This window comes from Sphingobacterium sp. MYb382 (genome assembly GCF_037572665.1).
Lineage (GTDB): Bacteria > Bacteroidota > Bacteroidia > Sphingobacteriales > Sphingobacteriaceae > Sphingobacterium.
In genome coordinates, this window is the sequence record NZ_JBBGZT010000010.1 from 1 (window position 1) to 57671 (window position 57671).

General features: G+C 38.2%; 46 protein-coding genes. 29 read left to right on the top strand and 17 right to left on the bottom strand.

Annotated features, from left to right (window positions below):
• Positions 1–53: 53 nt before the first annotated feature.
• The gene (locus WH223_RS03525) at positions 54–407 is read right to left on the bottom strand and encodes an ISAon1 family transposase N-terminal region protein (protein ID WP_340046147.1); all 354 of its coding nucleotides are present in this window, start codon (positions 405–407) and stop codon (positions 54–56) included.
• 1851 nt (positions 408–2258) lie between these two features.
• Here WH223_RS03525 and WH223_RS03535 point away from each other — a divergent pair.
• The 5 genes from WH223_RS03535 (at position 2259) to WH223_RS03555 (ending at position 7149) form a co-directional block, all read left to right on the top strand.
• Entirely contained in the window at positions 2259–2861 is a 603-nt protein-coding gene (locus tag WH223_RS03535; protein WP_340046148.1) for an SMI1/KNR4 family protein, read from the top strand.
• A 121-nt stretch (positions 2862–2982) separates the two neighbouring features.
• Complete coding sequence (locus WH223_RS03540; RefSeq protein WP_340046149.1) at positions 2983–3543, top strand: hypothetical protein; 561 nt, start codon at positions 2983–2985, stop codon at positions 3541–3543.
• Between the two features lie 1028 nt (positions 3544–4571).
• Complete coding sequence (locus WH223_RS03545) at positions 4572–5603, top strand: serine hydrolase domain-containing protein (protein ID WP_340046150.1); 1032 nt, start codon at positions 4572–4574, stop codon at positions 5601–5603.
• 38 nt (positions 5604–5641) lie between these two features.
• Entirely contained in the window at positions 5642–6421 is a 780-nt protein-coding gene (locus WH223_RS03550) for a tetratricopeptide repeat protein (protein ID WP_340046151.1), read from the top strand.
• Positions 6422–6483: 62 nt separating this feature from the next.
• The gene (locus WH223_RS03555) at positions 6484–7149 is read left to right on the top strand and encodes a hypothetical protein (RefSeq protein ID WP_340046152.1); all 666 of its coding nucleotides are present in this window, start codon (positions 6484–6486) and stop codon (positions 7147–7149) included.
• A 2123-nt stretch (positions 7150–9272) separates the two neighbouring features.
• On the opposite strand, the gene WH223_RS03560 is transcribed toward WH223_RS03555, so the two are convergent.
• Positions 9273–12296, bottom strand: a complete 3024-nt coding sequence (locus WH223_RS03560) for a glycosyl hydrolase family 28-related protein (protein ID WP_340046153.1) — start codon at positions 12294–12296, stop codon at positions 9273–9275.
• 851 nt (positions 12297–13147) lie between these two features.
• On the opposite strand from WH223_RS03560, the gene WH223_RS03565 reads away from it, so the two are divergent.
• From WH223_RS03565 to WH223_RS03605, 9 genes are all read left to right on the top strand, one after another.
• Entirely contained in the window at positions 13148–14140 is a 993-nt protein-coding gene (locus tag WH223_RS03565) for an OmpA family protein (protein WP_340046154.1), read from the top strand.
• Positions 14141–14295: 155 nt separating this feature from the next.
• Complete coding sequence (locus tag WH223_RS03570) at positions 14296–14880, top strand: GNAT family N-acetyltransferase (RefSeq protein WP_340046155.1); 585 nt, start codon at positions 14296–14298, stop codon at positions 14878–14880.
• Between the two features lie 163 nt (positions 14881–15043).
• Entirely contained in the window at positions 15044–15970 is a 927-nt protein-coding gene (locus WH223_RS03575) for an AraC family transcriptional regulator (RefSeq protein ID WP_340046156.1), read from the top strand.
• 185 nt (positions 15971–16155) lie between these two features.
• Complete coding sequence (locus WH223_RS03580; RefSeq protein WP_340046157.1) at positions 16156–17004, top strand: oxidoreductase; 849 nt, start codon at positions 16156–16158, stop codon at positions 17002–17004.
• A gap of 96 nt (positions 17005–17100) precedes the next feature.
• Positions 17101–17586, top strand: coding sequence for a nuclear transport factor 2 family protein (locus WH223_RS03585; RefSeq protein ID WP_340046158.1), 486 nt, complete (start codon positions 17101–17103; stop codon positions 17584–17586).
• A gap of 19 nt (positions 17587–17605) precedes the next feature.
• A complete protein-coding gene (locus WH223_RS03590) occupies positions 17606–18460 on the top strand; it encodes an aldo/keto reductase (RefSeq protein ID WP_340046159.1) in 855 nt (284 codons plus the stop codon).
• Between the two features lie 292 nt (positions 18461–18752).
• On the top strand, positions 18753–19547 hold the full coding sequence (locus WH223_RS03595) for a Hachiman antiphage defense system protein HamA (protein WP_340046160.1): 795 nt from the start codon (positions 18753–18755) through the stop codon (positions 19545–19547).
• A gap of 2 nt (positions 19548–19549) precedes the next feature.
• Complete coding sequence (locus tag WH223_RS03600; RefSeq protein ID WP_340046161.1) at positions 19550–22030, top strand: DEAD/DEAH box helicase; 2481 nt, start codon at positions 19550–19552, stop codon at positions 22028–22030.
• Between the two features lie 404 nt (positions 22031–22434).
• Positions 22435–23187: a hypothetical protein gene (locus WH223_RS03605; RefSeq protein WP_340046162.1), complete on the top strand. Its 753-nt coding sequence runs from the start codon at positions 22435–22437 to the stop codon at positions 23185–23187.
• Between the two features lie 25 nt (positions 23188–23212).
• Here the strand turns inward: WH223_RS03605 and WH223_RS03610 are convergent, their stop codons facing one another.
• Positions 23213–23662: a hypothetical protein gene (locus WH223_RS03610; RefSeq protein ID WP_340046163.1), complete on the bottom strand. Its 450-nt coding sequence runs from the start codon at positions 23660–23662 to the stop codon at positions 23213–23215.
• A gap of 214 nt (positions 23663–23876) precedes the next feature.
• Positions 23877–24083: a helix-turn-helix domain-containing protein gene (locus tag WH223_RS03615; protein ID WP_340046164.1), complete on the bottom strand. Its 207-nt coding sequence runs from the start codon at positions 24081–24083 to the stop codon at positions 23877–23879.
• A gap of 1134 nt (positions 24084–25217) precedes the next feature.
• Between WH223_RS03615 and WH223_RS03620 the strand changes: the two genes are divergently transcribed.
• From WH223_RS03620 to WH223_RS03640, 5 genes are all read left to right on the top strand, one after another.
• Positions 25218–26405, top strand: a complete 1188-nt coding sequence (locus tag WH223_RS03620; protein WP_340046165.1) for a hypothetical protein — start codon at positions 25218–25220, stop codon at positions 26403–26405.
• Between the two features lie 182 nt (positions 26406–26587).
• Positions 26588–27247, top strand: a complete 660-nt coding sequence (locus WH223_RS03625; protein ID WP_340046166.1) for a FadR/GntR family transcriptional regulator — start codon at positions 26588–26590, stop codon at positions 27245–27247.
• Positions 27248–27372: 125 nt separating this feature from the next.
• Positions 27373–28572 (top strand): MFS transporter, encoded by a 1200-nt coding sequence (locus WH223_RS03630; RefSeq protein WP_445265600.1) that lies wholly within the window; start codon positions 27373–27375, stop codon positions 28570–28572.
• A gap of 126 nt (positions 28573–28698) precedes the next feature.
• A complete protein-coding gene (locus WH223_RS03635) occupies positions 28699–29334 on the top strand; it encodes a LysE family translocator (protein WP_340046168.1) in 636 nt (211 codons plus the stop codon).
• A gap of 185 nt (positions 29335–29519) precedes the next feature.
• Positions 29520–29888, top strand: a complete 369-nt coding sequence (locus WH223_RS03640; protein ID WP_340046169.1) for a DUF1801 domain-containing protein — start codon at positions 29520–29522, stop codon at positions 29886–29888.
• A 69-nt stretch (positions 29889–29957) separates the two neighbouring features.
• Here the strand turns inward: WH223_RS03640 and WH223_RS03645 are convergent, their stop codons facing one another.
• Positions 29958–30788: an AraC family transcriptional regulator gene (locus tag WH223_RS03645; protein ID WP_340046170.1), complete on the bottom strand. Its 831-nt coding sequence runs from the start codon at positions 30786–30788 to the stop codon at positions 29958–29960.
• A gap of 212 nt (positions 30789–31000) precedes the next feature.
• On the opposite strand from WH223_RS03645, the gene WH223_RS03650 reads away from it, so the two are divergent.
• Positions 31001–32059, top strand: a complete 1059-nt coding sequence (locus WH223_RS03650) for a zinc-dependent alcohol dehydrogenase family protein (RefSeq protein ID WP_340046171.1) — start codon at positions 31001–31003, stop codon at positions 32057–32059.
• A 458-nt stretch (positions 32060–32517) separates the two neighbouring features.
• Here the strand turns inward: WH223_RS03650 and WH223_RS03655 are convergent, their stop codons facing one another.
• Positions 32518–33180 carry a helix-turn-helix domain-containing protein gene (locus WH223_RS03655; protein ID WP_340046172.1) on the bottom strand — a complete coding sequence of 221 codons (663 nt, stop codon included), beginning with the start codon at positions 33178–33180 and terminating at the stop codon, positions 32518–32520.
• Between the two features lie 207 nt (positions 33181–33387).
• Here WH223_RS03655 and WH223_RS03660 point away from each other — a divergent pair, with 207 nt between their 5' ends.
• The 9 genes from WH223_RS03660 to WH223_RS03700 all read left to right on the top strand — a co-directional run bounded on the left by WH223_RS03660 (position 33388) and on the right by WH223_RS03700 (position 46339).
• Positions 33388–33672: a molecular chaperone Tir gene (locus tag WH223_RS03660; protein WP_445265601.1), complete on the top strand. Its 285-nt coding sequence runs from the start codon at positions 33388–33390 to the stop codon at positions 33670–33672.
• A 21-nt stretch (positions 33673–33693) separates the two neighbouring features.
• Positions 33694–34392 carry a PspA/IM30 family protein gene (locus tag WH223_RS03665; protein ID WP_340046300.1) on the top strand — a complete coding sequence of 233 codons (699 nt, stop codon included), beginning with the start codon at positions 33694–33696 and terminating at the stop codon, positions 34390–34392.
• 1 nt (position 34393) lies between these two features.
• Positions 34394–35086 (top strand): hypothetical protein, encoded by a 693-nt coding sequence (locus WH223_RS03670; protein ID WP_340046174.1) that lies wholly within the window; start codon positions 34394–34396, stop codon positions 35084–35086.
• A 10-nt stretch (positions 35087–35096) separates the two neighbouring features.
• Complete coding sequence (locus WH223_RS03675; RefSeq protein WP_340046175.1) at positions 35097–37214, top strand: flotillin family protein; 2118 nt, start codon at positions 35097–35099, stop codon at positions 37212–37214.
• 199 nt (positions 37215–37413) lie between these two features.
• Positions 37414–42264: a DNA repair ATPase gene (locus tag WH223_RS03680; protein WP_340046176.1), complete on the top strand. Its 4851-nt coding sequence runs from the start codon at positions 37414–37416 to the stop codon at positions 42262–42264.
• A gap of 514 nt (positions 42265–42778) precedes the next feature.
• Entirely contained in the window at positions 42779–43504 is a 726-nt protein-coding gene (locus tag WH223_RS03685; RefSeq protein ID WP_340046177.1) for a YqjF family protein, read from the top strand.
• A 171-nt stretch (positions 43505–43675) separates the two neighbouring features.
• A complete protein-coding gene (locus WH223_RS03690; protein ID WP_340046178.1) occupies positions 43676–44629 on the top strand; it encodes an alpha/beta fold hydrolase in 954 nt (317 codons plus the stop codon).
• Between the two features lie 378 nt (positions 44630–45007).
• Positions 45008–45424, top strand: coding sequence for an NUDIX hydrolase (locus tag WH223_RS03695; protein WP_340046179.1), 417 nt, complete (start codon positions 45008–45010; stop codon positions 45422–45424).
• Positions 45425–45538: 114 nt separating this feature from the next.
• Positions 45539–46339 (top strand): GLPGLI family protein, encoded by an 801-nt coding sequence (locus tag WH223_RS03700; RefSeq protein WP_340046180.1) that lies wholly within the window; start codon positions 45539–45541, stop codon positions 46337–46339.
• Between the two features lie 101 nt (positions 46340–46440).
• Here WH223_RS03700 and WH223_RS03705 read toward each other — a convergent pair whose 3' ends face one another.
• From WH223_RS03705 to WH223_RS03755, 11 genes are all read right to left on the bottom strand, one after another.
• Complete coding sequence (locus tag WH223_RS03705) at positions 46441–47280, bottom strand: SDR family NAD(P)-dependent oxidoreductase (protein WP_340046181.1); 840 nt, start codon at positions 47278–47280, stop codon at positions 46441–46443.
• Positions 47273–48010 carry a putative quinol monooxygenase gene (locus tag WH223_RS03710; RefSeq protein ID WP_340046182.1) on the bottom strand — a complete coding sequence of 246 codons (738 nt, stop codon included), beginning with the start codon at positions 48008–48010 and terminating at the stop codon, positions 47273–47275. The genes WH223_RS03705 and WH223_RS03710 overlap by 8 nt, the downstream gene beginning before the upstream one ends.
• 15 nt (positions 48011–48025) lie before the next feature.
• Positions 48026–48874, bottom strand: a complete 849-nt coding sequence (locus WH223_RS03715) for an oxidoreductase (RefSeq protein ID WP_340046183.1) — start codon at positions 48872–48874, stop codon at positions 48026–48028.
• Between the two features lie 72 nt (positions 48875–48946).
• Positions 48947–49933, bottom strand: coding sequence for an aldo/keto reductase (locus WH223_RS03720; protein WP_340046184.1), 987 nt, complete (start codon positions 49931–49933; stop codon positions 48947–48949).
• A 74-nt stretch (positions 49934–50007) separates the two neighbouring features.
• Positions 50008–50748, bottom strand: a complete 741-nt coding sequence (locus WH223_RS03725; RefSeq protein WP_340046185.1) for an SDR family NAD(P)-dependent oxidoreductase — start codon at positions 50746–50748, stop codon at positions 50008–50010.
• Positions 50749–50803: 55 nt separating this feature from the next.
• Complete coding sequence (locus WH223_RS03730; protein WP_340046186.1) at positions 50804–51958, bottom strand: NADH-dependent flavin oxidoreductase; 1155 nt, start codon at positions 51956–51958, stop codon at positions 50804–50806.
• 2 nt (positions 51959–51960) lie between these two features.
• Positions 51961–52212, bottom strand: a complete 252-nt coding sequence (locus tag WH223_RS03735; RefSeq protein WP_340046187.1) for an Atu4866 domain-containing protein — start codon at positions 52210–52212, stop codon at positions 51961–51963.
• A 2-nt stretch (positions 52213–52214) separates the two neighbouring features.
• Entirely contained in the window at positions 52215–52964 is a 750-nt protein-coding gene (locus tag WH223_RS03740) for an SDR family oxidoreductase (RefSeq protein WP_340046188.1), read from the bottom strand.
• A gap of 307 nt (positions 52965–53271) precedes the next feature.
• A complete protein-coding gene (locus WH223_RS03745) occupies positions 53272–54177 on the bottom strand; it encodes a helix-turn-helix domain-containing protein (RefSeq protein WP_340046189.1) in 906 nt (301 codons plus the stop codon).
• 15 nt (positions 54178–54192) lie between these two features.
• On the bottom strand, positions 54193–54894 hold the full coding sequence (locus tag WH223_RS03750; RefSeq protein ID WP_340046190.1) for an SDR family oxidoreductase: 702 nt from the start codon (positions 54892–54894) through the stop codon (positions 54193–54195).
• 276 nt (positions 54895–55170) lie between these two features.
• A complete protein-coding gene (locus tag WH223_RS03755; protein WP_340046191.1) occupies positions 55171–57339 on the bottom strand; it encodes a hypothetical protein in 2169 nt (722 codons plus the stop codon).
• Between the last annotated feature and the right edge of the window lie 332 nt (positions 57340–57671).

The window sequence follows — 57671 nt, forward strand, 5'->3', positions numbered from 1 at the left end:
GTTTTCCATCTAACTGGAAGAAAAGACCTAATAGATGAGCACTAATGGGATAATTATCCAAATATCCCCTTTAAAAAAAGCCCGAACTCTGTAGTCATTCGAGCCCCTTCACGCACCAAGTTCCAATCTCTAGTAATGATTTTCCCATCAGCTAGAACTGTCCAACGTCGGCGTTTAATATGAAGTGTAACTTTCTGAGTGCGAATAGGAAAATCCTTAATTTCAGCGGATGGCATAAAACCTTTTGATTCTAATTTAGCATTTTCATAACCTGAAGGGGCTATGTTCTTTTCATCGAGATAAATATGAAGTTCGTTGTCTTTTGAGACAACATCCATGATATCAAAATATTCTAATAGCCCTTCGGGCATCAATAAAGTCAGAAGTTTACGTTCGGCGTCTTGCAAAGTATATCTATTTAAAACGCTAAACTAACAATAATTAAATTTACCCCCCAAGAATTCCGTATGATCCGAATTCTTGGGGGGGATCTTTTTTTAAGCATACAATTTCATTACGCGGTATAAGAAGAACTTCGTGTCTCTAACACCCCTGAATATTGCTCTGAAAGCTTTCAGCTTAGAATTAACAGACTCCGAGTAGCGTTTGCAAACGCTACTCGGAGTCTGTTAATTAATTATAGCGCTTGTCCTTAGCCAGGACTTGGCTTCACACTTTTCCTTGATGAAAAGTGTGGCAAAAATCAAGGCTGGCATATGCTGCTATCTACGCTTGTAAATTCCGGAACTAAACTAAACTCGCTACGCTCAGACAGAGTTTTGTTCTTGCCGAATTTTCTACGCTACGATTTACGCCGCAGATGCCTAGGCCTTCCTTTGACTTTCTACCTCCTTTCGCCTGGTGTAGAGTCCATCCCAAGTTGTCATGCTGAGCGTGTCGAAGCATCGTATTAGAACGGTTTATTTTCACAATTTATCGTCTTTGTTTGCAACGCTGATTGGAGTCTGTTTCTTAATTATAGTGCTTGTCCTTAGCCAGGACTTGGCTTCACACTTTTCCTTGATGAAAAGTGTGGCAAAAATCAAGGCTGGCATATGCTGCTATCTACGCTTGTAAGTTCCGGAACAAAACTAAACTCGCTACGCTCAGACAGCGTTTTGTTCTTGCGTAATTTTCTACGCTACGATTTACGCCGCAGACGCCTAGGCCTTCCTTTGACTTTCTGAAAGAATGTATAAAAGAGGCTTTTTTATTTTGCTATGCTGTCCTTCTACAGGCTCAGGATAACATATCGGAATATTGTTTAGAAATATTCCTTGAAATCTCTGTTTATATGCGACCCCTCTGAGGTCGGTTTTATAAATGTTCTATTTTCTATAAATATGTTACCCCTCCGGGGTAATGATTGGCATCTATTTCTTGTTTTTTAGATAGGGGTTTTAAAGGGATTCAATCCGGAGGATTGATATATTTATAGCCTAGTTTAAATGATGGTACGACCCTGGAAGGGTCGAATAGTATTATCGTCCATGTTTGCAACGAGGGTGTTGGAGAGTAGCGTTTGCAACGCTGATTAAGGTCTTTTTGTTAATTATAGCGCTTGTCCTTAGCCAGGACTTAGCTTCACACTTTTCCTTGATGAAAAGTGTAGCAAAAATCAAGGCTGGCATATGCTGCTATCTACACTTGTAAATTCCGGAACAAAACTAAACTCGCTATGCTCAGACAGAGTTTTGTTCTTGCGGAATTTTCTGCGCTACGATTTACGCCGCAGATGCCTAGGCCTTCTTTTGACTTTCTGTCGGTTTTATAAATGTTCTATTTTTAATTTGTCATGCTATCCTTCGACAGGCTCAGGATGACAGGTCGAAGTATTGTGTTCGAAAATCTCATTTGCACGGTCTATCGTCCTTGCTTGCAAACGCTACTCGGAGTCTGTTAATTAATTATAGCGCTTGTCCTTAGCCAGGACTTGGCTTCACACTTTTCCTTGATGAAAAGTGTGGCAAAAATCAAGGCTGGCATATGCTGCTATCTACGCTTGTAAATTCCGGAACTAAACTAAACTCGCTACGCTCAGACAGAGTTTTGTTCTTGCCGAATTTTCTACGCTACGATTTACGCCGCAGATGCCTAGGCCTTCTTTTGACTTTCTGTCGGTTTTATAAATGTTATATTTTCTATAAATATGTTTATTAGTTTTGCTAAACATGTTGTTGTTAGGAATCCGCTATTTGCTATTAATGGCTCGGCGAAAAGCATCAACCAACCACAAGCAAACTACAATTAAAAAGACAATGGAAATTGTAAAAAAATATTTATCAGGACTTGAAAAAGCGTATTTTGATAATGGCGCTAAAGAAACCTGGGAACATTTTGAAAAAATAAAACACGGCGCAACAAGGGAAGACATTGAAGAGATTAAATCTTTGTATCCAGAAGTTCCCAATTCGTTTATAAGTCTGCTTGAATTTGTAGACGGAACATATTGGAGGGAATATAAAGGAGAAGAAATTATATTATATTTTCTTGGCTCTGATGTTGAAGAGTATCCATATTATCTATTATCCTCAAGAGAAATTGTAGAAAATCAGAACCTAGCAATTAAATGTTACTCAGACTATATAGAGAGAAAATATGAGAAAGTTCATATAGACGAAAAAATCACAGATCAGCCATACTCACTAAAATGGCTTCATTTTTCTGACTGTATGAATAATGGTGGTACGTCGCAATTATTTATAGATTTCAGTCCTTCTGAAAAAGGGACAAAAGGTCAAATAGTAAGGTTTCTACACGACCCTGACGAATTTAGTGTAATTGCTGACAGTTTTGAGGAATATCTAAAAAAACTAATTGACAACGAGTATGACTTTATTAATGAAGATATTTTGGAATAAATTGAGAAATGTCGACCACTAGCACAGGGGTGGGGTGTTAGGCGGGATTTTTAATAATAAATTGAAACTTTGTTCTTCGAAACCCGCCTTCGGCAATATCCAAACCGTTATGTGACACCTTATGAAAACTGATACCACTAAAATGAAGCAACTATTAATTCTATTATTGATTTTGACAATAATATCTTGTAAAAACAAAACTCAAGATACAGTTTCAACGACTTCAAAGTCCACAGACACATTAAAGGTGGAACCTTTACAGAATAACCAAAAATCAAATTCTAAAAACAAAATTGGAATCGATTTTGAAAAAAATAAAGTCTTGCTTGACATTATTTTGCTTTTACCTGATAGTGCTTTTTTAAGTTGGAAATGGAAACTTGAAGATAGAATAAAATGGTATAATGAAATAAAAGCTAACAATTACTATACAGACGAAAATCCTAATTTTTTTAATCAGAAATATTTTGAACCTAATAAAGCAGGCTTCACGATTGTTGACGGTTTTTGGTCAATAAACATTTACAAGACTGCTGAGAATTCATACATTGTTATTACCGATGACATTGTTGGAGATGGAAATTCACTAAATTTTTACGAGGTAAAATCGAATGTGATAAAAAAGTATTTAGACGAAAAAACAATCTTTGCAAACTTCAGAGAGCAGTTGAAGAAAAAATAAAATGTTGAAAATTGCGATGAGAAATTTGAAGAAATGAACGACCCAATTTTCGAGTTTGACTTCACACGTAAGAATAATGTTGAAATTGAAAGTTCCTGGTATTTAACAAAAGAAAATTATGAAAACTGCCTAATTGGAAATGCAATCCTTTACAATTTTAACCCGAGAACAAAGAAATTTGAAATAGAAAAAATATATTGGAAACCAAAAGCGAAGGAATAAAAGCTTCACATAACAAAGGTTTTGCTTCAGGTGGGCTGAAGTGCAAAATTCAACGGTAGTTTTTCAATTGAACTTTAGAAATAGTTTCGGCTTTTGTACTTCGATTTCCTATCCGAACAGAAAGCTCCAAGATGTTATTCGGAATTGTTTGAGTTCTTAATCTCCTGACGTTTTCTATTTCTTGTTTTTTAGGTAGGACTTTCTTAAGGGATGCAATTCGGAGGATTGACATATGTATAGCCAAGTTTAAATGTAGGTATGACCCTGGATGGGTCGAATATTATTATCGTCCTTGTTTGCTACGAGGATGCTGGAGGGGAGCGTTTTCAACGCTGATTGAGGTCTTCTTGTTAATTATAGCGCGTGTCCTTAGCCAGGACTTGGCTTCACACTTTTCCTTGATAAAAAGTGTGGCAAAAATCAAGGCTGGCATATGCTGCTATCTACGCTTGTAAATTCCGGAACAAAACTAAACTCGCTACGCTCAAACAGAGTTTTGTTCTTGCCGAATTTTCTACGTTACGATTTACGCCGCAGATGCCTAGGCCTTCTTTTGACTTTCTGAAGGAATGCATAAAGGGTTCTTTTTTTATTTGTAACTCTGAGCTTGTCGAAGGATTAGTTTTATCATTCTCTTTTGCAACGCTGATTGAGGCTTGTTATTGCGATATAGAGTTCGTCTGTAATGCTGGATTAGGATAGCGACAAGTTCTTCAGTTTAGCAAAGCTGATTTTTTGTATTATAGTTTCGTAAAGACAATGGTTAACGGTAATTTTAGCACAGCGCACGAGCGTATCGAATAACAATGAAATACATCATATTACTTCTTTTTATTAATCTAAGTTTTGTAGCTTCTGGGCAACAAAATAAAATTGCCATAGAAATTGATAGCTTAATTTCGGCTAAAACAACAGAACCCTTTAATGGCGTAATTTTATTCGCTGAAAATGGAATAACAAAATATTCTAAAAGCGTTGGCTATTCGGATATTGAGAAAAAGGAGCCCTTGAAGCTATATGACCAATTTGTAGTTGGTTCCATTAGTAAGCAATTTACAGCGGTATTGGTACTACGCGAATTTGATAAGGGAAACATAGACTTATTTGTGCCAATTCGTAAATACTTACCTGAATTAACTCAAAGTTGGGCTGATACAGTAACAGTTCATCATTTGTTGACACATATGCATGGTATTTCTCAACTGGATAAGCCAACTTCTTTTAAGGTAGGAACTCAATATGCCTATTCGCAAATTGGTTATGATTTGCTCGCTAAAATCATTGAAAGAATCTCAGGAAAACCTTTTGTAGAACTTTCTGAAAATTTGTTTAGAGATTGTGGTATGGACAATACTTTTCATCCTGGTAGCAAGAAATATAATCATCTAGTCAAAGGTTATGCGGAAAACGAAAATGGAGAAATAGTATATGAAACGGAAACATTTCAAAACTATGTTGCTGCAGGTTCTTTCATCTCAACAGTGGATGATTTAAATGTTTGGAATAGATTGTTTTATAGTGGGAAGCTCTTGAGAGCAAAAACTATGAAATTATTAAAGACTAAACAAAAAGGTGCTGTGCGTAATCACCCTGTGTTTGGTGATACGTATTATGGGTATGGGATAACAGTTGACACGAAGGATAATATTATTCAGTATGGACAGACGGGCTTTGCGCCAGGTTTTGTTTCAATGAGTTTTTATTTTCCAAAAAATAAAACGAGTATAATTGTTCTTGAAAACATTGCATATGATACAGACGATTTGAAAAAGACATTTTATTACCACACTGAAATTTTGGAAATTATAAGAAACGAAATAAAAAGGGCCGCTAACTAGATATTGCTAAGACTATTATGTCACAATTTAAAACGATAATGAAACAACAATTATTAATTATATTATTTATCCTAGTTCGGTTAACGACTTTTGGACAAACTGCTGAAGATCTTAATGATCAATCGAAAAAACTTTTACAGGCAGGAGAGATTGAAAAAGCTGTTCCTCTTCTCAAACAAGCTGCAGAAAAGGGAAGTGCAGAAGCTCAATATAACTTAGGATATTGCTATCAATCTGGAATTGTGGTTGAAAAGGACAATATAAAAGCTGTTGAGTGGTATTTGAAATCTGCCGATCAAGGATTTAATGATGGGCTCTACCAAATGATGATGGTATATGGAAATGGTGATGGCGTTGAACGAAATGCTGAAAAAGCATTTTCATACGCTCTTCAATGTGCTGAAAATAGTGACGAAACGTGTATGTGGAACGTTATCCAATGCTACTATCAAGGAATGGGAGTTAAAAAAGATGTGGACAAAATGTTTGTATGGGCAACACGACTTGGAAAACTTGAAAATCCTGAGAATTTAGCAAAAAGTGGTTACATAACTTCGACAAGATTACAACTTGCTTATATGTATCGAGATGGAAAAGATATTCCACAAGATTATTTCAATAGTTATCTGTGGTTCTTAATTTATAATGAGTTTAAAGTGGACTTTTCAGTTTCAGTACAAGAAGGAATCATTGAGGAAATTAAAGAATTAGAGACTAAGTTAACAAAGGAGCAAAAAGTAAATGGTGAAAAGGAAGCTGAGAGCTTATTAGGACGACCTTTGAAAAATATTAAAAACCTATATAAAGCTGATATATAAAAACGGTAAACAGAATTAATCGCTAATAAGTAGCTGGTTAGTTATACTTATGAAGATACACAATGAAAAAACTACTGACAGGTTTATTGATGATTTTGACAACAGCTGCTTTTGGACAAGCTGAACGAAAGAAAAATCCAATGGACTTTTTACCAAAAGGGTTTGTCGTTTATGAAAGAATAAATGGCGACTTGAATAAAGACGGAATGGAAGATTGTGTTCTTATCATAAAAGGAACCAACAAAAATCAAATTGTTACGGACGAGTATCGTGGAGAATTGGACCGTAACCGTAGAGGAATTATTGTTCTTTTCAATAAAAATGGGCATTACGAATTAGCCGTGAAGAACTACGATTGTTTTTCTTCTGAGAATGAAGATGGTGGTGTTTATTTTGCGCCGGAACTATCAGTTGCCATTGAAAAGGGTAATTTATACGTTAGTTACGGACATGGAAGATATGGATATTGGCAGTATACGTTCAGATTTCAAAATTCAGATTTTGAGTTAATAGGATATGATCAAAGTGACAATCGTGGACCTGTTATTCAACGTGAAACGAGCATTAACTTTTTAAGTAAAAAGAAGCAAGAAAAAGTGAATACTAATGAAGATGCTGAGAGTGGGGATGAGGTATTCAAAGAGACTTGGAAAAACATACTTGTAGATAAACGTATTAAACTGTCTTTAGTGAAGGATTTTGATGAACTTGATATGAGTGTTTATTAATAAAAAAATAGTTGCTGGCAAGGAGGAGGGGTGCGATGTTAATCCATGAAATTCAAATTTTGCATATTGTTTTTTCTGCAATGCTGAATGGAGCCTGTTTGTTAATTATAGTGCGTGTCCTTAGCCAGGACTTGGCTTCACGCTTTTCCTTGATAAAAAGTTTACAAAAATCAAGGCTGGCATATGCTGCTATCTACGCTTGTAAATTCCGGAACAAAACTAAACTCGCTACGCTCAGACAGAGTTTTGTTCTTGTGGAATTTTCTGCGCTACGATTTACGCCGCAGATGCCTAGGCCTTCTTTTGACTTTCTATCGGTTTTATAAATGTTCTGTTTTTAATTTGCCATGCTATCCTTCGATAGGCTCAGGATGACAGGTCGAAGTATTGTGTTCGAAAATCTCATTTGCACGGTCTATCGTCCTTGTTTGCAACGAGGATGTTAGAGAATAGCGTTTACAACGCTGATTGAGGTCTTCTTGTTAATTATAGCGCGTGTCCTTAGCCAGGACGTGGCTTCACACTTTTTCTTGATAAAAAGTGTAGCAAAAATCAAGGCTGGCATATGCTGCTATCTACGCTTGTAAATTCCGGAACAAAACTAAACTCGCTACGCTCAGACAGAGTTTTGCTCTTGCGGAATTTTCTACGCTACGATTTACGCCGCAGATGCCTAGGCCCTCTTTTGACTTTCTATCGGTTTTACAAATGTTCTGTTTTTAATTTGTCATGCTATCCTTCGACAGGCTCAGGATGACAGGTCGAAGCGTTGTGTTAGAAAATCTCATTTGCACGGTCTATCGTCCTTGTTTGCAACGAGGATGTTAGAGAATAGCGTTTTCAACGCTGATTGAGGTCTTCTTGTTAATTATAGGGCGTGTCCTTAGCCAGGACTTGGCTTCACACTTTTCCTTGATGAAAAGTGTGGCAAGAATTAAGGCTGGCATATGCTGCTATCTACGCTTGTAAATTCCGGAACAAAACTAAACTCGCTACGCTCAAACAGAGTTTTGCTCTTGCGGAATTTTCTACGCTACGATTTACGCCGCAGATGCCTAGGCCTTCTTTTGACTTTCTGTCGGTTTTACAAATGTTCTGTTTTTAATTTGTCATGCTATCCTTCGACAGGCTCAGGATGACAGGTCGAAGCGTTGTGTTAGAAAATCTCATTTGCACGGTCTATCGTCCTTGTTTGCAACGAGGATGTTGGAGGGTAGCGTTTTCAACGCTGATTGAGGTCTTCTTGTTAATTATAGGGCGTGTCCTTAGCCAGGACTTGGCTTCACCCTTTTCCTTGATGAAAAGTGTGGCAAAAATCAAGGCTGGCATATGCTGCTATCTACGCTTGTAAATTCCGGAACAAAACTAAACTCGCTACGCTCAGACAGAGTTTTGTTCTTGCGGAATTTTCTACGCTACGATTTACGCCGCAGATGCCTAGGCCTTTTTTTGACTTTCTGTCGGTTTTATAAATGTTCTGTTTTTAATTTGTCATGCTATCCTTCGACAGGCTCAGGATGACAGGTCGAAGTATTGTGTTAGAAAATCTTATTTGCACGGTCTATCGTCCTTGTTTGCAACGAGGATGTTAGAGAGTAGCGTTTTCAACGCTGATTGAGGTCTTCTTGTTAATTATAGGGCGTGTCCTTAGCCAGGACTTGGCTTCACCCTTTTCCTTGATGAAAAGTGTGGCAAAAATCAAGGCTGGCATATGCTGCTATCTACGCTTGTAAATTCCGGAACAAAACTAAACTCGCTACGCTCAGACAGAGTTTTGTTCTTGCGGAATTTTCTACGCTACGATTTACGCCGCAGATGCCTAGGCCCTCTTTTGACTTTCTATCGGTTTTACAAATGTTCTATTTCCTAGAAATATGTTACCCCTCCGGGGTAATGATTAGCATCTATTTCTTGTCTTTTAGATAGGGTTTTTAAAGGATTCAATCCGGAGGATTGATATATTTATAGCCTAGTTTAAATGTAGGTACGACCCTGGAAGGGTCGAATATTATTATCGTTCTTGTTTGCAACGAGGATGCTGGAGTATAGTTTTTGTAAGGTAAATCAGCGAGATGAATCTCACTGATTTACGATGTCAATTGACTTTACAATCTCTTGTAAGTCTATTTAACTTTTACACTAAAGAATTTAGAACGACCTGTGATAAATAACGTATTTCCATCGGTACCACCAAACTGAATCGAAGAAGGACGTTCAGGGACGTCGATAATGCCTATTTCTTTTCCATCTTTATCGAATATATAAATCTGTCCATCTGCTACATAAAGGTTGCCCTCTTTGTCGATAGCTGATCCAAATTCACCCCATTCTACAAAATATTTCAAGTTGGAAAGCGTGCCATCTGCCGCCACATCCATCCGTACCATACGCTTATCATATTCATCCGAAGCATAGAAAGGTTTCCCCGGATAGGCTTCTAGTAAAGAGGAGCCTCTAGCCAAATCATATTGATCGGGAATAATTGTTTTTCCGTCGGGGGCGATAAAGCAAAGTTCCGGTTTAAAGGTAACTACCGTATTGAAGTCGTGAAAATCTCGCCATCTATTAGATGGGTAAAGTGCTTTATGTACATTTTTTAGTGAACCCATAGGTACTTTTTCTAGCAATCTTATTGTTTCTTCCGGACGATCCGGGTGAATGGCATAGACGCGTGTCTCGAAAGAAGCATTGCCATATCCTGCAAAGGAGGTTCCTTTGGTATCGGGGTAAATCATCGGTTTTTCTTGCACGCCATTTACCATATATCCTGGTTGCGCAGCATACCTGAAAACGACTAATAAATTGTCTTCTGTATCTACGCCCAACGACATGGGCTCCCAAGGGAGGTCTGTAACCAACGATAAAGTCTGCTTAGCGACATCCCATTTGTAGATTCGTCGCATACGCTGTTCCGAGAAATAAATGTTTCCTTTGCTATCGCGCGTGATGCCTTCGGCAAACTCAAAACCTGACGCCAATTGCTCGACCTTACCAATAGCATTTGTAAGAGGTACACGACGTTGCTCGTCGCCAGTGATGACTAAGCGTTGGAATTCCCATGGTCTAACTTCAATAACTTTATTGATGTCATAGACAGGTACATCGGTCGTGTATTTAATCTGTGAATAGTTGTGCACGTTGAGCAACTCGATATTCTTAGCATTCCATACGCGTATAGAGTTATGGTAGGGCTGATTGATACGAATCACTCTGAACATATATAAATTTGCAAAAGTCATGTCGCTACAGTTGTCAAGCTCGATAGGTTGCGCTTCGGTGCCTTCACGACTTTCTTCTTCTAGCTGGAAAGCATATACTTTCCAATTTGAAACATTCTTAAAGCGCGCTTCATTTCTCACGTGATGTTCTAAAGACATTGCATAAATGCGCCCCGGAGTTGAAGTATTGCTTACGTAGAGGCCACTGGTGGCATAAGTGCTAGCTGTCCATACATCTTTTATCGTTCCTCCTCCATTGTTCGTCACCCAGAAGCTCCAGTGTTGGTTGTCCCAAGCATGGTCTTTCCCTGAAGCGGCTACAGGATTGTTTGGCGAGCTAATGCGCTGCGGCTGATTCCAGTTATCGTGCTGTGTCGACCCTGGTGCATTTGGATTAGGCTTTGCCATGCCACCATGCCCACCCACGAACTTCACATCGTTCACATAGGAGTTCGCGCCTGCCATCCATTTCAAACCGACTGCTCTGTAGTTATATCCTCCTGTGTTAATACCAATACCGTTGAAGATGTCCGAACCGCCTTCAGAAGATTCAATCATCGCCTTAGGGGCACCAAAGCCACTGAATGCTGGTGCGCTCTCCTCTAATCTGAATTGTGTTCCAAAAGGATGTAAACCAATTAATTTGGTGCCAGGTCTCATTTTAATTGTTTCGGTAATACGGTACCAGCCTTGTGGTACATAGATGACATCATATTTATTAATAGCATCTTGAAATGCTTGTGTATCATCTGTGATATCATCTCCTTTAGCTCCAAGATCTCTGATATTTACCCATTTTTCCATGCTAGGGAGCGGGGGGATGTCGGTTGCCAGTACGGGAGGTAGCATCTGAATGGGCTCCACATTAGTAACCGTACGGTATTTCGGTCTTGCCGACATATCGTCCAATTGGAGACCATGTGCGAAATCTTTGATTTTATAGATTTTATGCGCTATAGTGACCTTTTCGGTATTTGACCGATAATTTACTAAGGTAGGCACATTGGAGCAATCTACATTTCTAAAGGTGATCTGGTTGTTGCTATTATCTTTGTTACTTATCAATACCACAGGTCCACTTACATTTTCAAAACGGCTGTTCTCTACGAAAAGACGATCGCTGTAGTTATCATCGATATCAAACACTACAGGTACGTTTTTCACCTGTAGATTGACCATAGCAAGTCCGGACTCTTGACAACGTAATGCTGCTTTACGTTGACCTTCAAAATAAGCATCTACCATCATCACCTGCCATCCAGGCGAAGCTTTGGTGGTATATATTCCGTAGTCGCCACCATAGAAAGCGACATTTTCAATCTCATTGCCCACATCAAATAAACCAGCTTTACCTTTTCCAATTTGAATGCTTATATGGTTTACAAAACTATGTTGTGCATAGTGTGTACGTAAGGCTACAGCATGTGGATTACCATCTTCTATGTGTAGGTTAATATTAGACATGGCGCTATAAAAGGTACTTGCTCCGGCATCTCTAATAGGCTGCCCTTCTTCTACTAAAGCTCCTGTAAACCAAAACATGTAATTAGCTTTTCCTTTATCGTTAGGCACTTCTTTATCAAATCCGGGAGAATTCTTGCCTAGTATAATTTCGGGACGATTTTTTCCGTAGCCAATAAGCCTGATTGCTGTTGGAATATAGATTGTTTTGCTGATTTTATACTTTCCTTCGGGAATAAAGAGAATACCGAAATTTTTTTCTTTTTTAAGCTTGTTAATAGCTTCCTGAAGCACATCGGAGACGTCTGTTTTACCATCGGCGACTACCTTGAAATGGTCTGGTGTGAAATAAAAGGCCTCGGGGTCGTTGGGTCGCTGGGTGTATACTGATCTAAGGTCATAGGCCTGCAGCTTTGTCGTGATAAAACAGCAAACAAAAAAGAGGAGTACCGTAATGTTTTTTTTCATAGTAATCTTTCAAGAATATGATTTATAGTGAATTAAAATTGGTGTAAGTAGGTAGCATAGTTTGGGGCTAGATCTGAAAAATACAGACGCTTCCCTATACGTTAGTTTTACTAAACGAATATGATTTGTACGCATGAAAAGGTTTAAGACTTGGTTTAAGTTTAAACAATAATACAAAAAAAATAGAATTTATTTGAGCAAATAGTTGATAATGAGTGTAAAAGTGTCTTTACAAAATAAAGGCTTTTTAAGGTGGGCAATTCGGAGGATTGATATATTTATAGTCTAGTTTAAATGTAGGTGCGACCCTGGAAGGGTCGAATATTATTATCGTCCTCGTTTGCACGGTCTAACGTCCTCGTTTGCAACGAGGATGTTGGAGGGTAGCGTTTGCAACGCTGATTGAGGTCTTCTTGTTAATTATAGGTCGTGTCCTTAGCCAGGACTTGGCTTTAAACTTTTTCTTAATAAAAAGTTTACAAAAATCAAGGCTGGCATACGCTGCTATCTACGCTTGTAAATTCCGGAACAAAACTAAACTCGCTACGCTCAGACAGAGTTTTGTTCTTGGGGAATTTTCTACGCTACGATTTACGCCGCAGATGCCGAGGCCTTCTTTTGACTTTCTGAAAGAATGTATAAAGGGTTCTTTTTTTTAAGGATTATTCTCATAGTTTATGTAGTTCTCTTATTTTTTCATGCTGTCCTTCGACTGGCTCAGGATGACAAGTTGAAGGACCTTGCTAGAAAGTATCCAAAGCTGAACCTATGAAATTCAGGTCGGTTAGGATTTGTTTTTCGGATATTTAATCTGATATTTAGGGGTATAAACATAAACCAAGTCTAATAGAATGAAAAAAGTAGCTCTTTTGCTATCATTAGGAGCGATTACGCTCTCTTGTAGTCAGGCACCGAAACAAAACCAAGATAGCACAGTAGCTGATACTGCTGCCGTTAAGGACGATAAATCTGAAGTAGCAACAACTTTTAACATCGCTGATATCCCATTGTCGACGGCTGATTTGGGTGATTTTCCATTTTTCACCTTGCCCGCAGGATTGGAGGAGCAGAATAAACCCTTGCAAAAGAAGTTTGATGTTTGCTTTTTCCCTATTAATGGTGTGATGACTCCATTTGAAGGTAAGGTGTATAAGACAAATGTTACTGCGAAGTCGGGTGAGGAGTTCTCGCAGCGCTTTTTTGAAAAAAGCTTAGAAGACTATTTGACGTCTAAAGGTGCTGTTAAAGTGTATGAAGGCGAAATTACCCAAGAGGAATACGATAAGTATAGTAAGAAAGACGCCAACAAGGGAGCAGAAGGTGATATTGGGTATACCGGCGAACAGATTAAATTTTATGTTATCCGTTCTAAAGATAAAGGAAATATATACGTTCAGTTTTCTGCTAACAATGCGAGTGGGAAGCTTAATGTGGTGCAAGAGGAGGCATTTCAGCAAACGATAACGAAGGTTACCGCAGATGATATTACCAAAGACCTAACGGAAAAGGGTAAATCTATTTTATACATTAACTTTGATACGGATAAATCTAGTATTTCTGCGGATGGAAAAGGTATTGTAAACGAAATTGCGGCAGCGTTAAAGAAAAATACAACTTTGAAAATCGCAATTGAAGGGCATACTGATAATACAGGTGAAGCTGCGCACAACAAAAAGCTATCCGATGACCGTGCTAAGGCCGTATTAAGCGTGTTGACCAGTGATGGAATCGATAAAACACGATTGTCGGCAACAGGTTTCGGAGCTGAACGACCATTGGTCGCCAACGATTCGGAGTCTAACAAAGCCAAGAACCGTAGGGTAGAGTTGGTGAAGATAAAGTAGAATAAAGCTCGTTTGTATAACAAACGAGCTTTATTTTTTTACAGTTCATGGCGGTGTTTGCAAAACAAATAGCCGACAAGGTTAGTTGATTTAAAAATTGCATATATCACTAACAAGGTCGATATTCATTATCAAATAAATTTCCAAACGATAAAATGAAAAAGTGGTTTCAAGAAATAGTATTAGAAACAGCGCATGTTAAACTTATCCCTATAAAGGAGGAGCATAAAGATGATCTTATCGTCGCTTCTTTGGATGGTAACTTAGCGGAATTGTGGTATACTTCTGTCCCAACTGTAGATACGATTACGGCGTATATTTCCAAAGCGCTAAAGGATTTTGAAGAAGATAAAGGCTTAGCATTTGTCGTGATCGACAAAAAGACAAATCGCATTATTGGGACCACACGCTATACCAATGCAACAGCAGAACACCGTAGATTGGAAATAGGCTATACCTGGTATGCACAAAGCTATCAAAAGACCCATATCAATTCTGAATGCAAACTATTGTTGCTGACGCACGCATTTGAAGCGTTGAAGGCAATAGCGGTAGAACTAAGAACAAACTGGTACAATTTTCCATCGCGTAATGCCATTGCAAGGCTTGGTGCTAAGCAAGATGGTGTGTTGAGAAATCACCAAATTCTGGATGATGGCTCGTTTAGGGACACCGTCGTTTTTTACATTATAGAAAGCGAATGGAAGGCCTGCAAGCGTGCATTGCACTATAAAATTTAACAAATTCATAAAAGAATTTGACACATTGTTTTCTAGGTTTTTTAAGGAGGTATGGCTTCGTGCCGATGGAATCATAATAGTTGATATTCATAATAAAAACTTTGAATTTCATACCTGTGTACTGCTGGGATAAGGTTAATTTTAATGTTTAAAATAATGGAATATGGCACAGACCTTAGATATAAAAATCATTGAGCAGCTTCGTGATATCAAGGATCTTACTCCGGTAAGCCGAGAGTATTTTGAAGATTGGAATATTCGGGTTTTCAATAGGGAGGAATATGCCTGCAAAAACTACCTTTCGCCGAATAGGCGTGATTTCTATAAAATACTGTTTATCACCAAAGGGATAGGACTTTTTACGATGGGAGCCAATACCTATTATATAGAAGAGCCTACGATTCTTTTTATACATCCCAATGAGATAATCTCTTGGAGAAACCTTTCTGATGAGTCTGCTGGCTACTATTGTCTATTTAAAAAACGCTATATAGAGCAGTTTCCTTCGCTAAAGTCTATACTCGAGCGATACCCATTATTTAATGATTCGCAAAAAAGTATAGTACGGTTAAACACATCGTCGACGGACGTTATTGATGAACTTTTCACGAAGATGCACCAGGAGTCGCTTGGCACGGGAGACTATCGCGAAGATAGCCTGCAAGCCTATATACAATTGATTGTGGTAGAGACGATGAAGGCTGCCGACTTTCCAAAACCAGCGGTAATCAATGATGAATTGCGACACGTTTATCACTTTTTTCAGTTACTGGAAGAAGAAGCTGCGCATATCAACTACAATACCCCTTTACGTATAAAAACAGCTAAGGAGTTTGCTGCAGCATTGGCTATACATCCCAATTATTTGAATGCCGTTTTAAAGAAACATACCGGCCAAAATGTGAGTACCCATATCCGCAGTAGAATTTTGGAGGAGAGCAAAACGTTATTGGTGCAAACGGATTGGCCTTTGCAAGAAATAGGCTTTGCTATTGGCTTTGCCGATCAGCCGAATTTTAATCAGTTCTTTAAAAAGAATACCGGTGTGAGTCCTAATGAATTTAGGAAGTCTTTTAAAAACAAGGACTAAAGATTCTCTTTGCGAGGAAATTGTAATCCCCTATTTACTTTTATAAGGTGGTTACTGGATTTTTTTGTGTGAATAATTTTTTAGTTGAGGGCATCTTTGAAATTCATAAAAACTCCTTTGAATGCCATACCTTATCCCGTCCTGAATCGAGCGAAATTTGTAGTATAAAAATTAAGAAAATTATTATGACGACTACACATAAAACATGGTTCATTACGGGAGCCTCTCGAGGTTTCGGATTTGAAATTACAAAAGCAGCCTTAGCAAAAGGCGACAATGTTATAGCAACCGTTCGTAAAGGAAAAGAACAAATAGCCGCACAACTGGAAAGCGAAAATTTGTTGGTGGTAGAAATGGACGTTACCAATCCAGAATCTGTGGATAGCGCTGTTGCGGAAGGCTTAGCTCATTTTGGACAGATCGATGTCTTGGTTAACAATGCTGGCTACGGTTTATTGAGCGCTGTAGAGGAAGGTAGCGCTACCGAGATTCGTCAGATGTATGAAACAAATGTCTTTGGTCTTTTAAATGTGGTGAGAGCAGTATTGCCTCATTTTCGGGAGCAACGTTCGGGGCATGTTATCAACCTATCTTCCGTTGGTGGCTTGACAGCTTCTGCCGGATGGGGACTATATTGTTCGACCAAGTTTGCTGTCGAAGGGATAACCGAGGCTATGGCCAAAGAACTCGCGCCACTTGGAATTTATGCGACGGCTGTTGAACCTGGTTATTTCCGCACCAACTTCCTCGATGGATCATCCCTCAGCACAGCGAAAAATATTATAGCGGACTATGCCGAAACTTCCGGACAGATGCGTGATTTCGCACCTGAAGTAAGCTATAAACAACCTGGCGACCCTGCAAAGCTGGCCCTAGCGATTGTGAAACTAGCAAATGCCGAGCAACCTCCGGTACATCTATTATTAGGGAATGATACGCTAAAGGCCTATCGTTTAAAAGCAGCTTCCTTAGAAATCGATATAGAAGAATGGTTGGATGTGACGACAGGGACCAATCACGACGATGTGGTATAGCTTGTTGTAGCGAAATCAACAAGCTCTAAAAGAAAGCTTCAATCATAGCAACGACAACAAATACGTAAAATAGCTGTTAATTCTTAAAAGCAAACAATGAAAAAACGACAAGTATCCATGCTGCTATTCTTTTTTGTGTTGGCCTTTGCTGGGCAACTAAAAGCGCAGGATAGGGGTGTAATGGAAAATTATAAAGCCAAAGTAGCGCAGAGTTTCGACAACTGGGTGCAGCGCACGGGAAGTCCTTTTGATTTGTTGGCGGACGATGTGGTCTGGACCATTACAGGATCATCGGCGCAAGCAAAGACCTATACTAGCAAGCAACAATTAATAAGCGAGGTGTTAGACCCTTTGAATGCACGTTTATCCAAGCGGATTACACCGGAGGTGAAAGGTATTTATGCGGATGGCGACATGGTGATTGTGCTGTGGCGCAGCAAAGCCGAAACCAACGCTGGTAAACCATACAACGGCGATTACGCTTGGTTTATGCATTTCGAAAAGGGTAAGGTGACCCAAGTGACGGCCTTTCTAGACAATCAAAAATTCGCAGAAGCCATGGCGCTTTCTGAACATAAATAGATAATTAAAATTTAAAATAATGAGCAATAACAATAATATTTCCCTTACCTACAAACTAGGTGGAGCAATTGAAATCAACAGATTAGGTTACGGTGGTATGCAGCTGACAGGCGCTGGCGTATGGGGCGATGCTCCCGACAGAGACCTTGCGGTGCGTGTTTTGCAATCTGCAGTAGAAAGTGGCGTTAACTTTTTTGATACCGCAGATTCTTATGGTCCACATACCAACGAAGTGCTTTTTCACGATGCTTTAAAAGCACACTATGATAAAATCGTCATTGCTACAAAAGGTGGTTTGGAGCGTAGCGGACCTAACCAGTGGCATCCCAATGGTAAACCTGAGTATATAGCATCGACTATTGAAGGCAATCTAAAAAGATTGCAGGTGGAGCAGATTCAGCTGTGGCAGCTACACCGTGTAGATCCGAATGTGCCGGTAGAAGAAACGTTGGCACCGGTTATCGATGCTGTTAAAAACGGTAAAATAAAATATGTAGGCCTTTCGGAAGTCGATGTGAAAACCATCGAGCGCGTGCGCAAAATTATGCCTATCGTTTCGGTACAGAATATGTACAACTTGGCTGAGCGTTCTTGGGAATCGGTGCTTGACTATACCGAGCAAAATGATATCGCTTTTATTCCTTGGTATCCACTGGCCTCTGGACCACAAAAAATGCAAGATAAATTGCAAGTGATTGCTGCAAAATACAATGCAACGACGGCACAAATTGCATTAGCGTGGCTATTGAAGCGTGCTTCGAATATTTTGTTGATTCCTGGCACTAAGTCGCTCGGACACTTACAAGAAAACATGGCTGCGGTTCAGTTTCAACTTACAGATGAGGAATTTGAGTCGCTTTCAAAAGCTTTTTAAGGCAATAATATAAGTATAGGAAAAGGGGATTTTTTAAATCCCCTTTTTTATTTGATGCCGTATTGGGAAATTATTTATCTATACGGGTTCCCGTAATATTTTCTGGAAGATAAATAAGATTTTAGTGAATGTAAGGTGGTATTTATAAAAATCGGTATTTAAAAGTTAGTAACGTTTGGATTGTCATACCGAATTAAGGAGGCTAATTTAAGATAAAAACTTTTAAGCTGTTCTTCATAAAGCCCTGAAACATCATCTGTAATGATAAACAAACTTATCCTATAAATTCAAGATGCCAATAGAAGGAGTAAAACAAATTGACAAATTTAATTGCACTTTATATATTATTGAAACCCTTTCTGAAGAATTTAAACAGATAATTAGGGGGCAATTACAGGGAATATGGAGTGGTTTTGCTATGGCAGATTCTTTGCCTGAATTCTTCTCTTATACAAATACTTTGGAATCCTTTTTGGAAAGATACAATACTAAATCTGACAACACAAAAAAAGGTATGATTGGAGAGCTTTTAGCTCATATTTTATTAAATCATAGTGATAATAATCTAACTTCTTTATCAATTTTAAAAAACAAAGAAGAGAAAAGTATTAAGAAGGGATTTGATATAATTTATTGTGAAATTGATAATGATAAATTATGGTATTCGGAAGTTAAATCTGGAAAAAGTGAAACCGGAAGAGAGGATTCAAATACTTATAATGAAATACTTTTAAAAAGAGCAAAGAAAGGAATTTCTGAAATGATTAATGAACGAAGAAATTCTTTATGGGAAAGTGCATTAATTGATGTTGATTTAATGATAAAAGAAGGTGACGGCAAACTCAATTTAAAAAAAATCCTTTCTAAGGATTCTCCTGTTTTAAAAACGGAGCATAAAAAGAACGTAATTCTAATTTCAAGTTTGTATCATAATATTTGTGATTGTATAAATGAGAATAATCAAGTTGTTTTTCATGATAATACCAAGTTAGAAGGTGTTTTTAATGATATTAAAGTTATCTCAATTCAAAAAAATACTTTTGAAGCAGTCGGTGATTTTTTGTCAAATGAAGCGTTATTATCTTAAACATGGATATAAAAGAAATAACACTGAAAGAATTTAGAAAATATCAAAATTCTACTTTTTTCAATAACGCCTATGTGAAATTACAATTAGGTAAGAAATTATCTGATGAAGAAATAGTTAATCTGCTTTCTACCGCTATATTTTTTTCAAATTGGGGAGATATTGACCTACAAAAACTAGGCTATAAAATTATTGTTTCATATTCCAATAAATATTCAGATTATAAACCTTTGTATGATTTTGCAATCAACAAAGGCTATATTCCAGTGTCAAAATTTATTGAAAATAAACATTCAAACAATAGGGAGTTTGAAGAGCATTTTTTTGGATTATTTTTTTCTTCATTTAAGGAGAATTTCAAAGAAAAAAACTATTACATATCTAATGGTCAAAAGAAATTAATTGAATTTTCATCAAATAATGATTCTAATATTGTATTAGTTGCTCCGACTTCATACGGTAAATCTGAAATTATTATAAATAAAATTTTTAGTAACCTCGATAAGAAAATATGTGTTATTGTTCCAAGTAAGGCTTTATTATCCCAAACAAAAAAAAGATTGTTAGATAGTTCAGTTAATAATGAACTATCTAGAATAATAACTCATCCTGAAATGTACACAGGTAATGAAGAGAAATTTGTTTCAGTATTGACTCAAGAAAGATTATTAAGGTTATTGCAAAAAAATGAATCATTAACATTTGATTTAGTGCTAGTTGATGAGGCTCATAACCTATTTGGGGATAAAAAAAATGATGGGAGGTCAATTTTATTGGCTCAAACAATTATCATTTTAAAGACTCGAAATGATAATGTTAAATTTAATTTTTTTTCGCCGTTTATCTCGAACCCTGAAAATTTGAAAGTTAAGCAATCAAATTACGAAATATCCTCAAGCGGAACGGATGAATTTATTAAAACAGAAAAATATTTTATTTGTGATGTTTATAAATCTGAGGGGGAACTTTTACTATATGAACAGTTTACCAATTCATTAATAAAAACTGATAAAATATTTAGAAACGAAATTGAAATACTAAGCTCGGAAAAGGCTGCGAAAAATATTGTTTATTTAAACAGACCCAAGCATATTGAAAATTTTTCTCAGAAATTGAGCAATAGTTTTTCAGAAATAAATAATGATATTGATGAAATAATTACAGCGATTTCGGACTTTTTGCACCCTGAATATGATTTATTAAAGTGTATTAAAAAGGGGGTTGTTTATCATCATGGCGGTATGCCTGAACTTGTTAGATTTTATGTTGAAAATATATTTTCTAAATATAATTTTTTAAATTTTGTAATCACAAGTTCTACTTTATTGGAAGGTGTAAATATCCCTGCTGAAAAAATATTTCTATTATCCACAAAAAAGGGAAGATCAAACTTATCTATATCACAATTTAAGAACTTAATAGGACGAATAAATCGTTTTAGTGAAATATTTAATAAAGAAAACGGAAATCTCGAACTTTTAGAACCTCATATTTATGTCATCAAAAGTGAGTATGAAAATAAAAGGGCCAATATTGAAACATTTATTAAGAAAAAAGCAAGAACAGAGTTAAAAATAGAAGATGAAGTAAATAATCTATTATTAAAAAATGAAGAGCAACTTAATGAAGCTGATAGAAAAGAGTTAAAAAAAACTTTAGAATATCTAGAAAATATAGAACCGAATTCAACTGATTTGGTAGATGTTACTTATGTCGTATCTCATATAGCAAAATTGTGTTATCAGAACAACATTAATGATTTCGATATAAAAGCTAATGAAGATATTTTAATCGAAAATCTTAAACATTATCGAAAACAATTGTTCACAATAATTAAAGATTGCAATGAATTGATGTATGCAATATACATTATATTTTTAAAGGATATTGATATATATGGAGACAGCATTAGACGTTTACAAAATGCATCTGCAAGAAATTTCTATTCTATGATTCTAGAATGGAGGAGCTCAAGTGCTTCGTTCAAAGAAATGATAGGGAGCTTTATGAAGTATTGGTCAACATTATCAGGGGAAAGCCTTTTAGTTTATATAGGAGATAAGTGGGGGGAAGAAAAAAGAAACTTAAATGATATTAAAGAACTATATGTCGATTTGAGAAAAAAAAATAATTCTCAAAAAATTAATCTTGCAATATTAAAAATAAAAGAAGAACAAGATTTTGTTGAGTTTAATCTATTAAAATATGTTGAAATAATAAATGAACTCCATTTAATAGACTCTGACTTTTATGATAAAATTAAGTATGGCACTTCAGATAAACGATTGATTGCATTATTGAAAAATGGATTTTCATTAGAGCTTTCAAAATGTGTGATACAGGAAAATTATAGAGGTTTAGTTGAAATAAACTCCCGCACGGAGGAGGTTGTTATAAAAGCTGACATAATTGAGAAAATGAAATTAAATAATGAGAATAAAATTCTAATTTTAGAAATAAAGTTTCATATTAATCATCGATAAAAATAGCTATTGTTAAGAGTCGCTTGTCCAGGTGCTTTTCTTAGTACTAATTAAAAAATTATTAATTGTGATTTTTTAAAACACTTTTAATTCTCAAGTGTCCAAAGCAGGTTTCAAATAGGTATCCTTTTTTGAATCCGTTAGCCTTTTCAAGTAATATTAGTTCAGAAGCAGAAATAACTACGGTAGGTTTTGTAAGAATCTCCTTAAGTCTTTCAATGTCAATATTTGTCAAGTAAGAGTTTTCCTTAAGGGAGAAATAATCTTTTGATATTAGAAATAGGAAGTCTTCTAAAGTAGTTTTTTATATAAACTATTTATTCTATAATTGATCAAATAATTAAGCTTAAAGTTGATATAAATACAATGTGCATAATACCTACTTACCAAGCCTCTGAAACATTATGAAAACAAAAAAAATACAAATGGAATCATATTTATTCGAAGAAGCAGGGCAGCAATTTCGGGCAATTCCGTTTTATGAGCTTTCTAACGATGAATGGGTGGTTTATGAAAAGGGAGAACCAAAGTATTATCTTGACTTCAATAGTCGAGAAAAGCCATTAATAAAAGACCTTAATGCCAAACTTGAAAGCGGAGAAACGTTAGAAGGTGCTGTCTGGAAGCTAGGTCATTTTTTAGGTCGTGAGTGGACTACTAAGCATAATATTACAGCGAAAGAAATTCATAATAGTGTACAATTAGAAAGTGTTGAACTTCTAGTGTTGGAAGAACTCGCAGCGTTATTTATGGATTTAACCTTTGTCGCGACAGATGTTATTGACCAAGAGGCATTTTTAAATGATGAAAGACTGTACGATGTTTATCTGTCAGATTATACGGCGATACAGTCTGCCTACATTGATAATCAAGATAATCTTATGCTGCTTTTGAGTTTCATTTTTACTATAGAAATGAATTTGATGGAAGTAGCCTCATCTGTTGAGAGAACTGTTTACGACTTAACTACATATATAGATAAGTGCATTTCTATTGAGACGCTTGATAACGGATATAAGAGCTGGCTTAAAAAAAGTGGTCGAGAAAATACTATGGATGAATACGGAAATTTACTCGGAATTGTCAGCTACCTACAACATAGTAGAAATAAGAAACACATACTATTAATAGCAGATAGAAGGAAGCATTGGCTTTAACAAAGAAGAGGTATTTTTAATCCCTTTATTTCAATACTTTTTTAATTTTCAAGTGTCCAAAGCTGGCTTCAAATAGGCTTCCTTTTTTGAGTCCTTTAGCCTTTTCAAGTAATATTAGTTCAGAAGCAGAAATAACTACGGTAGGTTTTGTAAGAATCTCCTTAAGTCTTTCAATGTCAATATCTGTCAAGTAGGATATTTCTTCAAGAGAGATATAATCTTTTGGTGTCGGAAATAGGATATTTTCTAACGTAGTTTTTTGAATCGTAAAATCTTTAGGAGGTTTGTTAGGAAGTTTAAGGTTTGGAAAGATAAAATCAATTGAGTCGGCAATATTATCAGAGTACAAATGGGTTATAATAAAAAGCCTTTCCGCAGACAGAATCGTTACAAAATTGCTAAGTTTCGAAACAATAGATTTCGCTATTCCAGTACTAGCGTAGAAATCGATACTTGTATCTTTTTTAGAAATCAAGTACTCCTTTAGTTTATGCTTAGGCTCAATTCTTTTACTCCTTTTTTGAGACATAGTGTTTCTAAATATTTTTTATTTTGAATTATTGTAAACTTTAACTATCTTTAGTACAGCTTAATAATTAGCTGTTTAGAAAATCAGTTCCAAGACGAATCCCTTCCATAAAGACACTTCCTAAATTCATAGCGATTTAATTTTACGAGAGCACAAATAGTTACTTCCAAGAAGTAGGGTGTAGCAGGTCTCTAATATCGATTTGAAAATGTTCTGCTATTTTATAGAGTTTGTGTACATCCGGTTGTTGCTTGTTGTGTACCCATCTGGAAACTGTTGATTCAGATACATTCAATAATTCAGCAATACGACGGTTGTAGGTCCCTTTTTCGGTGAACACTTCTTCGAGTCTGTTTATTTTAATCATAAATAAAGTGTTAAAAGTTTGATTTTTAAGAGCAAACTTTTTATATTCGTGTTATTCGTTTACATTCAATGTTTTAACGGTTACTTTTTTAAGGACGCATCACCTTCATATAAAGACGCTACCCATTGCCCAATCGCCCTTAACATAAAAAACAAAGATTATGCGCAGCATTTTTTAATAGTTCGTTACACATTCAAGGTTATTTCAGGGAGGAAGCCTTTAAGGCTACATTCCAAAAATTGAGCACGTTTGTTTCGTTGGTCATGGGTATATATACTTTTGATTTACTATGTTCAATTTGCCCGATATAGCCATATTTACAGCAGGGACTTGAGCATTTTTTTTCTTTTTACAAGTTGCCTTGTTGTGTGTAAACTTGATGGGATGTGTATTATAATTTTCGAATGCAGATTTCATTTACATAAAGAATGAAGTTTGCTCGTTATTACTCATTTTATTCGTTACCTTTAAAATAGATTGACATGCAATAGTTTAGACTATTCTCTTTTTCAAAGACACACTCCCATTTCCTAAAGACTCCACACATTACCCCATCGCCCCTAACATAAAAAATAAAGACTATGCGTAGCATACATTACGCGAAGCGGAGGGCTAGATCAATTCGCTTAGTATTGACGGATAAAATCCGTAGTAAATTATTTAACTAAAAAACAGACGGCAAAAGGCATTCCCGCGAGGGATATACCTTTATTAAGCAAGGAGCTCCTGCCATCCATGGATTAATCCGAGGAACGAAAAGCAACTTGATTATGTCGTCTGTGGCCGGCCTTTTATGTAAAAAAAAGGCAAGCTTATTATAGGGAGAACGTATTCTCACCAGATTAGCATCTTAAAAGTACGTTTCCTTTCTATAGTAAACAAGCATCTTATGCTTAAAATTTGCATGTAGAGGTCGGCTTTATGTTTAAGAATCAATTTATTAAACCAAGCAAGTGTAAACAGGATCTACAGTATTATCTGATTGTGTTCCATTATACAAGCTTAAAAGCACACGATTATGCAAAAAAAGCGTAACAGGGATTCCTATGTCCCTCGGGGAGGTCGTTTCTCCAGCCACGGTAGTAGCCTTTGCGGGCTCGGCGATGTCCAATTATTGACCTTTCAAAGCTTACGATGATGGGAAATGCACAATTGAAACAGGCGGAAGACCCAGTAGATGCTCGATGGTTTCTATTGGATGGAGGCATTGTGGAGGCCTTGCAGGATGATAGTTTTGCATCTTTCCACGTGAAGCTTCGGCAGCTCCTGCTGCTACTTAGCACGAGAGAGCGGAAAGCAAAGCGAAAAAAAGGCGTAGACACTTTAAAAAAACTGGCATTGTTGATTAAGGGATGTCATCACTTTTTATACCATAAGAAACGTCTTGGGTTTGTTGAAGGTTGGATAGAGGGGCCATGGCTTAAAAATCCGTTTCGCTGTATGAAGAAGTATCGCGCTGCGGAAGATGCACGGCTGAACCATCATTTGGCCTATTTTAAAGAACCTTTTACGAAGCTTTCTCGGGAGGAGGCGCAGAACTTTGTATTGGCTTTTGAGCATTTCTTTGCGCAGGATGACCTGTCGGTCTGGCTTAATCGGCTGGAGCGGTGGCATGCCTACCTCGATGGCGATATCGAGGCCCTGGATGCGGAGTCTATAGCTCATCTATTACCCGATTATGAAGCGCTGCAAACGCTCCATGAGGCCGCTACAGTAGCCTGCCACTGGGAGACGCTTCGTTATCCAGCGCCTAACCAGCATTTGCTCGAAGATTACTTGGCTTGGGAGCTGGTGGATGGTTATGCTGCAGCAAATCCTTTTGAAATAGTAGCAGATTTGTTTCTAGATAGGCGCTATGCAGATATTCGAGGCAGCATCTTAGCCTTGTATGGGCTAGCGCCCACGAAACGGGAGTCTCATTTTTTACATGCAGACGGGTTGCGTAGGAGCCTAAGAGGTTTGTTGGAGGCCGGTTGGCTGCTGTTACAAACCGATTATCTGCCGGCAGACTGGTTTAATCCGAATGAAATCGCTCTTTTACGTTTTCCCGTGGCCGAGACGGAGCTACTCGGTTGGAAGCCCGCTAATTTGACGATCGATGAGCAGCAAAATTTACGGAAGACTTTATCGCAGCTGTACAATGGTGTGAACCTACGCCAAGAGCTATATCGTATCGAGGATAAGCTTATTAGCTACTACCGTACAGATGCTGCCGAAGGTTTGTCTGAGTGGGAACTAGCAACACGCAGCCGGCTTTTGAAAATATTGGATATAGTGACTTTGATAGCCTTGGATTTGTGGAGTGGTAAAGATAGGGGCTGATAGCAGCTATAGAGGATAAGTAATACTTGGAGGTATTTGTTTAAGTAGATTATCTGGTCGATAGCTTAAGCAAGTCCTCCAAGTCATTAAATGAGGCTAATGGAGTGACAAATCAAGATGGTCAACCTCCAGCGGAATAGCTTTTAGAAATATACCTTACCTTTATAATTCATCAGATGATTATGACGAAATTAATTAGGAAGGTATCTCTTGCAGACCGCATTGCTAATTTGCTGCGTGGAGAAATTGAAGAAGGAAAGTATGAGGTAGGGCAGAAACTTCCTACGGAGCCTGAAATGGTTAGGATTTATGGTGTGGGGCGTTCAACAGTTCGCGAAGCCATAAGAGCCTTGGCAAACATTGGTCTTTTGAGTGTGCAGCAGGGTAGTGGTACCTATGTGGAACGGCAGAGTGTAAGTGAGGAAAGCATGGAACACCGGATGGGGCGTGCTAATATTCGGGAGCTGAATGAGGTACGCGAGATTCTGGAGCTCAAAATAGCCGAAAAAGCAGCTTTGAATAGGACGGATGTCGATTTGGAGCACATGGAGAAATATTTAGAACAGCGCAAGTTTTTCGCCCAGTCGGGTGACCTTACGAATTGTATCGAGGCGGACATTAATTTTCATTTAGCCATCGCAAAAGCTTCGCATAATGAAATGTTATACGATATGTATAGGGCTGTTTCTGCGCATATGAAGAAATGGTTTCAAAGGAATCATAAAGATACTGCTCCGCTAGTGGAATCGCATGAGCGACATGTTGTCCTTTTTAAATGCATTGAAGCTGGAGACGCGCTAAACGCATGGAAAGCTATTGAATTAATTATCCGATTGATATAGTACCGTGTTGATTTTCTATAGGTGAAGACGCAGACCTGCGAGGTCAAGATAATTTTTTTATAATTCATCTGATGATGTGATGAATTTGGTATTTACTTTTGGAGACAACTAAAATATCATACGGTATGTTCTCCTTAAAAAGTACGCAAAAAACGATATACCCGATTCTGTTTATGATTTGCTTTTCGCACCTGCTAAATGATTTAATGCAGGCCGTGATACCAGCGGTTTATCCTATCATAAAAGAGAAATATAATTTTAGTTTTACTCAAATTGGGATCATAACTTTTACCTATCAAATTACAGCGTCGCTGTTACAGCCATTGGTGGGCCTGTATACCGACCGGAAGCCACAACCTTTTTCATTGCCCTTTGCGATGGTTTTTACGCTTGCAGGTATTGTCGTATTGGCCTTTGCTCATAGTTTTGTTTTCTTTCTTGGCGCTGTGGCTCTAATAGGCTTAGGCTCTTCTATATTTCATCCTGAATCATCACGTGTTACTTATATGGCTTCGGGAGGACGTAAGGGACTGGCTCAGTCTATATTTCAGCTCGGTGGGCATGCTGGCACATCCATAGGCCCACTTTTGGCGGCTCTGATTATCATTCCCTTTGGTCAAGTTGCACTTCTCTATTTTTGTTTTGCAGCATTTGCTGGTATGTTTTTATTATTTCGTGTTGCTCGATGGTATGACCAACATGTGAAGCTGCGGCAAAAGGAAACAAAAGAGGATGCACCAGTATATGCTGGTGGTTTCGCTAGAAGTCGTATTATACTGTCGATTACTATTTTGCTAATTCTCGTTTTTTCGAAGTATATCTACATGGCCTCGATGACGAATTACTTTACATTCTATTTGATAGCTAAGTTTAACCTGTCTATCCAGTCGTCCCAATATTATTTATTTGCTTTTCTTGCGTCCATAGCCATCGGCACGTTGCTTGGCGGTCCAATTGGTGACCTCATCGGAAGAAAATACGTTATTTGGTTTTCGATACTTGGCGTTGCTCCATTTACTTTATTACTGCCCCATATGAATTTAGCGTGGACAATTATCTTAGCTATGCTTATTGGCTTAATTATTTCATCTGCTTTTGCAGCGATTATGCTATATGCAACCGATCTTATACCGGGTAAAATTGGAACTATTTCAGGTTTGTTTTATGGGTTTATGTTTGGTGTCGCAGGGATTGGTTCTGCTGCTTTAGGATGGTTGGCCGATAAAACAAGTATTGAATACATATTCTCTATTTGTGCTTATCTCCCTTTAGTTGGTATAATTGCGATTTTCTTGCCTAGTTTAAAGCGTGTGGCGCCTGTTTAGTATAGAGAGATCGCTGGATTTCGTTTAATATATAGGTTGCTATACTGTTGTGACGACAGTGCGATATCCTTCTTGACATGATAAAAACAAACAAAATTTATATACATAAAAAGACAATTTGAAGTTATGATTCCTATTCATGAGATTTTATTTTTCGCCTTGGCAGCGCTTGTTTTAGTAATAAGTCCAGGGCCAAACATGATTTATTTAATATCACGGACGATAACGCAAGGTAAAAAAGCAGGTATGCTTTCCCTTGCAGGCGTCATTTGTGGATTTTTATTTCATATTGTGATGGTCTCTTTTGGTCTTACAGCTGTTTTATTCACCATTCCCTTTGCCTATACTGTTTTAAAAACCTTGGGTGCGGTCTACCTGTTGTACTTAGCTTATCAGGCGATTAAGCCTAATAGTAAGAATATTTTTGAGGTAGATAAAAGCTTAAAAATTGATGGGTCGAAAAAACTATTTACGGTTGGTTTTCTGACCAATGTACTCAATCCGAAGGTGGCGGTTTTTTATTTATCATTCTTTCCTCAGTTTATAAAACCGGAATATGGATCGGTATTATCGCAAAGTTTGGAACTTGGCGTGACTCAGGTTTGCGTAAGTTTTATCGTAAACTTTATCATTGTATTGGGTGCTGCAAAAGCGGCTTCATTCTTTTCGGCGAACCCGATCTGGATTAAAATTCAGAAATGGTTTATGGCAAGTGCATTGACTTTTCTGGCTATTAAAATTGCTATTTCAAAAGCTAAGTAAATAGGAGTATGCCTTCGTTTCATTATAGCTAAGCGAATTATTATTCAATCAGTCGGCTTAAGGAAATCCTGCAAGTCGCTAAATATGCGTATCTTAAGAAGAGCCTTTTCTTTATTTGAGGATAAGTGCACAAAATAGAATTGTCGCAGCGATTTGCCGTATAGTTAACGAAGTATAAGACACGAATGGTAGACGAACTTCATACGTATTATCTGACGAAGGAAGAACCCAACAGGAGTTGCCTGCTTGCGCTACGGCATATTGTGCTTGAGCAGGATGCTCACATTACCGAAACGCAGAAGTATGGGATGCCTTGCTTCTGCTACAAGAAAAAAGCATTTTGCTACCTGTGGACCGATAAGAAAACGGATGAGCCTTATTTGTTGCTGGTGGAAGGTAAGTATCTTGATCACCCCGCATTGGAGGCCGGTGAACGCAAAAGAATGAAGATTATGCGTGTTAATCCAAGGGAAGATTTACCACTACAGACGATCGTGACCGTCTTGCAGCAAGCTTTAGCGTTATACCAATCAGGTGTGATAAAATTAAAGTGAGTTTCCGGTGTTTTTGCGAAGAACGATAGCCGAAATGTTTCCGTTTGCTAACGCTTTTTTGTCTTAAAATTATTGTTTCTTTCGAAACGCAGTAGGCGAGACTCCTTTCCTTTTTTTGAAAAATTTATCCAGATGGCTCTCATCGGTAAAGCCTAGTTCAAAAGCAATCTCCGTGATCCGCATATTGCTATATAGCAATATATTTTCAATTGTTTTTAACCGATAATTGATGATGTAGTTTTGGATGGTTTCATTCGTTTGTTTTTTAAAGTAACGACCTAAATAGGATTTAGAAATATTAAAATGGCTACTTAGTTCATCGATTCTGATCTTCATGGGGTCAGCGATATGACGTTGAATATAGTGCAAAATGGCGATAATCTTCTCGTCTGTATTCTGATTAATCTCTTGTGGTAGACCTGCCGCTATATTTCTCACCACCAAAAGTATAAGCGTATATATCAACTGTTGCATCAATTCTCTACTATATAGATTTCGGTTGACCGATATCCCTATGATAGTCTCAGCGATAGAGTTGACCAATAATCTATCGGATTCGTGGTATAGAACACATTTTGGTTTGTGATTAGCATGCTGCAAAATAAAGGCTAACCGTTGCTTATTGCCTAAATCGATTGCTTTATCCTGGATATAGCTGTTGTTGAAGCGGATGAAAAGAAATTTCGTGGTTGATTTTACGTCAAAACTATGGCGATCGTCTGGCGTATGGATATACAGGTCACCCGGCTTGTAAGCCAATGTATGGTCGTTTACAGATTGTTCTCCATGTCCTGACAGGACATATACAAACTCAAAGAAGCTAAATACTTGATCACGTACAGGGCATTTATCGAATTTCTTGCATATGACTTCAAAGGGTTCATATAGATTTTCTTTCATGGTATGGTGAATGTACAGAAATATAGAGGATTAATACAATATCGGGCTATTATACTTACCTAGTTTTACAGAACAACATTTGATAAGTCGCAGCGCCATTATAGAAATGAGCGTAGTGCAATCATTGGTTAGTATAAAAAAGAGGCGAAGATGAAATGGAGTGTAGGATACAACTAGTTAAAATTTAGTAAACAATTTAAAAATCAATCATTATGCGAGCAGCTGTTATAAACGAGCTAAATAAACCCCTTTCGGTGATTCATGTGCCTGATCCGGAATGTCCAGCGGATGGTGTGATCGTGCGTGTTGGTGCTAATGGCATTTGCCGTACCGATTGGCATCTTTGGACTGGCGACTGGGCTTGGCGCGGATTGACGATTCCTTTACCTTTTGTATTGGGACATGAGTTTAGTGGAACGATTGAAGAAGTGGGGCGGGATGTTCGTAAATGGAAAAAAGGAGATCGGGTTGTATACCCGATGAATCCGGGGGAAGGTACGTGTGAGTGGTGTTTAAGTGGTCATCAGCATGTTTGCGATTCTGGGGCAGAGCTTGTGCCGGGAGTTTCGTACTGGGGGGCTTTTGCGGAATATGTTGCGGTGCGTTTTGCTGATCTTAATTTGGTGCAATTGCCCGAAAGTGTGTCATTTGTCGATTCGGCAAGTATGGCTTGTCGTTATGCGGCGGCTTTTCATGGGCTTGTTGATCAAGCCAATGTACGAGGCGGTGAGTGGGTCGCTATTCATGGTTGCGGAGGTATGGGCTTGTCGGCGGTTCAAATCGCGGTAGCCTTAGGCGCTAAGGTGATTGCGGTAGATATTTCGGAAAAGGCCCTGGTTGTCGCGCGTCAACTTGGCGCTGTTTATACAATTAATTCCAAAGCTGAAGACCCTGTTGGCACCATAAGGGAGCTTACGAAGGGAGGTGTTCAAGTGGCTGTAGATGCTTTAGGTATCAAAGAAACATGTATGAACGCCGTTCTTTCCTTGCGTAAGCTTGGGCGCCACGTTCAACTTGGGCATACCACGCGAAATGAAGAAGGTTACGTTCCTTTGCCCATTGATATCATCCTGTTGAATGAACTTCGTTTATTTGGCGGTTTTGGGATGCAGGGGCAACGTTATGGGCAGATGATGGCCATGTGTGAATCGGGAATTTTAGAGCCTGGGAAGGTTGTTCTCCAGCGCATAGGTTTGGAAGGTGTTAGTGATGTGCTCGAAGCGATGGGACGCTATGACACAACGGGAGTTGTTGTTATTGACAGCTTCTAATTAAGTCGGTTAACGTTGAAGGGGCAAGCTTGAAGTTTTGACTCTCTTATTCATTGCTATTGATTAGCCCCGAAACGTTGACCAAAAATAGAACTTACTGCTGTATCGATATTGTTTCTCCTCAAGATTTTAATATTAATCGGCCCAACTATTTACGGCTAAATACTTGAGAATAGCCTCTTGCAGTTGGCGCTAGCTATGTGCAATATAGGTTTTTTGCGATGTAAAGATTGGTCGTCGCTATCCTATTTGTAGGGGCGAGGGCGAGATATCGCTGCTCGTAGAAATGGCTGTTTCTTTTGCTATCGGGCGTGCAGTTTCCGGCACACTCAAATCCCGGGACGAATTATTATACTTTTCCGACGATAGGTGTGAGCGATATCCTCCGTTGCTTACTATTGTGTATTCGGGGATAGTTCCATGCTTTTAGGCTAGATTTATTGAAGTACGTTGTTGCCTTAGACTACGCGATTATAGACGCCATGTAATTTATAATAATGGGAGCTTTCCTCGACAGTGAGGGTTTTACTTTTCCATGCATTTAATTCCAATACAATTTTTTCATCGGCAACGGTGTATTGCCCAATAAAGAAATCAGCTTCATAGATATAAAGACCAAAATGTTCCGCTAAGGTGTGCAGGTTATCCACTTGCACCTGTTCGAAGAAAAGTATAGCACCTTCTGGGTAGTTGAATGTATTAGGACTAGCAATCATCGTGTGGTATTCTATGGCTAGAAAGGAAGACTTACCGAAAAGCGGGAAGTTGAGCAGGGGTAGGTCGGCCAGTATTTCCGATACCTGTATGTCCTTTTGTAGTGTTTCTTTGTTTAAGAAGGGAATTGCTGCAAAGTTGCCTGTTGCGGCCTTACCATCATTGGGATTGAAATAGTCATTAAAGTTCAGAATTTGATTAACAGAAAGATTTTTCTCTAACAGATGGTTTACAGGAATGCTAAAATAGTTTGCAATTTTTAAGATAACCTCAATACGTGGTTCAGCACGGAGCTCTTCGTAGGAGGAAATATTCCCTCTTGTTAGGTTGAATAGGTCAGCAAAAGCTTGTTGGCTCAATCCTTTTACCTTTCTCAGTTTTTTGATGTTGTTTCCAATGTTGCTCATTAATTCCTATTTATTATTTTTTTTGCAAAATAAATTTGCAAAAATAGTTTTCAAATTTTATCTTTATGCTAATCAATTGTGCAATATATAAAAATTCTAGCCATGTACTTCTCAAAAATTGAAAAATATATTTTACACACAGGATTCCACATCGTTAAAAAAAACAATGCGGAAGGGGTTTTTTTAATTTAAAATCAACCCGACGGTATCCGTAACCTCATTATTGGTATTGCGCCGCCCGTCATCATTTTTGAGCAGTATTTATTTAGCATCAATGCGGATAATATGGAGATGTTTAAGTCGCTGTTAATGAAAAACAGAGATATTATACATGGTGCTTTTGCACTTACTGAAGACGGTAAAAAGGTGATATTTCGCTATACGTTGCAAATCAGTAGTGTTGATCAGAATGAATTTGAAGCCGCCGTCAACTCATTGAGTTTACTCATGAGTGAATATTACGAACAACTTATTCAATTTTCTAAAAATTAATAAATAGAGCGCATTATTAATATTTTCAAAAGAATTTTCAGAATTGGTCAAGCCGAAATTCATGCAGTCGTGGATAAAATGGAAGACCCTATCAAGATGACCGAACAAGGGATTCGAGAAATGAAGGAAGATCTAGAGCAAGCTCTCGAGGCTTATGCGAAGGTGAAGGCTTTGGCCATCCGTACCCAAAATAATACAGAAAAGAAAAAATTAGAGGCTGAAGAGTTTGAGCATAAAGCTATTCTCATTCTTCAGAAAGCACAAAATCAAGAGTTGGATGCCGATAAGGCTGAAAATTTGGCTAAGGAAGCCTTATTGCTTAAAAAGGAGCTGCTTGCAGAGGCTACCGAGTTGACCAAGCAGGGTGAAATTCATAACCACTCGGCCGAGGAGCTTCATAAAAATGTGGAGGTTTTAAAATTCAATATTAATAAATGGGAGAGCGAGCTGTCGACGTTAAAGGCACGTCTAAAAGTGTCAAAAGCCACGAAGTTAGTCAACAAGCAGTTGGCGAATATCGATGCCAATAGCACCATTTCCATGTTGGAGCGCATGAAAGAAAAAGTAGAGGAAGATGAGGCTCTTTCCAAAGCTTATGCTGCGCTGGCTGACAAGAACAAAAGTGTTGTCGACGAGATAAACAGCACTATCGGCGGAGCGGATTCGGTGAATCATGAATTAACGGCACTAAAAAAGCAGCTAGGTATAGACGTAGATTAATATGAGCGAGATTATTCATTTATTATTTAATCCGTTGCCGAATGGCATCATGACCGTACTCTTGGGTATTTCGCTATTGTATTGGTTGTTTATGCTTTTTACAGGAGATGGCTTTAATTTTTTTGATAGCGATATCGACATTGCTACAGATGGAAGTCCAGATGTGGGGGATGTTGATGGGGCCGATGCGCATCATGCGGAGAGCGATACAGTGGCAGAGCCTTCGTTTTTTACCAAGGCACTGGATTTTATTAATGTTGGTAAAGTTCCGATTATGCTGATAAGCACACTTTTTAAATTCGTCAGTTGGCTTCTTACGATTGCCACTTCGCTTGCTGTTAATGTGTCTAGCTGGGGACTGAAGTCTATATTTATTCTGCTGCCTGTTTTTATCCTTACGTACTTTATCATACATTTTCTGACGAAGCCTTTGGCTAAGTTTTACAAAGAAATTGGTTACCAAGGGGAGGAGCCGACGGATTTTTTAGGCCGGGCAGGCAAGATGAAGTCTACAATTCAAGGTACCGCCATGGGCTCTGCAGAGTTTGTGATCCAGCAGGATGTTTTTAAGCTCAATGTTGTCAGTATCTCTGGGGAAAAGATAAATTATGGCGATGAGGTTATCATTGCCGATGAGTCTAAGGACAAGAGAATATTTTACGTAACAAAAGAAATCAATATACACAATATTTAATCTATTATAAATGAATAATCTACTTACAATTTTTGCCGGAGGCATAGGTTCAGTACTCCTACTTGCCGTTGGGATTTTATTTTTCTTAATTATCGCTTTTTTTGTGATACTCAGTATGTTTTACAAAAAAATCCCGCAAGGGAAAGCTATTGTACGTACCGGTATTGGCGGTAGTCGTGTAGCTTTCAACAAAGGGATGTATGTTATTCCTGTGTTCCATAAAATGGAAATCATGGATATCTCTGTGAAAAAACTGGAGATCAGCAGGATGCAGAATGATGGATTAATTTGTAAGGATAATATTCGTGCAGATATTAAAGTAGCCTTTTTTGTTCGCGTTAATAAATCGGTGGAGGATGTTATCAACGTGGCTCAAAATTTAGGCTGTGAACGTGCTAGTGATCCAGAAACATTGAAAAATATCTTTGAAGCTAAATTTTCGGAAGCTTTAAAAACGGTAGGAAAGAAGTTTGACTTTATCGAGCTTTATGAGGCTAGACGTGAGTTTAGAGATGAGATTCTTAACATTATCGGTACCGATTTGAATGGATATATCTTGGATGATTGTGCCATTGATTACTTGGAGCAGACGGAAGTTAAATTTTTAAGCCCAGATAATATTTTGGACTCTGAAGGTATTAAGAAGATTACCGAATTGACCGCTAAGCAAAATATTAATGCTAATCAAATTCGTCGTGAGGAAGAGAAAGTTATTAAGAAGCAAAATGTAGAAACGCGCGAAGCAATATTGGAGCTTGAACGCCAATTGGCAGAGAAGGAAGAGAAGCAAAAACGTGAAATAGATAATATTAAAGCGCGTGAAGGTGCTGAGATTACGAAAGTGCGCGAAGAAGAACGTCTACGCTCTGAGACTGTACGCATCAGTACGGAAGAAAGTTTAGCGATACAGGAAGAGAATAAACTGCGTCAGATTATTATTGCAGAGAAAAGTAAACAACGTACGGATGCCATTGAGACCGAGCGTGTGGAGAAAGATCGTGCATTGGAAGAGACTGAGCGTCTTCGCATCGTAACGTTAGCGCAGATTGATAAGGAGCGTTCCATTGAGATTGAGAAGAAAAATATTCAAAATGTCATCAAGGAGCGTGTGCAGCTAGAAAAAGGTGTGATCGAAGAGCAACAAGGCGTGAAAGATGTGGAAGTATTCCGCGAGGTAGAGCGGAAGAAGCAAGCCGGCGTAATTGCAGCATCGCAAGAGGCTGAAGAGCGTTTGATTACAACAGTAAAGGCTGCTGAGGCTGCAAAAATTGCGGCAGAGCAAGAGGCAGAGAAAAAGGTAATCGATGCGGAAGCGTCACGCCAAATTGCGGAGAAAAAAGCACAAGAGTTATTGATTGATGCGGAAGCGAAAAAAGAAGCATCGACCAAAGAGGCGGAAGCGCGCAAAATAATTGCGGAAGCACGAGCTAAAGAAGAGGCTGCAATTGGTCTTTCGGAAGCTGAAGTGATGGTTGCAAAAGCTGAAGCTGAAGAGAAGCAGGGTACTGTAGAGGCGAATATCATTGAGCGTAAAGCAGACGCACTACGTAAAGAAGGTTTGATGGAAGCTGATATTGTTCGTGAGAAAGCATTGGCGGAAGCAAAAGGTATTGAAGAAAAAGCGGAAGCCATGAAAAAGCTTGATGGTGTAGGTAAAGAGCACGAAGAGTTTAAATTGAAGCTCAATAAGGAGCGTGATATCGAACTGGCACATATTAATATTCAAAAAGATATCGCAACAGCGCAAGCTGCGGTGTTAGGCGAGGCATTGAAATCGGCGAAAATTGATATCGTCGGTGGTGAAACTTTATTCTTTGAGAATATTGTAAAACAGGTTTCTAACGCTAAGGGCTTTGATAAATTAATTGACAACAGTCAGCATGCTACAGCTATTAAAGATGCATTGCTTGGTCCTGATGGGAAAGGTGATTTAGCTGGAAAGATTAGAAGTTTAGCAGATAAATATGGTATATCATCGAATGATATTAAGAACCTAACAATATCGGCCGCATTGATTAAGTTACAACAATCAGCTTCTGGTGCAGGAAATGAGGAAGATACAGGCTTTATTAATTCATTGTTTGGCCTAGCTAATAATCTTGGTGTTTCAAATAAGAAGTTGTTTTAGTTAAAGGGAACTTGTTTCAATGGAGAGCGACCGCTATAAGCGCGCATGACAGCGAGACAAGTTTATAATGCTATCAATGGTCTTGGTGGAATATAAATAGGAAGCCAAGACTTATCTTTTACGTAAGCAACATTTTGGAATAGTTATCCGTTTTAAATGTATAGTTATTTCAAAAAGCTTACTGATCAATATAATTTACATGCAGGCGGAAAAAGACATTTCAATAAAAGAAGGATTAGAAGTCGGTACATACGAGATCATTAAAAAGCGTCTTCAAACGCAAAAGGAAGATCTGTCGAGCAGGTTGCAGCAGCTGAATACCGCACGTAAAGAAGTTTTTAGTAGTAGCAGTTTTGCCCTTCAGGCAAATCAACGGATAAGCACAGACAATAATGGTGTAGCACGTGGCATTATTGCAATTGGCGATCTTTGTATTTTTGGTTATAACGTGCATTTTGGTTTACGAACGGAGATACAGCTAAACGATGTCTTTAGTGTTTTTCGATTTGAAAATAACCAGTTTGTTCCCCAGTCTTTAGACCTGATTAATGATTCTAATTTTGTAACAGACTATCAAAATCTGTATAAATATTATCGGGATTCAATTTTTGCGAAATTTAGAAAAACAGAGAATTATCTCTACATGATTTTTCAAACGAGCAAGAATGCACAAGATCTTAAAGCCTTCAAATGGTTGATTAAGGATGGTGCACTGCAGTATCTGGATGACCGGAGCATACATGAAGTGAAAAATGCTAGTCAGCACGAGTTTGAGTGGGTAAAGACCACCTTGGACGACCGTAGGCTAGGTAAATATCCGCATATCTCCATTCTGGATAAGGTCTTTATTGAGGCTATCAATGGAGATATTACCTTTAAAATTGAAGATAATACAGATACAGGGAAAGGGATATTTTCGGAGAAGGTAAGCAACAGCGACCAGCAGCTGGATGATGCAGACTACTATTATGCTGATTTAGGCAATATGATAGCGGTGCGTATAAAGCCGTTTCAAGAAGAGTTTAGAACCTTTATTTTCAACCTAAGGACGAAAGAGGTTGTTAACATAAAATCGTTGAATGAATCGGCCATTCTATTGCCCGACAATCAGGGGTTAATCTTTGCAAATGGTTATTATCTACAGAATGGCACGTACAAGATTTTTGATACCAATGCGGAGCGCTTTCAGTTTTTACGAAAGATAAATGCTCCCAACGGCGAAGATTTCTTATATATCTTTACGCAATCGGAGACCAATACGTATATCTTGATGTCTTACAACATCATTCAACAATTGGTCGAAACGCCTATTATCTGTAATGGTTTCACGATTTTTCCGGATGGTCAGTTGATCTATTTCCGCACAGAAAATGAGGCCGTTCGTCATCATCAAGTTCAGATTTGGGAAACGCCCTATAGCCTTACTCTTCAAGAAAATAAAGAAAAGCTTGATAATGCAATTTATAAAATAGGCAATAAGGATATCGTCAAGGCGATGGCCGAAGGGCAAGAAATTCTGCAATTAATCAGTAAGGAGGATTCCTACGAAGGGCTATACGAAGATATTCTTAAAAAGTCTAACGCTTTACTGGATTCCTATTTCTGGATTCATGATGAGGAACTGCATAACCTAGGGCAGGCTGTCCAACAAATTAAGGAGATATCCAATAGTGCGATTGATGAATTTGTGAAAGTTCAAACACAAAGGCAACATGCGGATGAAACCTTAAGAAATACCACGCAATTGCTGGAGGATTTTATCCGCTCCGTCAATGGGCATAAGTTCGATAAGCTTGAAGACCTTGTCAATCAATTGGCCCAAGGGAGACGTTTGCTGGGTACTATTATTGATCAGAAAAATGTTAAGTATATCGACCTTGATCAGGTCAATTTATTGCAGGTGCAGACGCAAGAACAAGTGGAGGAGCTGGCCGAAAAGACGGTTCAATTTCTTTTGCAGGCGGATGCGCTTAACACGTATGAGGAGCAAGTTGAGGCTGAAAAAGTTAATGTTGCCGCTATTGAGAAGGTTTTTGATGCTAAAGCGATCGAAGCTTCCTGTCTTGAAATTTCAGCACAGTTAGAGCTTCTTATCTATATTCTCAATAGCTTAAAAATAGATGACGCCACCCAGACTACGCAAATCATCGAGAAAATAGCGGTCATCTTTTCTTCCCTAAATGAGGTGAAGGCACAGTTGATTCGTAAGGTTAGTTCTTTAAAAAGTAAAGAAGCTGTAGCGGAGTTTTCTGCACAGATGACCTTGATTGAGCAAAGTGTAGTTAACTATTTAGAGCTTTCTACGACGGCGGAAAAAATCGAAGACTACTACACGAAAATAGTGGTGCAGTTGGAGGAATTGGAAAGTAAGTTTTCTGAATTTGATGATTTCGCCCTACAAATTGCCGATAAACGTGATGATATCATCAAAGCGTTTAATAACAAGAGAGAGCAATTGATAGAGCAACTCAATAAAAGGAGTACTTCTTTAGAGCAAATTGGACTTCGTGTGTTGAAAAACATCGAAAATAAAGCCAATAGCTTTAAAACGAAAGAAGAAATTTTAAGCTTCTATGCTGCCGATTTGATGATTGATAAGATGAGGCAACTCATCGCCGATTTAAAAACGCTTCAAGATGTTTCTAAAGCTGAAAATCTAGAAAATCAACTCAAAAAGTCGCAGGAAGATGCCTTACGTTTGTTGCGTGATAAAACAGAATTGTATGTTGATGGCACAAATATTATTTCCCTAGGACAACATAAGTTTTCCGTTAATCATCAGACATTAAGTTTAACGCTCCTACGGCAAAATGATACGCTTTACTATCACCTTACGGGGACGAGTTTTTACCAAAAGGTAACCGATGATGAGATTAATGCGTATAGCGATATTTGGGGCCAGGAGATAATTTCAGAAAATAGTACGGTTTATCGTGCCGAATACCTCGCTTATACCGCTTATTTAGCCAAGCAAAAGTTGGGCGCTTCATTTGATGCAGCGCAGTATATTACAGGTGAAGTCGAGCAAAATTATGCGGCAGCATACATTAAAGGTGTTCATAATTATGATGCTTTACAAATTTTTGAAACCTTAGACCAGGTTGATAAAGAGCTTGATTTACTCCGTTATACCAGTACATTACGGGCTAAAACGCAGCTTTTCTGGCATCAGTTGTCTGCTGAGGAGCAAGAAAAACTACAGGCTTTAATTCGTGCTTCGCAATCTATTCGGGTAGCTTTCCCGGAAAGTAAACGGGCTGCCTATGTGATTGATGGTATTTCTCAACAAATCCAGCAATGGCAAACAACATTGGATCTATCTGGTGCTGTAGCCCAGCAGATGGCGAACTATCTATTTGAAACGTTAGCGAAGTATAAGAAGTTTGTGCGCTGTGATGTTGCTCAAGAGTTGGGGCAGGAGTTTCTGCGGATGTTGGATAACAAAAAGAAAAAGGACGTTTTCCAACAAGATCTCCATAATCCACAGTTTGATGCTGTCGACAAGTTTTATCTGCTTCAAAATTGGGTTCAAGCCTTTGTTGAGGTGCAAGGAAATAAGGAAACGGCCAATTTGAGTACCTATGTGGACGAGGTGGCGGTAAGCTTATTATTCCCACAAGATGCTTACGAATTACTCTTTGGTAAAGCTGAGCGGTTAATATCAGGCTTAAAAGGCCATCATGCACTACTGGATAATGGAAGTTTTCTCTTTCAATATCATCGTTTCACGGAGAAGCTAGCGCTATTTACAGAAGAAAATGTGCCGCGCTTTTCTGCCTTTTCGGCAAACAAAGAGAAGCTTTCGCAGGCTTACGCTAAACAATTAAAAATACAGGAGTTTGAACCTAAGGTACTGAGCTCTTTTGTTCGCAACAGGCTGATCAATGAGGTTTACTTTCCTTTAATCGGTAAGAATTTAGCGAAGCAGCTTGGTGAAGCTGGTGAAAACAAGCGTACGGCAAGAATGGGTATGCTCTTGTTGATTTCGCCTCCAGGATATGGAAAAACTACGCTGATGGAGTATTTGGCAAAAACCATGGGCTTGCATTTCGTAAAAATTAATGGGCCGACGATTGGTCACTCTATCACATCGATTGATCCGATTGAAGCTAAAACATCGGGCGCAAGGGAAGAGCTCAAAAAAATAAACCTATCCTTTGAGATGGCGGATAATGTGATGCTATATTTGGATGATATACAACACTTAAATCCGGAGTTTCTACAGAAATTTATTTCGTTGGCCGATGGTCAGCGTAAAATGGATGGAATATTTGAAGGCGAGAGTAAAACTTATGATTTACGCGGCAAACGTTTCTGTATTGTTATGTCTGGAAATCCATATACCGAAAGTGGTAGTAAGTTTCAGATTCCAGACATGCTTGCCAATCGTGCCGATGTATACAACCTTGGTGATGTTATTGGGGATACCGACTATTTGTTTAACCTCAGCTTGATTGAAAATGCAGCTAGTGACAATCAATATCTAGATAAAATTGCACGTAAAAGTTATGCTGATTTTTATGCATTAATCAACTATGTAGAATCCGAAGTAGAGCAAATTCCAGAATTGGAAGGAAACTACCTGCGCCAAGAGATCGATGACTTCACAGCAGTGCTCCGACATGTTATCTACATGCGTAACATCGTTGTTCTTGTCAATAAAGGATATATACAGAGTGCCGCGATGCAAGATTCTTACCGCCAAGAACCTCCGTTTAAAATGCAGGGTTCTTATCGTAATATGAGTAAGCTGGCGGCGCAAGTTGTGCCTATGATGAATACGTTGGAGGTTCAGCAAATTCTGTTGACACACTACGAAAGCGAATCCCAAACTTTAACGGCAGATACAGAGTCTAATTTGTTGAAGCTTAAAGAAACGGCAGGTTTAATTACGGAAGTAGAAAAGGAACGCTGGTCGGCTATAAAGACCATTTTTCAAAAAAATAATAATGCTGCACAAGAGGGGAATGACGAAAAGGTTTTCCATCAGTTGCTACAGTTCAATGAAAATTTAGCTGGAATTATTAAAGCTATTAAAACCAATAAATAAACGAAAGATTTCCGCTCCTGAGGCGGAAATCTTTTTTTGTAGTAATGCTCCGCGTAAATAAAGAATGCAGCTCTCGCAATTGCAAGCTTGTTTTTTTGTCTTACTTCGCTGTTACGAGGAGAAGTTGCCTACGCCTAAAATTGGAGAGGTATTTTTTGATATAGCAGATGCTACGCGAAAAATTATACGCTGATTTATCCTGAGCAACGTCCTTGGAATGGGTATTTATTCTTGATTCTAGGTTTTGGAGAAACGACTTCAACAAACCGAATGCTACAAAGCACCCACGCTCGTGGAGTATTGTAGATAATGATGAATTAATTGCTTGGCTGCTCAGGTAAGGCGAGTAGGTGCTACTTCTTTTTTAAGGTATTTCTGATAGGCTGGTTTTTCTAATTTGCTATTCCGCAAATTGGGGAATGGCTTTTGCTTATGTAGGGTAATTTACCGTTTTACTTTTTTGTTTCCCCATCCGCGTCTCTTTAGCGGAGATTGCTATTAATCACCTTATGAAATGACAAACATTGAGAAAATTCTTTTAGCGACCAATCACCGGTCTTTTGATTACCCCAAAGAAAGATGGGCCTTTTATCAGGAATGGAATAGAGCATTGTTTTTACACTGGAAAGTGCCTGTTGAAATTTTACGAGAATTAGTTCCTGAAAAACTACATATTGATACCTACGAAGGTAGTGCTTATGTTTCTTTAGTTGCTTTTACGATGGAAAAAATTAGACCTCGCTTTTTACCTGCCGTAAGTTTTATTTCCGATTTCCACGAAATTAACCTTAGAACCTATGTGGATAACGATAATAAAAAGGGCGTTTATTTTATAAATATTGAAGCGCAGAAAATCCTTTCTGTTTTGCTGACGAAGTATCTCTCGGGACTTCCTTATGAGAAAGCTAAGATTCGAAGAGGGCGTAACGTGTATAAATCGGAGAATAGTGTAAAAGGTTTTCGCCTTGACGCCGCATTTGAACCTAAAGAGATTATCACTAAGAAAACAGAACTTCAAGCTTGGCTCACAGAGCGGTACTGTCTATATATGGACAAAGGAGATTCTCTTTTTTGTTACGATATACATCACAAAGAGTGGGCGCTAAAAAAGGTTGAGCTTAGCAAACTCGATCTCGCATATGAAACGGGAAAGCTCAAACTTACAAATACACCCGATTTGATGCAGTATTCTGAAGGTGTAGGTGTTGTTGCTTGGCAAAGAACTAAAATAACCCCTTAGGTTAGCTCATGTATATTATCGGTCGCTAGGTTTCCCTCTATGCTTGGCTCGATATGCCGACTGAAGAGTATGCTGAATTTACTGCTCGTTGTTTGAGTTTCTATGTATTTAATAGTCAATTTTACAGGTAATAGATTTGAATAATAATGATAAAAGATATTATATTCGAGGATGAAAAGAAGCCTACTTATCCTATTTATTATTGCTTTATTTACCAATAGTACATTTGCTCAATCCGCACCAATATACGACACGCTATCTGTTGGTAATATTAAACAAGTCGTTTCCTACAGTGGAAATAAAGACTTGCCGCTTATTTTATTTTTACATGGAGGTCCTGCAAGTTCAAGGATGAAGCAGGCTGCTGTTTTTTCCAGTGATCTCCAAAAGAGTTTTATGGTCGTGCAGTGGGATCAGCGTGATGCTGGTAGAACCTTGGCGTTAAACAAGTCTACGGTTCCCAATACATTGGAATTGATGGAGTCGGATACGTATGAAGTGATAACGCTATTATTAAAAAAATTCAACCGTAAAAAATTATATCTCGTAGGGGAGTCATGGGGAACTGTTCTAGGATTTAAAATGGCGGAAAAGCATCCTGAACTTTTAAATGCTTATATCGCATTCAGCCCTGTTGTGAACCAAACAAAGAGCGAACTGATACTACTCGATAAGTTAAAAAGTGAAGCTAAGGAAAAGGGTGACCTGCTTGCTCAAAAAGAATTGAATACGGTTAAAGTTCCTTTTGAGAATTACGAACAGATATACGTTTTAAGAAAATGGATGTTTGATTATGACGGGCATAAGTTCTCCGAGAGTGACCTAAGTGTTTTGAAGACATTTCTTGAAGATTGGTCGAAGGTCTGGTTGCCTACATGGAATGCAGCAATTCGTCAAAATCTTTTCGTGCAATTGCCCGAGATAAAATGTCCCGTGTATTTTTTTATAGGAGAAAAGGATTTCCAAACGAATTTTAATCTTGCAAAAGATTACTTTAAGCAATTGAAAGCTCCAAAAAAAGATATATTTCTCTTTGAAAATGCGGGGCATTCTGTGTTGACCGAAGAAGCCAAAGAGGTTCAACGGATTATTATAGAGGATATCTTAAAGAATACAGATAAATAGTAAGCTCTATTATCTAGCACGTGAATTTGTAAATAGATTTATTATTTATGAAAACATGAAGAAAAGGCGTTATCTAATATTAGGTAACGCCTTTTCTATGCAAGCTCCCTAAATTTGGCTGTTGGGTAAAGAACTAAAATATCCCTCTAGGTTAGCTTATGTATATTATCGGTCGCTAGATCTTCCTCTATGCTTGGCTCGATATGCCGGCTGAAGAATGGTTAACCTTCCTTGAAATAATGGAGATTATCGTGTAGACCAGCTAATATTATTCTAGAATTTATAGTATTTTGTAGAGCTGTTAAAGAAATACAGTACAAAGGGCTGTGTTGCTGAAAACGAGCTTTTGGGGGAAATGCTGAAAAATAAGGAATTGAAATGAAGGAAAAGATAGGTCTAGCGACTGCTGGTTTAGTTGTGGTTAAAGAGAATAAATTACTGTTAGCCTTTAGTAATAACAAAAAAGCATGGTACCTTCCTGGAGGCAAGGTCGATCATGGTGAAGACGCTGTGACCGCATTAATAAGAGAAATAGAGGAGGAGCTTAATGTTGTTCTTTATAGAAATTCGCTTGAGTTCTATTGCCACATAACGGCTCCGGCCTATGGTGAAAACACGCATATCATAATGGAGCAAGATTGTTTCATCTATGAGTTGCATGAGGAAATTCAACCGAGTAATGAGATTGGTGCAGTGAAGTTTTTCGACTATGATATGTATAAATTAGAACCTGCTCAGGTGGTCGGTGTATTGGATGTATTTGATAGGCTTATAAAAGATAAACGCTTAGTTTAGGCGGATGCGCAGTGAGTTGTAAAAGTTTTACATATTATTTTCACTTCGTGTGAAATTTGTTGGTAGCGTTGAAGGTCGCGATATTGTGTATGGGCAAAGATGAATTTTAGAAATATGAAATTTAAAAATTTACTGGTCTTATTCTTACTTTGGTCTTGCTGTGCACATGCGCAGATAGCTACAAATCTTGCATCGAGAATTGTCTATCGCTTAGATTATCAGCCAGACTCCATAGATGCTAAACATATAGAAACTGAATTCTTCTTGCTCGATTTTTCGAAAGAGCAATCTGTCTTTCGTAGTGAATCTACGCATATCAAAGATTCGATCCTTATTTCCGCAAACCCAACCAATCTATTGCAAGTGGCTAAAACCCAGTTTAAGTATACTATAGTGAAAAATAGCGCTACGAACGACCTGCGGTCTTACCATGATTATACTACGTTTAACTTTGTTATAGATGAAGAGCCAGTCGATTTTGTGTGGCAGTTGTTGGACGATACCAAAGAAATAATAGGATATAGTTGTCGTGCAGCGTCTACAACATTTAAAGGACGTAAATACATTGCTTTTTTTACGGATAAGATTCCTGCTTCAGACGGGCCCTATAAATTTAAGAGCTTACCGGGAGTGATTCTCGAAATTTATGATGATCAGCAGCATTATCACTTTTTGGCGGTTTCTGCTTTAAATCTAGGTCATACCTATGATTACCAGTTTTCTAAGATTGCCGATTATAGAAATATCACCGAAAGAGAACTTCGCGAATTTGAAGAAAAGGTGAAAGAAAAGCCTTCGTTTATCTTACAGAATCCGGGTATTCAGCTACCGGCAGAAGCTTATGAAAAATATGATAGAAGCCAGCGAGAAAGAAATAAAAATAGAAATAATCCGATTGAACGTATCACTTATTAAAGGAAATCGCTTGTAGTAATATAGCGATGATGGAGGTATTGAAAATATTCGTGGAAAATTGTTTTCCACGAATATGAATTGGTTATTAACCATAGTGATTTTTAGTCTTCAAAATCTGTTGAGAAGCTAACATCTTTCCATTCTTCTAGTTCTGCTTGGAAAGTGTTTATTTTTTCTTTAGCAAGACGATAGGAATCGCTTCCGAGAGATAGGTGTACCGGAGGATTAGGATGGTCTGCCAATTTGATTATTACTTCCGCTGCTTTTTCTGGATTACCAGGTTGTTTGCCTGCTAAGGTTGCCACAATCTCCTCATGAGCTTGGTGTATCCCGTTATAATCTTCAATAGGAGTGCCTGATGGAAAAACGGCAGAATCACCCAAAAAGTTTGTGCGAAAGCCTCCTGGAGCGATAGTTGTTACTTTAATACCTAATGGAGCTAGGTCTCTAGCTAGTCCTTCAGAAAGCCCTGTTACAGCAAATTTTGTTGATGAATATACGGACCAGCCGTATCCTGAGTAGAAGCCAAACATAGACGATATGTTCATAATATAGCCTGCTTTTTTCGCACGGAAGTACGGCAAGACAGTTTTAATAACATGAACTATCCCATATAGATTGACATCAAAGCTTTCGATTATTTCAGCATCGCTAAGTTCTTCCAGGGTCCCAGCAATGCCATATCCAGCATTATTGACAACGATATCAAGTTTACCAAATGTATCGTAGGTTTCTTTGATAGATGCCGAAACGGATGTTGGATTTGTGAGGTCAACTTCCAATGGTAGGAAATTTTCTCCCAATGATAGTCCTACTGCTTTTTCTAATGCGATGCGCGATCTTGATGTAGCGGCTACTTTATGTCCGCTTGCTATTAATTTTTTAACTAAGGCTAGACCTAGTCCTTTAGAAGCCCCAGTTACGTACCATATTTTACTCATTATATGTTTGTTTTACTTCAGTTATAAAATTCAAATAGTTCTCTATAGGCTCTTCAAGAGCAGCTTTGAATACGTCAAATAATTCTATTGTATAGGGTTGTGCGAAGTGAAAATCAAGGGCTGTTTGATTTCTCCATCGTTCGTACAAGACAAATTTTGTGTTATCGCCAGGTACTGTATGAAAGAAAAATTCGATGTTTCCTGCTTCGGGTCTACTTTTTACAATTGATTTTTCAAACTGTTTTATAAAGGTTTGTTGCATACCATCTTTTACTTTAAAGAGCACAACAAGGTCTACAGATGTATCGCTCGCTTGAGGATGCTTAATTTCATTTTTAGGAAGTGGAGCGATGTCATTCAGATAAAGAATCTCCATAGGAGCTGTTAATGCCGTTTCATTTAACGCTAATACATCTTTTGCATATGCATAAGTGAAATGTTCATCCAGTGCTGTTTGATTCTCCCATCTTTCGAATAGGTACAAGGTATTAGGTTTATCTTTCTGCTCATAAAGAACCATAGAGATATTACCTTTTTCTTTTAAAGCACCATCTTTATCGGCCTTAAGTGCTTTTTTAAAAGCATCTTTTTGTTCAGCCTTTAGGTGGAAGGTAACCAACATTGTTACCCTTTCAGTATGATTTTCTTGCGAGAAAGCTGTATGTATAGTTGTCATAAATGTGATTATTAAGAAGGGAATAATGTTATTCCACCAGTTATTATTTTTCATTTTTATAGTAAATAATTATTCGTCAACATCATCATGGTCGGTACCAGTAATTACCTCGTGCCATGTTTGAATATCCGTATGAAAGCGATCCATCTTTTCTTTGAAAAGTTGTAATGTATCTTTACCCAATGGCAAGTGGACAGGTGGTTTTTCTGCATCTGCTATTTTAAGAATAGCTAAGGCCAATTTTTCAGCACTACCCGGTTGTTTCTTATTTACTGCTGTCGCGTAGTTGCGCATGTCACCAACAGTATCACTGTAGTCGTCAATGATATTAGCCGTTCGTGCTAAGGAGGAAGGGTCTAGAAAGTCGGTACGGAAAAAGCCTGGTTCTACAGCTGTGGCAAAAATACCTAGTGGTGCCAATTCAAGTGCCATGGCTTCGGTGATGCCCTCAACGGCAAACTTGGTAGACCCATATAGTCCCCACCCAATAATTCCTGTTAATCCACCCACAGAAGAAAGGTTGATAATATGTCCTTTACGTTTATTACGCATGTAGGGGAGTACAGCACGTGTTACATTTAATAAGCCAAATACATTTGCATCGTAGTTAGCTCTTACTTCGGCATCACTAGCTTCTTCCACAGCGCTTAATAAACCAGATCCTGCATTGTTTACCAATACATCGATACGTCCAAATTTTTGGATGGCTGAAAGAGCTACCTCTTCCGTTTGTTTCTCATCAGTAACATCTAAGGTGGTTACAAAAAGATTGTTTGTATTGAATTGACTTTGTAATTTTTCTTGATTACTGCGTACGGTTGCTGTTACTTGGTCACCAGCTGCTAGTGCAGCTTTGACAATCTCCAACCCGAATCCACGGGAAGCGCCGGTTATTAACCATACTTTTTGTTTTTTCATTTTATGCTTTTTTAATTTAACAATGCATTTTTATAATATCTATTTGTATAGTACAAGAGCAAGTGTCCAAGATTAGTATCTATATCCAGATTGGAATTTTACCATCCATCCTGGGTATTGAAGTGGTAATGGGCTAATGGTATCGATTTTCATCAAGTCCTCTGCAGATAGCTGAATATTTATCGATTGGATATTATCTTTTACCTGATGAATGGATTTAGCCCCTATAATCGTGCTTGTTACCGCTGGTTGTTGTCTTACCCATGCTAAGGCTACCTGGGCAACGCTTGCATCATACTGCTGGCCAATTTTTTTCATAGTGTCAACAAGATCATAGGCTTTCTCTTTATTGATCGGAGGGAAGTCAAAGCTTGCTCTTCGTGAACCTTCACTGGTTTCATTTCTGGTGAATTTTCCAGATAGGAAACCGCCTGCCAAGGGACTCCATGGGAAGATAGCTAGATTTTGATCTTGTGCTAACGGCACCAATTCATGTTCTATATCGCGAGTTACTGCTGCATAATGGTATTGGAGACCAATAAATTTATGCCAACCATTGTAATGAGCGATAGCTTGTGCTTTGGCAACCATCCAAGCAGGCCAGTTACAAATGGCGATATAGCGTACTTTACCTGTTTCAATAATATCGTTAAGGCTGCGTACTGTCTCTTCAAGATCTGTTTTTAAATCTACGCCATGTACGTATAGGATGTCAATATGCTCTAATTGAAGACGTTTCAAACTGGCTTCCACAGCATTGAAGATATGGTAGCGTGAAAGGCCACGTCCATTTGGGCTTTCATCCATAATACCCATTACCTTAGTGGCAATAACTACTTGATCTCTGGCAATCGCAAGGTCTTTAAGTGATTGACCTAGCAATTGTTCCGATTGGCCAAAAGAATATACATTGGCTGTGTCAATGAAATTGATGCCTGATTCAATAACCGATTTCATTATTTCATTGACTTCTTTTTGTTGCAGCTGTCCTATACTATCCCAAACTCCTGCATTTTGACCACCGAATGTCATGGTCCCAAAACAAAGTTCTGATACCATTAGACCAGTGTTTCCTACATAATTGTATTTCATATTTATTGGATTTATAGTTTTTAGTGAATTTATATAACACTTTATAGTGTCCATCCTCCATCAATCAGAAAGTCGCTACCTGTCACAAAAGAGCTCTCGTCAGAAAGTAAATATTTTACGATATGAGCAATATCCTCGGGTTGTCCTAAACGACCTAGTGCTGCATCTCGGGCTGCCTGTTGGTTCATCTCTGGAGTGTTCACGGCAATGATTTTTGTCTCTACAAAACCAGGTAATACAGCATTAACTCTAATTTTATATTTTCCTAGTTCACTAGCTGCCGTTTTTGTTATACCTCGAATAGCCCACTTCGTTGAATTATAGATGATACATCCTGCAAGGCCTTTAATACCACAGATTGATGAGGTATTAACAATAGAACCACCTGATTTTTTCATTACTTCCGCAGCATATTGAATGCCCCAGAATGTTCCTTTTTGATTAACATTGATTTGCTTATCTATATCATCTTCCGTAACTTCTTCAATGGATCCTGGCAAATAAATACCTGCATTATTTACGAGTCCGTCTAATTGACCAAATAGATTGATTGTACTGTCAATAACATTTTTCCAATCCGATGGCTTTGTAACGTCGTGATGTAAGTAAACCGCCTTCTTACCAAATGGTTTTATGACTTCTTTGCCTTCTTTATCGTCAAGATCAGTGAATACTACATTTGCGCCTGAAAGGGCTAGTAATTCGGCTTCAGCGCGACCAATACCATTAGCGGCACCAGTCACTATAATAGTTTTTCCTTCAAGGGATACTGTTGTTTTCATTTGGCTGCGTATTTACATGTTTTTGTACGCTATTCTTTAGCGTTTTAAAAATGAGTTAGGATACCTGATGTGTGTCTTTTTCAGTTTTAATCCACCCTTTAGCGTAATGCACAATTGCCATAAGCTTTTCAGGGATTTTCTTTTCATCCGCTAATTCCGTATTTAATATCATGGTGATATTCTCTTCATTACCTTCGTTTGCATATTGAGCCCATTTTGGATTCACGACCATACTTCGGCCGATGGCGACCATATCTAGACCTAAGCTTAGCGCTTCATCGGCTTCTGTAGGTGTTGTTACTTGTCCTGCTGCGATGACTGGAACACGATTATTTATGTAAGATGTTAATACCTCCGTAATTTTTTTATCGTTGTTGCTATCTAATGGTTTTTGTGTTAATACTTGGAACAAAGAGAAGTGTAGGTAATCAACTTGTTCATTGATTAATCGATCAACTAAGGCTAGACTGTCTGGTAATCTTAAACCTTCTTTAGGTAGCTCTTCTGGAGATATACGGAAGCCTAGTGCGAAAGGACGATTTGCATATAGTGCAATTACACGTCTTACCTCGCGTACCATTTCGGTAGAAAAACGTAATCTATTTTCTAAGGAACCACCCCATTTGTCTTTACGCTGGTTGAATAATGGAGACAAGAAGTTTTGATTCAAAAAGCCATGAGCACCATGAATTTCAATACCGTCAAAACCAGCTTCAATGGCTCTACGTGTTGTCTCACCAAAGGCGCTAATAATATCCCAGATTTCATTTTCCTCCAATGCACGGGGCGTTAATAGTTCTGCAGGAGTGAATGGTGTCGTTTCAGATTTTATAGCACTAGCACTTACGATAGCTTTGTTGGGACTTAAGTCTGTTACCGTTTTATTGCCAGCATGAAAAACCTGAAGGATTGCTGGTGCCCCACCACTCTTAGCAACGTCTGCCAATTTTTTGAGACTAGGTGTAAAACGATCATCATAGGCGGCAAATTCATGTGTGAATCCAATTCCTTCAGGCGAGACATGTGTACAACCAGTAATAACTAGGCCCACACCTTTTACACGTTCTTTATACCATTCTACTTCTTCGTCAGAAACGGTGAAATCATCATTCCCCGCCCAAGTGGTCATGGGAGCCATGACAATTCTATTTTTAATTTGGATACCTTTTGTTAATTGAAGAGGTTCCAGTAGTTTTTTGTATTGTTTCATGTTTAGTTTTTTGTGTTTTCTTTATAAAAAATATACCCACCATGCTTAAGGATATTATTATCGATAAATTCTCCATCAGCCGTAAAGCCACTATCATCCCAGTAATCGATGTGTTTTCCTGTAATTGTGTAACGTCCTGTATAAGCGCTTTTTCTTTTGCCACGCGCTTCATCGTATCTTCCATCGACTAACAGTTTCTGCCTGATATAGCCATCGGCGGTGGCCCACATGCCCGTATAATCCTGAATTTCCATGGTTAAAATGATTTTTGTGCGGTCGGTCTCACGACGATTTCGTTGACATCGACATCTGCTGGTTGATTTATAGCAAAGGCGACGGCTCTTGCAATGGCAGCTGCAGGTAATAGATCAATACGGAATTTTTCGATAGCAAGTTTCTTTAGTTCAGGGTTAGAAATTGTTTCTGCGAGTTCAGATTCCGTTGCTCCTGGAGCCACTAAGGTTACTCTGATATTGTTGCTTACCTCTTGACGAAGACCATCTGAAATAGCGCGAACAGCAAACTTAGTTCCACTATAAACAGTTGATGTTGGACCAACCCAGCGGTCTGCTACGGAAGTGATATTAATAAATTGACCTTGATCTTTAGCTTCAAAAATTGGTAATGCAGCGGCAATTCCATGTAATACACCTTTGATATTCACATCAATCATTTGATTCCATTCATTAACTTTGTATTCATTAATCATGGACAAAGGCATAAGACCGGCGTTGTTAATCCATACATCTATTTGGTCAAACTGATCTATCGCAAAAGCAGCAAATGATTGTACACTTTCCGGATTGGTAACATCTAATTGCTTGTAAGCAGCATGTCCACCAGCATTGATTATTTCTGTCGTAATAGTATGGAGTTTATCTGTTCTTCGCGCTCCTAAAACTACGCGTGCACCCAAGGCTGAAAGGAGTCGAGCAATAGCTTCACCAATACCACTACTAGCGCCCGTTATAACAACTACTTTTTCGTTTATATTCACTTGTTCCATTTTTGTTTCTTTTTGTTGAAACAAAGATAGATAGCAAATCAAAGGGGGTAGATGCACTGATGAAACCAAAAAATGCGAATTTCAAACAATCTTACTATTGAATTGATTTATGTGGTGTTTTCTTCTGGATTAATAGGAGGTACTTTAAGGATATTCAGATTTGTGAGAAGAGGTAGATAAGGGATATTACAAATACAAAAGGAGCTTGTGTTCATCCAAGCTCCTTTTGTATTTGTAACTCTATCGTATTACAAGAAAAATATTTGTCGCTACCCTGGCGCAAACCTGGAAGACTTACACGAATTAATTAAATCCGGTTGTTACGGTAATTCTTAGGTGTGGCATCTTCTGCTTTTTTAAAGAAATTAATAAAATGAGGGAGCTCCTCAAAGCCTAGACACCAAGATATTTCAGAAATATTCCAATCCGTATGTTGCAGTAAGCTACGTGCTTCAAGCATAATACGATCATTTATGAGCTGTGTCGTTGTTTTTCCTGTTATCTTCTTTAATGAACGATTTAAATGATTAACGTGTACTGAAAGGTAATCTGCAAACTCTATTGGATGTCTAAGTTTAATTTGTTGATTTGGAGATTCTATTGGAAATTGTCGCTCTAACAATTCGGTAAAAAGTGACGTAATTCTTAAGGAAGCATTTGAATCGTCTGCCGCATTACTTTGCGTAGGATTTAGTTTTAATCCTAAGTGTATAAGCTCAAAAACTAATGCGCGTATTGCATCATATTTGTAAAAATAATCTGATTCAATTTCTGTAATCATTTTCTTAAAAATGACGGCTATTTGTTCTTCCTGCTCAGTATTTAACTCAAATAGAGGGATATTTCCTGGTTTAAATACCGGGTAATCATTTATATTACCAAAATGGTTAAAAAATCCTTCTGTAAACACGCAATAATAACCTGTCTGTTCTTCATCTAATAGTTCCCAAGCATAGGGAATGTTTGGATTTGAAAAAAGCAGTGCTGTATCATTAAACTCAAGGCTTTTATCGGCATATGAAAATTTTGTCCGTCCTTTTAATAAGCTTATTTTATAAAATCCTTTTCTGTTGTAGGGTTGGCAGTTTACCTTATTCGTAGGTGTGCTAAAAAGAGGGAAAACATTAAACTGACCAACCTCTCTTTTCAGATGATCGGGCATCCAGATTAATTGATCTTCGAAAAAATGTTGTTCTTGTTCTGATCTTTCCATAGTATTTTTTATGTTTTACCAAGGATTTGTTGCCCATACTGAAGCGTCGGGGATAAATCCAATATTACGCATAGTGAGCATATTTACAATTACGTGCGCAATCTCAGTTGGTTTAAGTTTCTGCGTTTCATTTTTAACTTCCAAACCTTCTTTCAATAGAAACTCGGTAATAACCTCACTCGGGTTTATCTGCATAACACGTACATTATAAGGTCTCAATTCTGCGCGCCAACATTCTGTTAATCCCGAAACGGCAAATTTACTCGCTACATAAGAGGAACCGTTAGCATATCCACGTAACGCGGCTGTAGAACCGATGTTGATAATGTTACCATTTTGGGATTCTATAAAATATTTTGCAGCTTCTCTACCGGCAAGGAAAAAACCTTTTACATTTACTTCCCAAACCCTTTGAAAATCAGTTGCAGTAGTGGAAATTAGGGGTGTGAATTTTCCTATTCCCGCGTTATTAATCAGCACATTTATCGTGCCCATCTTTTCTTTTGCATATTCAAATAATGCAATTACTTCTTTTTCTTCTGTAACATCTGCTTTAATTCCATATACACCAAGTTCCTTGGTAACTTTATTGACCTTATTTTCATTCGTACCGCAAATAAGAACCTCTGCCCCTTGTTGTTTAAGTGCGCTCGCTGCCGCATAACCTATACCACTTGTGCCACCTGTAATAATTACTTTGGCGTCTTTTAATTCCATGACAATTTATTTTCTGCAAAGGTAGCGGTATAAGAAATTAGAAAAATGTAAAAATCAAATACAATGATGCGAAAATCAAACATGTAATTTACTCTTTGTAGGAAATTGTAGCAGCTAAAGAAGTCGATGGGTATTTATCGGCATATTCTATTAGGTATTGGTAAACTATCTCTTCTATAAGAAAAATATGGGTAAATAATCCTAATTCTCTAATCAAAAAAACGCTGAAGATTATTCTTCAGCGTTTTAAGTCAGTTAATTATAAAAGAAAATTTTCTATTTATCCATCGCGATATACGCAGGGTAGGATTGTGCGTTTGGTAAATCAAATACCTCATCGAAAGGTTGCGTACCCGTCGCATTGTTGTATAATGCAACACGTTTAACACCCGTTGCGGTGCTGCCACCAATACCATTAATTACATTTAAGATATTCCCTGGACCCGCAAAGCGTGTGATACACATTTTGTCAAGCTTCACCTTAGGGCTATTTGGCGCTTCAAAGCCATTTTTCTTATTCACATTGCCGTCAGTACCCGTGAAAACAGCATAGGAGCCTAATCCGATACTGTGGTGTTCTTTCACTGTGTTTGCTACTTTAAAAGCAGCATAACCGTCTACACGACCGCCTTGGCTGCTCCAAGCAGCCTGATTAGGGGCATCGTATGGAGGCTCATTCTGAAAGAAGAATGTTCTTCCGCGCTCGCCTAACCATAAAACTTCATATTCTTGGTAGTGTTCTGCAAACAGAGCATAAAGCGTCACATCATCGCCCGTCACGATAAGTCCGTTTTTACAACGGTCTCTAGTCCAACGTGCATCGCCACCACGCTGTGAGCCATGATCAGCACGCCACAACCAGAAGTGGTCACCTACCACATTGTTGCTATTTATCTCCATCGAAGCATGTATTTGCACATTGTTTGGTTGTACACCACCAACACGACAAGTAATATCGCTCAATAGGATAGGATTTGCAGCATGGTCAGCGCTAGATCCTTCATTTCCAATTCTGATTTGATACGTGGTGCTGTTGAAAGAGTCCATCAGCAAGCCTGCAATGATAATTCCGTCTTTGTCATCAGCGAAAACACATCCCCAGGTATTTTTTGCCGTAGGCTCTAAAGTTACCGAAGCAATACCGGCACCAAGAAGGATAGCATTTTTACGGTTTACCTGAATAGGAGCGTTCAGCGAATAATGACCAGGCGTGAAGAATATATTTTTACCCGCTTTTAGTGCGTTATTAATTTCAACATCCGTATCGCTCTCTTTAGCAACATACCACTGGGTTAGGACATCTTGAATTTCACCTTTCCCCATATCCGTAGCAGTCCATGAGACACCGACTCTATCTTTTTGCCATGCAGGAACAAAAACTTTGTATTCACCATCACTGTCGATGAAAAGAAAAGGTTTCTCTCGGATAATAGGCGTTGTTGCGATAGGCGCATTGGTGTCATCCGCTTTCGGCGGATTTACAACACCCTGCCACACCATATTGTACGAACCACCCATGGCACCGTTTCCTGCAGGGAATACTGCATTTCTGGTGTACCACTGTTGCTGTCCGGCCCAGTTCGGTCTGTTTGTTGTGTAATGCGCATCGGCAATAAAGCCTCCGCTACCCCAAAAGTTGGTGTCTCCAACATCAGAGATATACTTAGAGGTGCTTTCTATTAACATGCGTCGTGCACTTGTTGACTGCGAAACAGTCCAAGCGAAATCGCGCATGATAGCGACATTCTCTACCGAACGCCAGAAGGTACACGTAGCATTAGCGCCACCGGAAAGGTGTGGTCTTGTGAATAAAGAACCTATTTTAACATCGGCAGGTGTTTTTCCTAAACCACCAATATGGGAGTAGAACCCTAATTCTATGGAGTTGGCTGTTGCTGATGATGCAGAACCAGAGCCACCAGCATCGTAGGTTTGTCCATCCACGTTGGGCTTGAAGTAATAGGCTTGACGTTTTGTCGTCCATTCGCCATTTGCTCCACCACGACCGATACTACTAAACTGTGCGTTGATATCCTCGCGAGCTGTCCCTGCTTGCTCATGTTTCCTGTCGTAGAAATACATGTGCTCGCCAAAAATTTGGTTCTCTAGGGATACGATAATAGTTATATCGTTACGCGTAATTTTATAATAATTTTCGTATTTATTTTTATTCGGTTTTGTGTCTGTCAACGTTAATTTTGACGTAGAACCTACTGCAACAAAGTTGGTTGCTAAACGGCTGCCACCTCTCGTGATTACATAATTTCCCGACGTGCCGAAGGCTGGCCATGATAATGTTATGCTACTTTTCTTCTTGTCGTAGACAATTTTACTTGCGGCCTTGGTATCTTGTGCGTTTTCAAGAGACGGGGTGGGGGTGTTAAAACTGCATAATGTCAGCACAATTGCAAATGCTGTAAATACAGTGGTAAACTTTTTGATCATAGAAAATTTATTTTTTAATTAGGTTTTAGGTTCTCTAATATATAAAAAAATATGTTATCTACGTCTTGCTATTGCGGCGCTCGCTATTAGGGTGATTGTATCTACTGGATTACTACTTTAGCTGAATAGCTAAAGTATTCTATCTTTTTGCTAAAACTATAGACTGAAGTTTTATAAAGTTTTTGTGTGTTAGTGATTCGATTTTATGCTTATTAAGCATTGTTTTGATGGCTTTTAATAAAAAGTTGTTGGGCAGAGGAGTTGTTTTTTAGACTATAAATATACGTATGCTTATGCTATCTTTTTTTTGATAGCTAAAAGCCTATTGATAT

What these genes read in the sequence shown, in the direction of transcription:
- WH223_RS03655 (WP_340046172.1), bottom strand. Translation starts at nt 33,180, where the DNA reads ATGAGCAACATTGGAAACAACATCAAAAAACTGAGAAAGGTAAAAGGA.
- WH223_RS03570 (WP_340046155.1), top strand. Translation starts at nt 14,296, where the DNA reads ATGAAAAAGTGGTTTCAAGAAATAGTATTAGAAACAGCGCATGTTAAA.
- WH223_RS03740 (WP_340046188.1), bottom strand. Translation starts at nt 52,964, where the DNA reads ATGGAACAAGTGAATATAAACGAAAAAGTAGTTGTTATAACGGGCGCT.
- WH223_RS03730 (WP_340046186.1), bottom strand. Translation starts at nt 51,958, where the DNA reads ATGAAACAATACAAAAAACTACTGGAACCTCTTCAATTAACAAAAGGT.
- WH223_RS03605 (WP_340046162.1), top strand. Translation starts at nt 22,435, where the DNA reads ATGAAAACAAAAAAAATACAAATGGAATCATATTTATTCGAAGAAGCA.
- WH223_RS03735 (WP_340046187.1), bottom strand. Translation starts at nt 52,212, where the DNA reads ATGGAAATTCAGGATTATACGGGCATGTGGGCCACCGCCGATGGCTAT.
- WH223_RS03615 (WP_340046164.1), bottom strand. Translation starts at nt 24,083, where the DNA reads ATGATTAAAATAAACAGACTCGAAGAAGTGTTCACCGAAAAAGGGACC.
- WH223_RS03675 (WP_340046175.1), top strand. Translation starts at nt 35,097, where the DNA reads ATGAATAATCTACTTACAATTTTTGCCGGAGGCATAGGTTCAGTACTC.
- WH223_RS03670 (WP_340046174.1), top strand. Translation starts at nt 34,394, where the DNA reads ATGAGCGAGATTATTCATTTATTATTTAATCCGTTGCCGAATGGCATC.
- WH223_RS03640 (WP_340046169.1), top strand. Translation starts at nt 29,520, where the DNA reads ATGGTAGACGAACTTCATACGTATTATCTGACGAAGGAAGAACCCAAC.
- WH223_RS03630 (WP_445265600.1), top strand. Translation starts at nt 27,373, where the DNA reads ATGTTCTCCTTAAAAAGTACGCAAAAAACGATATACCCGATTCTGTTT.
- WH223_RS03645 (WP_340046170.1), bottom strand. Translation starts at nt 30,788, where the DNA reads ATGAAAGAAAATCTATATGAACCCTTTGAAGTCATATGCAAGAAATTC.
- WH223_RS03540 (WP_340046149.1), top strand. Translation starts at nt 2,983, where the DNA reads ATGAAAACTGATACCACTAAAATGAAGCAACTATTAATTCTATTATTG.
- WH223_RS03635 (WP_340046168.1), top strand. Translation starts at nt 28,699, where the DNA reads ATGATTCCTATTCATGAGATTTTATTTTTCGCCTTGGCAGCGCTTGTT.
- WH223_RS03600 (WP_340046161.1), top strand. Translation starts at nt 19,550, where the DNA reads ATGGATATAAAAGAAATAACACTGAAAGAATTTAGAAAATATCAAAAT.
- WH223_RS03695 (WP_340046179.1), top strand. Translation starts at nt 45,008, where the DNA reads ATGAAGGAAAAGATAGGTCTAGCGACTGCTGGTTTAGTTGTGGTTAAA.
- WH223_RS03650 (WP_340046171.1), top strand. Translation starts at nt 31,001, where the DNA reads ATGCGAGCAGCTGTTATAAACGAGCTAAATAAACCCCTTTCGGTGATT.
- WH223_RS03565 (WP_340046154.1), top strand. Translation starts at nt 13,148, where the DNA reads ATGAAAAAAGTAGCTCTTTTGCTATCATTAGGAGCGATTACGCTCTCT.
- WH223_RS03590 (WP_340046159.1), top strand. Translation starts at nt 17,606, where the DNA reads ATGAGCAATAACAATAATATTTCCCTTACCTACAAACTAGGTGGAGCA.
- WH223_RS03560 (WP_340046153.1), bottom strand. Translation starts at nt 12,296, where the DNA reads ATGAAAAAAAACATTACGGTACTCCTCTTTTTTGTTTGCTGTTTTATC.
- WH223_RS03580 (WP_340046157.1), top strand. Translation starts at nt 16,156, where the DNA reads ATGACGACTACACATAAAACATGGTTCATTACGGGAGCCTCTCGAGGT.
- WH223_RS03700 (WP_340046180.1), top strand. Translation starts at nt 45,539, where the DNA reads ATGAAATTTAAAAATTTACTGGTCTTATTCTTACTTTGGTCTTGCTGT.
- WH223_RS03595 (WP_340046160.1), top strand. Translation starts at nt 18,753, where the DNA reads ATGCCAATAGAAGGAGTAAAACAAATTGACAAATTTAATTGCACTTTA.
- WH223_RS03705 (WP_340046181.1), bottom strand. Translation starts at nt 47,280, where the DNA reads ATGAGTAAAATATGGTACGTAACTGGGGCTTCTAAAGGACTAGGTCTA.
- WH223_RS03755 (WP_340046191.1), bottom strand. Translation starts at nt 57,339, where the DNA reads ATGATCAAAAAGTTTACCACTGTATTTACAGCATTTGCAATTGTGCTG.
- WH223_RS03545 (WP_340046150.1), top strand. Translation starts at nt 4,572, where the DNA reads ATGAAATACATCATATTACTTCTTTTTATTAATCTAAGTTTTGTAGCT.
- WH223_RS03685 (WP_340046177.1), top strand. Translation starts at nt 42,779, where the DNA reads ATGACAAACATTGAGAAAATTCTTTTAGCGACCAATCACCGGTCTTTT.
- WH223_RS03690 (WP_340046178.1), top strand. Translation starts at nt 43,676, where the DNA reads ATGAAAAGAAGCCTACTTATCCTATTTATTATTGCTTTATTTACCAAT.
- WH223_RS03550 (WP_340046151.1), top strand. Translation starts at nt 5,642, where the DNA reads ATGAAACAACAATTATTAATTATATTATTTATCCTAGTTCGGTTAACG.
- WH223_RS03745 (WP_340046189.1), bottom strand. Translation starts at nt 54,177, where the DNA reads ATGGAAAGATCAGAACAAGAACAACATTTTTTCGAAGATCAATTAATC.
- WH223_RS03535 (WP_340046148.1), top strand. Translation starts at nt 2,259, where the DNA reads ATGGAAATTGTAAAAAAATATTTATCAGGACTTGAAAAAGCGTATTTT.
- WH223_RS03720 (WP_340046184.1), bottom strand. Translation starts at nt 49,933, where the DNA reads ATGGTATCAGAACTTTGTTTTGGGACCATGACATTCGGTGGTCAAAAT.
- WH223_RS03620 (WP_340046165.1), top strand. Translation starts at nt 25,218, where the DNA reads ATGATGGGAAATGCACAATTGAAACAGGCGGAAGACCCAGTAGATGCT.
- WH223_RS03710 (WP_340046182.1), bottom strand. Translation starts at nt 48,010, where the DNA reads ATGAAAAATAATAACTGGTGGAATAACATTATTCCCTTCTTAATAATC.
- WH223_RS03725 (WP_340046185.1), bottom strand. Translation starts at nt 50,748, where the DNA reads ATGAAAACAACAGTATCCCTTGAAGGAAAAACTATTATAGTGACTGGT.
- WH223_RS03750 (WP_340046190.1), bottom strand. Translation starts at nt 54,894, where the DNA reads ATGGAATTAAAAGACGCCAAAGTAATTATTACAGGTGGCACAAGTGGT.
- WH223_RS03555 (WP_340046152.1), top strand. Translation starts at nt 6,484, where the DNA reads ATGAAAAAACTACTGACAGGTTTATTGATGATTTTGACAACAGCTGCT.
- WH223_RS03715 (WP_340046183.1), bottom strand. Translation starts at nt 48,874, where the DNA reads ATGAAAAAACAAAAAGTATGGTTAATAACCGGCGCTTCCCGTGGATTC.
- WH223_RS03680 (WP_340046176.1), top strand. Translation starts at nt 37,414, where the DNA reads ATGCAGGCGGAAAAAGACATTTCAATAAAAGAAGGATTAGAAGTCGGT.
- WH223_RS03625 (WP_340046166.1), top strand. Translation starts at nt 26,588, where the DNA reads ATGACGAAATTAATTAGGAAGGTATCTCTTGCAGACCGCATTGCTAAT.
- WH223_RS03585 (WP_340046158.1), top strand. Translation starts at nt 17,101, where the DNA reads ATGAAAAAACGACAAGTATCCATGCTGCTATTCTTTTTTGTGTTGGCC.
- WH223_RS03575 (WP_340046156.1), top strand. Translation starts at nt 15,044, where the DNA reads ATGGCACAGACCTTAGATATAAAAATCATTGAGCAGCTTCGTGATATC.